At 45.0% G+C, this 57671-nt stretch carries 46 protein-coding genes, 11 tRNA genes and 3 rRNA genes (1 of these 60 cut by a window edge); 11 read left to right on the top strand and 49 right to left on the bottom strand.

The features are described 5' to 3' along the window. Window positions 1-69 precede the first annotated feature (69 nt). The 4 genes from BK582_RS01400 to moaC form a co-directional block, all read right to left on the bottom strand. Window positions 70-1509, bottom strand: a complete 1440-nt coding sequence (locus BK582_RS01400; RefSeq protein WP_078592653.1) for an MDR family MFS transporter — start codon at window positions 1507-1509, stop codon at window positions 70-72. 170 nt (window positions 1510-1679) lie between these two features. Next, entirely contained in the window at window positions 1680-1976 is a 297-nt protein-coding gene (locus BK582_RS01405; RefSeq protein ID WP_078592654.1) for an HNH endonuclease, read from the bottom strand. Between the two features lie 85 nt (window positions 1977-2061). Continuing rightward, entirely contained in the window at window positions 2062-2697 is a 636-nt protein-coding gene (locus tag BK582_RS01410; RefSeq protein WP_078592655.1) for a redox-sensing transcriptional repressor Rex, read from the bottom strand. A 43-nt stretch (window positions 2698-2740) separates the two neighbouring features. After that, window positions 2741-3223 carry a cyclic pyranopterin monophosphate synthase MoaC gene (gene moaC / locus BK582_RS01415; protein ID WP_078592656.1) on the bottom strand — a complete coding sequence of 161 codons (483 nt, stop codon included), beginning with the start codon at window positions 3221-3223 and terminating at the stop codon, window positions 2741-2743. Window positions 3224-3398: 175 nt separating this feature from the next. Between moaC and BK582_RS01420 the strand changes: the two genes are divergently transcribed. Further along, window positions 3399-5348, top strand: coding sequence for an ABC-F family ATP-binding cassette domain-containing protein (locus tag BK582_RS01420; protein WP_078592657.1), 1950 nt, complete (start codon window positions 3399-3401; stop codon window positions 5346-5348). Between the two features lie 227 nt (window positions 5349-5575). Here BK582_RS01420 and BK582_RS01425 read toward each other — a convergent pair whose 3' ends face one another. From BK582_RS01425 to BK582_RS01455, 7 genes are all read right to left on the bottom strand, one after another. Beyond that, window positions 5576-7855 carry a hypothetical protein gene (locus BK582_RS01425; RefSeq protein ID WP_078592658.1) on the bottom strand — a complete coding sequence of 760 codons (2280 nt, stop codon included), beginning with the start codon at window positions 7853-7855 and terminating at the stop codon, window positions 5576-5578. A gap of 280 nt (window positions 7856-8135) precedes the next feature. Beyond that, window positions 8136-9152 carry a tRNA (adenosine(37)-N6)-threonylcarbamoyltransferase complex transferase subunit TsaD gene (gene tsaD, locus BK582_RS01430; protein WP_078592659.1) on the bottom strand — a complete coding sequence of 339 codons (1017 nt, stop codon included), beginning with the start codon at window positions 9150-9152 and terminating at the stop codon, window positions 8136-8138. Beyond that, window positions 9149-9601 carry a ribosomal protein S18-alanine N-acetyltransferase gene (rimI, locus tag BK582_RS01435; protein ID WP_078592660.1) on the bottom strand — a complete coding sequence of 151 codons (453 nt, stop codon included), beginning with the start codon at window positions 9599-9601 and terminating at the stop codon, window positions 9149-9151. Before rimI ends, tsaD begins: the two co-directional genes overlap by 4 nt. A 1-nt stretch (window position 9602) precedes the next feature. Then, on the bottom strand, window positions 9603-10322 hold the full coding sequence (gene tsaB, locus BK582_RS01440; protein ID WP_078592661.1) for a tRNA (adenosine(37)-N6)-threonylcarbamoyltransferase complex dimerization subunit type 1 TsaB: 720 nt from the start codon (window positions 10320-10322) through the stop codon (window positions 9603-9605). Continuing rightward, entirely contained in the window at window positions 10322-10777 is a 456-nt protein-coding gene (tsaE, locus tag BK582_RS01445) for a tRNA (adenosine(37)-N6)-threonylcarbamoyltransferase complex ATPase subunit type 1 TsaE (protein WP_078592662.1), read from the bottom strand. The genes tsaB and tsaE overlap by 1 nt, the downstream gene beginning before the upstream one ends. Before the next feature lie 53 nt (window positions 10778-10830). Further along, window positions 10831-11814, bottom strand: a complete 984-nt coding sequence (thiL, locus tag BK582_RS01450; RefSeq protein ID WP_078592663.1) for a thiamine-phosphate kinase — start codon at window positions 11812-11814, stop codon at window positions 10831-10833. A 966-nt stretch (window positions 11815-12780) separates the two neighbouring features. Continuing rightward, on the bottom strand, window positions 12781-13908 hold the full coding sequence (locus tag BK582_RS01455; protein ID WP_078592664.1) for a trans-sulfuration enzyme family protein: 1128 nt from the start codon (window positions 13906-13908) through the stop codon (window positions 12781-12783). Window positions 13909-14129: 221 nt separating this feature from the next. On the opposite strand from BK582_RS01455, the gene BK582_RS01460 reads away from it, so the two are divergent. Genes BK582_RS01460 through BK582_RS01470 form a run of 3 tightly spaced genes read left to right on the top strand, consistent with a single transcriptional unit; the run spans window position 14130 to window position 18744 of the window. After that, a complete protein-coding gene (locus BK582_RS01460; protein WP_078592665.1) occupies window positions 14130-15794 on the top strand; it encodes a gamma-glutamyltransferase family protein in 1665 nt (554 codons plus the stop codon). Then, window positions 15766-17913, top strand: a complete 2148-nt coding sequence (locus tag BK582_RS01465) for a M20/M25/M40 family metallo-hydrolase (RefSeq protein WP_078592666.1) — start codon at window positions 15766-15768, stop codon at window positions 17911-17913. The genes BK582_RS01460 and BK582_RS01465 overlap by 29 nt, the downstream gene beginning before the upstream one ends. Window positions 17914-17916: 3 nt before the next feature. Then, the gene (locus BK582_RS01470) at window positions 17917-18744 is read left to right on the top strand and encodes an N-formylglutamate amidohydrolase (protein WP_078592667.1); all 828 of its coding nucleotides are present in this window, start codon (window positions 17917-17919) and stop codon (window positions 18742-18744) included. Window positions 18745-19479: 735 nt separating this feature from the next. On the opposite strand, the gene rrf is transcribed toward BK582_RS01470, so the two are convergent. The 15 genes from rrf to BK582_RS01545 form a co-directional block, all read right to left on the bottom strand. Further along, window positions 19480-19596: ribosomal RNA gene (rrf, locus tag BK582_RS01475) — 5S ribosomal RNA — on the bottom strand. A 74-nt stretch (window positions 19597-19670) separates the two neighbouring features. After that, a 23S ribosomal RNA gene (locus BK582_RS01480) occupies window positions 19671-22605 on the bottom strand. Between the two features lie 390 nt (window positions 22606-22995). Continuing rightward, window positions 22996-24563: ribosomal RNA gene (locus BK582_RS01485) — 16S ribosomal RNA — on the bottom strand. Together the 16S, 23S and 5S rRNA genes with 11 tRNA genes alongside form the textbook arrangement of a ribosomal RNA operon. A gap of 124 nt (window positions 24564-24687) precedes the next feature. Next, window positions 24688-24764, bottom strand: a tRNA-Ile gene (locus BK582_RS01490). A gap of 56 nt (window positions 24765-24820) precedes the next feature. Further along, window positions 24821-24894 (bottom strand) — tRNA-Gly (locus tag BK582_RS01495). Window positions 24895-24923: 29 nt separating this feature from the next. Beyond that, a tRNA-Pro gene (locus tag BK582_RS01500) sits at window positions 24924-25000 on the bottom strand. 8 nt (window positions 25001-25008) lie between these two features. Continuing rightward, window positions 25009-25085: transfer RNA gene (locus BK582_RS01505), tRNA-Arg, on the bottom strand. Window positions 25086-25135: 50 nt separating this feature from the next. After that, window positions 25136-25221 (bottom strand) — tRNA-Leu (locus BK582_RS01510). Window positions 25222-25343: 122 nt separating this feature from the next. Next, window positions 25344-25428 (bottom strand) — tRNA-Leu (locus tag BK582_RS01515). 19 nt (window positions 25429-25447) lie between these two features. Then, window positions 25448-25523 (bottom strand) — tRNA-Asp (locus BK582_RS01520). A gap of 13 nt (window positions 25524-25536) precedes the next feature. Then, a tRNA-Val gene (locus tag BK582_RS01525) sits at window positions 25537-25612 on the bottom strand. 68 nt (window positions 25613-25680) lie between these two features. Further along, window positions 25681-25755: transfer RNA gene (locus tag BK582_RS01530), tRNA-Glu, on the bottom strand. Window positions 25756-25770: 15 nt separating this feature from the next. After that, window positions 25771-25861: transfer RNA gene (locus BK582_RS01535), tRNA-Ser, on the bottom strand. 3 nt (window positions 25862-25864) lie between these two features. Then, window positions 25865-25940, bottom strand: a tRNA-Asn gene (locus BK582_RS01540). Between the two features lie 151 nt (window positions 25941-26091). After that, window positions 26092-26553: a SprT family protein gene (locus tag BK582_RS01545; protein ID WP_078592668.1), complete on the bottom strand. Its 462-nt coding sequence runs from the start codon at window positions 26551-26553 to the stop codon at window positions 26092-26094. Window positions 26554-26804: 251 nt separating this feature from the next. Between BK582_RS01545 and cmpA the strand changes: the two genes are divergently transcribed. After that, window positions 26805-26954: a cortex morphogenetic protein CmpA gene (cmpA, locus tag BK582_RS26365; RefSeq protein ID WP_088036201.1), complete on the top strand. Its 150-nt coding sequence runs from the start codon at window positions 26805-26807 to the stop codon at window positions 26952-26954. Between the two features lie 231 nt (window positions 26955-27185). Here cmpA and BK582_RS01550 read toward each other — a convergent pair whose 3' ends face one another. The 16 genes from BK582_RS01550 to acpS form a co-directional block, all read right to left on the bottom strand. Continuing rightward, window positions 27186-29384 (bottom strand): Tex family protein, encoded by a 2199-nt coding sequence (locus BK582_RS01550; protein ID WP_420841218.1) that lies wholly within the window; start codon window positions 29382-29384, stop codon window positions 27186-27188. Window positions 29385-29598: 214 nt separating this feature from the next. Continuing rightward, window positions 29599-30204 carry a SpoIIE family protein phosphatase gene (locus BK582_RS01555; protein WP_078592669.1) on the bottom strand — a complete coding sequence of 202 codons (606 nt, stop codon included), beginning with the start codon at window positions 30202-30204 and terminating at the stop codon, window positions 29599-29601. Continuing rightward, entirely contained in the window at window positions 30205-30993 is a 789-nt protein-coding gene (gene sigB, locus BK582_RS01560; protein ID WP_078592670.1) for an RNA polymerase sigma factor SigB, read from the bottom strand. Beyond that, window positions 30956-31447, bottom strand: a complete 492-nt coding sequence (rsbW, locus tag BK582_RS01565; RefSeq protein WP_078592671.1) for an anti-sigma B factor RsbW — start codon at window positions 31445-31447, stop codon at window positions 30956-30958. Before rsbW ends, sigB begins: the two co-directional genes overlap by 38 nt. Window position 31448: 1 nt before the next feature. Further along, the gene (locus BK582_RS01570) at window positions 31449-31778 is read right to left on the bottom strand and encodes an STAS domain-containing protein (RefSeq protein WP_078592672.1); all 330 of its coding nucleotides are present in this window, start codon (window positions 31776-31778) and stop codon (window positions 31449-31451) included. Between the two features lie 63 nt (window positions 31779-31841). Then, window positions 31842-32855, bottom strand: a complete 1014-nt coding sequence (locus tag BK582_RS01575; RefSeq protein ID WP_078592673.1) for a PP2C family protein-serine/threonine phosphatase — start codon at window positions 32853-32855, stop codon at window positions 31842-31844. 14 nt (window positions 32856-32869) lie between these two features. Then, a complete protein-coding gene (locus tag BK582_RS01580; protein WP_078592674.1) occupies window positions 32870-33271 on the bottom strand; it encodes an anti-sigma regulatory factor in 402 nt (133 codons plus the stop codon). 2 nt (window positions 33272-33273) lie between these two features. Then, window positions 33274-33630, bottom strand: coding sequence for an STAS domain-containing protein (locus tag BK582_RS01585; protein ID WP_078592675.1), 357 nt, complete (start codon window positions 33628-33630; stop codon window positions 33274-33276). Window positions 33631-33645: 15 nt separating this feature from the next. Then, complete coding sequence (locus tag BK582_RS01590; RefSeq protein ID WP_078592676.1) at window positions 33646-34479, bottom strand: RsbT co-antagonist protein RsbRA; 834 nt, start codon at window positions 34477-34479, stop codon at window positions 33646-33648. 358 nt (window positions 34480-34837) lie between these two features. Further along, window positions 34838-35968 (bottom strand): zinc-dependent alcohol dehydrogenase, encoded by a 1131-nt coding sequence (locus tag BK582_RS01595; protein WP_078592677.1) that lies wholly within the window; start codon window positions 35966-35968, stop codon window positions 34838-34840. A gap of 165 nt (window positions 35969-36133) precedes the next feature. Continuing rightward, a complete protein-coding gene (locus BK582_RS01600; protein ID WP_078592678.1) occupies window positions 36134-36484 on the bottom strand; it encodes a type II toxin-antitoxin system PemK/MazF family toxin in 351 nt (116 codons plus the stop codon). A gap of 4 nt (window positions 36485-36488) precedes the next feature. Continuing rightward, on the bottom strand, window positions 36489-36767 hold the full coding sequence (locus BK582_RS01605) for a CopG family ribbon-helix-helix protein (protein ID WP_078592679.1): 279 nt from the start codon (window positions 36765-36767) through the stop codon (window positions 36489-36491). Window positions 36768-37021: 254 nt separating this feature from the next. Next, window positions 37022-38188, bottom strand: a complete 1167-nt coding sequence (gene alr / locus BK582_RS01610) for an alanine racemase (RefSeq protein ID WP_078592680.1) — start codon at window positions 38186-38188, stop codon at window positions 37022-37024. Window positions 38189-38729: 541 nt separating this feature from the next. Then, on the bottom strand, window positions 38730-39761 hold the full coding sequence (locus BK582_RS01615) for a LolA family protein (RefSeq protein ID WP_078592681.1): 1032 nt from the start codon (window positions 39759-39761) through the stop codon (window positions 38730-38732). A gap of 49 nt (window positions 39762-39810) precedes the next feature. Then, window positions 39811-41337: an NAD(P)H-hydrate dehydratase gene (locus BK582_RS01620; RefSeq protein WP_078592682.1), complete on the bottom strand. Its 1527-nt coding sequence runs from the start codon at window positions 41335-41337 to the stop codon at window positions 39811-39813. Window positions 41338-41424: 87 nt separating this feature from the next. After that, window positions 41425-41784, bottom strand: coding sequence for a holo-ACP synthase (acpS, locus tag BK582_RS01625; protein WP_078592683.1), 360 nt, complete (start codon window positions 41782-41784; stop codon window positions 41425-41427). A 172-nt stretch (window positions 41785-41956) separates the two neighbouring features. Between acpS and BK582_RS01630 the strand changes: the two genes are divergently transcribed. Then, window positions 41957-42706, top strand: a complete 750-nt coding sequence (locus BK582_RS01630; protein ID WP_078592684.1) for a rhomboid family intramembrane serine protease — start codon at window positions 41957-41959, stop codon at window positions 42704-42706. Between the two features lie 934 nt (window positions 42707-43640). On the opposite strand, the gene BK582_RS01635 is transcribed toward BK582_RS01630, so the two are convergent. Further along, on the bottom strand, window positions 43641-44702 hold the full coding sequence (locus BK582_RS01635; RefSeq protein WP_078592685.1) for an ABC transporter ATP-binding protein: 1062 nt from the start codon (window positions 44700-44702) through the stop codon (window positions 43641-43643). Between the two features lie 416 nt (window positions 44703-45118). On the opposite strand from BK582_RS01635, the gene BK582_RS26370 reads away from it, so the two are divergent. From BK582_RS26370 to mgtE, 4 genes are all read left to right on the top strand, one after another. Continuing rightward, window positions 45119-45271 (top strand): cytochrome c oxidase subunit 2A, encoded by a 153-nt coding sequence (locus BK582_RS26370; protein ID WP_088036213.1) that lies wholly within the window; start codon window positions 45119-45121, stop codon window positions 45269-45271. Window positions 45272-45290: 19 nt separating this feature from the next. Then, complete coding sequence (locus BK582_RS01640) at window positions 45291-45764, top strand: cytochrome c oxidase subunit II (protein ID WP_078592686.1); 474 nt, start codon at window positions 45291-45293, stop codon at window positions 45762-45764. After that, window positions 45761-47458: a b(o/a)3-type cytochrome-c oxidase subunit 1 gene (locus BK582_RS01645; RefSeq protein ID WP_078592687.1), complete on the top strand. Its 1698-nt coding sequence runs from the start codon at window positions 45761-45763 to the stop codon at window positions 47456-47458. The genes BK582_RS01640 and BK582_RS01645 overlap by 4 nt, the downstream gene beginning before the upstream one ends. Window positions 47459-48040: 582 nt before the next feature. Beyond that, the gene (gene mgtE, locus BK582_RS01650; RefSeq protein WP_244895314.1) at window positions 48041-49387 is read left to right on the top strand and encodes a magnesium transporter; all 1347 of its coding nucleotides are present in this window, start codon (window positions 48041-48043) and stop codon (window positions 49385-49387) included. Window positions 49388-49460: 73 nt separating this feature from the next. On the opposite strand, the gene rocF is transcribed toward mgtE, so the two are convergent. The 3 genes from rocF to pruA form a co-directional block, all read right to left on the bottom strand. Next, window positions 49461-50363 (bottom strand): arginase, encoded by a 903-nt coding sequence (gene rocF / locus BK582_RS01655; protein WP_078592689.1) that lies wholly within the window; start codon window positions 50361-50363, stop codon window positions 49461-49463. A gap of 216 nt (window positions 50364-50579) precedes the next feature. Next, window positions 50580-51773: an ornithine--oxo-acid transaminase gene (locus tag BK582_RS01660; protein WP_078592690.1), complete on the bottom strand. Its 1194-nt coding sequence runs from the start codon at window positions 51771-51773 to the stop codon at window positions 50580-50582. Between the two features lie 30 nt (window positions 51774-51803). Beyond that, on the bottom strand, window positions 51804-53354 hold the full coding sequence (gene pruA, locus BK582_RS01665) for an L-glutamate gamma-semialdehyde dehydrogenase (protein ID WP_078592691.1): 1551 nt from the start codon (window positions 53352-53354) through the stop codon (window positions 51804-51806). A gap of 221 nt (window positions 53355-53575) precedes the next feature. On the opposite strand from pruA, the gene BK582_RS01670 reads away from it, so the two are divergent. Continuing rightward, a complete protein-coding gene (locus BK582_RS01670; protein WP_078592692.1) occupies window positions 53576-54988 on the top strand; it encodes a sigma-54 interaction domain-containing protein in 1413 nt (470 codons plus the stop codon). Between the two features lie 649 nt (window positions 54989-55637). Here BK582_RS01670 and BK582_RS01675 read toward each other — a convergent pair. The 3 genes from BK582_RS01675 to BK582_RS01685 form a co-directional block, all read right to left on the bottom strand. After that, complete coding sequence (locus BK582_RS01675) at window positions 55638-56513, bottom strand: metal-dependent hydrolase (protein ID WP_078592693.1); 876 nt, start codon at window positions 56511-56513, stop codon at window positions 55638-55640. Window positions 56514-56586: 73 nt separating this feature from the next. Continuing rightward, window positions 56587-57546, bottom strand: a complete 960-nt coding sequence (locus BK582_RS01680) for a threonine/serine dehydratase family protein (RefSeq protein WP_078592694.1) — start codon at window positions 57544-57546, stop codon at window positions 56587-56589. A 90-nt stretch (window positions 57547-57636) separates the two neighbouring features. Continuing rightward, window positions 57637-57671 carry the final stretch of a hypothetical protein gene (locus BK582_RS01685; protein WP_078592695.1) on the bottom strand. Its footprint extends 1351 nt past the window's final position, so the window shows 35 of its 1386 coding nt (coding positions 1352-1386); its start codon lies off the right edge, out of view; the stop codon is at window positions 57637-57639.

The following is a 57671-nucleotide window of genomic DNA, read 5'->3' on the forward strand; positions in this document are numbered from 1 at the left end:
CCTCTCTAACTCACTAACAACCACGTACTCAGGCAGCCAAACTAGAATCAACCGAGCCGGCCACCTGAATTAGTCACCCAGCTTTCCACTCACAGCCTCCTGCTCCTGCTTCGCCTGTTTCTTGTATTCTCTGCCAAGGAGGATGCCGAGTGGTACGGCTAGAAATGCGAGAACGCCCATGACAATAAACCCTTCATTGATTGCCTGGAGGCTGGCTTCAGGAAGGCTAAGCCCATTGGCGCTTACTATTTGCGACCGCCTTACTTCAAAGTAAATCGAGAAAAATACGATCCCGAGGGCGGAACTCATCTGCCGGAGTACATTATTCATTGCCGAACCTCTCGAAATAAATTTTTCCGGTATAGCATTCATTCCGGTTGTGGTAGCAGGCATAGTACTAAGTCCCATTCCAATCCCTCTTATGGCATTCAGGGCGAAAATTACCCAGAGGGCAGTCTCCATAGAGAGGAAGCCAAGGAACATTGTTGCTACTGCTATAATTGTAAGGCCTGAAGTAACAATTAGTGAGGGTCCCTGCCTGTCAAGAATCCTTCCGCCAACTGTCATAAAGATTCCTGTCAGAAGCGCTGAGGGGAGAAAAGTAAGTCCCGTAATAATTGCTCCATAACCGTAAACTCCCTGTATCAGCAGCGGGATCAGAAATATTCCGCCGAACAGGCTTATGGAACTGACACTGGCAACAAGCACGCTGTAAGTATACGCCGGTACTTTAAATATGGATAAATCGAGCAGCGGCTGTTCTTTTCCATTTTCGATTTTAACAAAAAGCATTAAAGCAATGAGCCCGAGGATAAGTAAACTTATATTCATAGGATCCTGCAAATGTGCCAGCTCGGAAACTCTGCCGAGAGCCAGGAGCATAGCGCCTACACCTAAAGTTACAGCAACAAATCCTGATAAATCGAATGTAAGGTTCGAAGCCCTTGCAGTTTGCTTTAAATAAATCTGGGAGAAGACAAGCCCCAGCACGCCGGTTGGAATATTGCAGAGAAACAGCCACTGCCAGGAGCCAAGCTCTATGATGACTCCTCCGAGCGTCGGGCCGATGGTGGGAGCCATCATGGCCGCTATCCCGTATATCCCAGTGGCAAGTCCTCTTTCCTTTTTAGGAAAAACTTCGAAAATGAGCGCCATTGCAGTTGGCATCATCATTCCTCCGCCAATCCCCTGAAGGCCGCGGAACAATATCAATGAAGGCAGATCCCATGAAACAGAACCAAGGAGAGAACCAATTACAAAGAGAGCCAGCCCGGCCATGTAGAGTTGTTTCTTGCCGAACCTGTCTCCTAAATATCCTGTTACTGGCATGGTCACTCCCATAGTAACCATGAAAATAGTGATTACCCATCCTGCCGCTACTGCATCAGCGTTAAACACTTCCATTAAGTGAGGGACAGCAGGGTTCAGCGTACTGTTATTCAGAATAATTGTGAAAGTCCCTAAAAGAACGGTGATAACCACTAGCCATTTCTGTGGCACTTTACTCAAAACGAATCACCTGCTTATACTTGTTTACAACAAATTTTATTCGAAACCCGAAACATTTATATTAACTATATCATGAATAACGGCTTGCCTGAACAAAAAATTCCGAACTTTCGTTTTATTAAGGATATTCCAGGACAAAATAAGGCCTCCCATTTTTAATATTAGGGACCTTAACGCCTGTTCTTCCTTTCCTTTGCTTTCTTCACTTTTACTCTTTTGGCAGCATCCTGTTTCTGGACCCATTTTACATATTTTTTTATCTTCTCATCATCTTTCAGTCTTTCCATTGTCTGCAGCCGGACAGCTAGCTCCTGATTAGAATAAAGAGCATGGATTTGTCTGTGGCATGGCCGGCAAAGCTCGGCGACAGGAAGCAGAGCTCCTCCATGCTGCTTTGGAGTCAAATGATGTATTGTAAGTTCCACTTCTTCACGGCCGCACAATTCACAAGGTCCTGTTTTTGCCAACAGATCATCACCTTCCTTTAACAGAAAAAAACGCTAAGTTATTTCCCAGCGTTTTTTTCTGCCCCAACTGTGTAACCCTTTAAAATCACAATGGATAATGCTTTAAGAAGTATATGAGCGACTGCAGCTCCACTGCAAGATCAATATGATGAATCCGCACATCTTCCGGCACAGAAATCCTTGCCGGTGTGAAATTAAGTATACCTTTTACATCAGCAGCCACAAGCTTGTCGGTTATGCTCTGGGCTGCATTGGCCGGAACAGTAAGAATTGCCACTTCCACTTCATTGTTCATCCGTTCCGCCAGCTCGTCCATATGGTGAATGGGAACGCTTGCAATTTCCTGGCCTACCTTACTTTCATCCACATCGAACGCCATTACGATTCTTGTATTATTGCTTTTTGAAAAATTATAGTTCAATAAAGCAGTTCCCAGGTTACCTACACCAACAAGGGCAACCTTGGTTACCGCATCCTGGTCCAGTGTTTTCCTGAAGAAGGACAATAAGTAATTTACGTTGTAGCCGTAACCTTTTTTCCCCAGTGCTCCAAAGTAAGAAAAATCCCTTCTTATCGTGGCTGAATCCACTTTTACTGCTTCACTTAACTCAGATGAAGAAACCCTGTGTTTTCCGGATGACTGAAGACTTTCCAGAAAACGATAGTACAATGGCAGCCTTTTAGCGGTTGCCTGTGGTATCTTAGTCTGATCAATATTCATACTTTTTTCCTCCCGCCATTACCCGTTTCTGAACTCGCTGCTGTTAGTCTCTTTTATAGTCCCCGCTTTTTCCGCCGGTCTTTTCCGTCAGATAGGTTTCTCCGATGACCATACCTTTGTCGACTGCTTTGCACATATCATATATTGTCAGAGCCGTGGCCGAGGCAGCTGTCAAAGCCTCCATCTCCACCCCTGTGCTCCCTTTTGTTTTCACACTGCATTCGATATGGAGCTTGTAAAAATCTTCACTTACTTCCCAGTGAAAAAGTATATCGACTCCTGATAAAGAAAGCGGATGGCACATTGGAATCCACTGAGACGTGTTTTTTGCGGCCATAACACCTGCAACCTGTGCTACTGCCAATACATCGCCCTTTTTCATCGTCCCTTGCTCTATACCTTCATAAATTTCCTTATTGACCTGAATACTGCTTTTAGCGACAGCAGTTCTGACAGTTTCCTGCTTGTCCGAAATATCTACCATCTTCGCTCTGCCCTGGTCATTAAAATGTGTAAAATCACTCATAGAATGACCCCTCCCTTTCCTTTCTATTGTACACTATTGCTCAACATGCTGCATATTTCTTTCTTATTTAATATAGTTTGCAATTGCCTTAAATCCAATTAAGTTGCTCCATCCCCCTTCATCATGTACACTTTTTGTAGGCATAACGGATTTATGACAGTGAGGATGAACAATCATGATATTAATGCAGTGCGTACAGTTGTCAAAATCCTTTGGCGTGGAAAAAATATTGTCCAATGTAAAACTCGAAGTGCAGAGCAGGGACAGAGTCGCCCTCGTTGGACGTAACGGAGCAGGAAAGTCCACTCTGCTGAAAATTATAGCAGGAGAACTTTCTTATGATTCCGGAGATCTGATCATACCAAAGGATGTTTCTATAGGATATCTTGCACAGGACAGCGGATTACATTCAGACCGTTCCATCTGGGACGAAATGATGACTGTTTTTTTACCGCTGAAGAAAATGGAGCAGGAACTGAGAGATCTGGAAGCAAAGATGAGTGACTATGAAAACCCTGATTACGAAAAAATACTTCAGGAATATGACCGGCTGCAGCAGGACTTTAAAGATCTGGGCGGCTACCAGTATGAAGCGGATATTCGCAGTATTTTGTCCGGGCTTAATTTTGCTTCTTTCGATTACGATACAAAGGTCAGCAGTTTAAGCGGCGGACAGAAAACCCGCCTTGCCCTCGGGAAACTCCTTCTTACGAAACCCGACATGCTGATTCTGGACGAGCCTACTAACCACCTTGATATTGAAACACTCACATGGCTCGAAGGCTATCTTACCGGATATGACGGGGCGATACTTGTTGTTTCCCACGACCGTTATTTCCTCGACCGTGTTGTGAACCAGGTATACGAGCTGTCGTTTAATCGTACAATCAAGTACCCAGGCAACTACAGCAAATACCTGGAGGAAAAAGCGAAACGCCTGGAGCTGGAAATGAAGCAGTTCGAAAAACAGCAGGGCGAAATTAAAAAGCTGGAAGATTTCGTCCAGAGGAATATAGCAAGAGCATCCACAAGCAACCGGGCGAAAAGCCGCCGTAAACAGCTGGACAGAATCCAGGTCATGCATCGGCCCCAGGATGACGATTTATCAGCGAGGTTCCGGTTTGAAATAAAGAAACAAAGCGGTAATGATGTATTAACGGTGGAAGACCTCGCTGCCGGTTATAACGGTAAGAAGCTTATCGAGAAAGTCAGCTTCCAGATGAAGCGGGGAGAAAGTGTCGCTTTGATCGGTCCAAACGGAGTCGGGAAATCAACCTTCATTAAAACGATCTCAAGAAAGCTGGACCCGATTAACGGACAGATTAACTACGGCAGCAATGTTACAATCGGTTACTATGACCAGGAGCAAACCGACCTCCGTTCCAATAAGACAGTGCTTCAGGAGCTGTGGGACGAATATCCACAGACACCTGAAAAAGACATTCGCACAGTACTGGGCAATTTTCTGTTCAGCGGGGAAGATGTGCTGAAAACCGTTTATGATTTGAGCGGCGGCGAAAAAGCAAGGCTCGCTTTGGCCAAGCTGATGATGCTGAAAGCAAATCTGCTTATTCTTGACGAGCCTACAAACCATCTGGATTTAGACAGTAAAGAAGTGCTTGAGAACGCCCTTATTGATTACCCGGGAACACTGTTGTTCGTCTCCCATGACAGATATTTTGTCAACCGGATGGCAACGCGGGTAGCCGAGCTGTCCCGGGACGGACTGACGGATTACCTTGGGGATTACGATTATTATGTTACAAAAAAGCTGGAGCAGGAAGAATGGAAAAAGCTTAAGGAAGAGGAAGCTGCCGAAAAGCTGAAAACTTCTTCTGGCGTTTCACAAACATTTGCCGGGGAAAAACAAGGCAAGCAGGATTATGAACGGGAAAAAGAACTGCAGAAAAAACAGAGGCAGCGCAAACGGCAAATCGAAGAGCTTGAAAAGAACATTGAAAAAGCTGAAGCAGAGATTGCTGAACTGGAAGAACAGCTTTGCGATCCTGATATTTATCAGGATCACGAAAAGTCTATGGAAATCAACAACTCCCTTGAAGCAAAAAAATCTGCTATCGAAGAGTGGATGGAAACCTGGGAAGAACTCCAGCTGGAAGAAGAATAGATTATTGAAAGAACCCCCGGCGAAAGCCCGGGGGTTCTTCTTATATGTGCTTTTTCACGTGGTGCCTTCCCTTCCCCCTATGTCATAGTGACAGTTGCGTGAGGGCAAAACTCTTCAAAGTACTGGTATTAAAGGGTTTTTCTTTTTTAGGAGGAGGTTTCCCCCCCCCGCGTCATAGTGACACCTGTCATAGTGACAGTTGGGTTAAGAAAACTATCTTTCCATCATCAAAAAAACCTCCCGCTTCCTTTATTATCAGCACTCGCGCTATTTTCAGACTGGATTTCCCTTTCCAGGGACCACCCATAACTTACACTTAAGATAATAAACATACTTGTTGCAGCTGCAACGATCCCTGAATCATTAAGTATAAGTAAAGCGAGGGAACCGGCTATGCAGACGTTTGAAAGAAAAACCTGAGGCCCATTCATATGTCCCTTCCTTCGTTTCCACAAGACGATACCGGTTAAAAAGTAACTAGTTATAAAAAGCTGGGTCCAATATGATATTTTGAATATCTTCCAGTTCATCTCAAGCTTACGGATAATCGTCTGCCAAATGGACGCCAGATCTCCTCCCAAAAGACGTTCGTATGCCAGGAAGATATGGCTGGAAGGCTGGGATATTTGCAGCACATACAGAATACCAAGCATCCCCAGCAAAAATCCCCCGGCTGCCAGAAGTTTAACACTCCTATTCAAGTCTTTCAGGAAAAGCTGGGAAACTGCAAAAGCATACATGATTGCAGCCGATAAACTTGCGCCTGCGTTAGCCCCTAAAGATGCACTTCCTAGCATAACAACCAATATAACTGACACAGCAGTTAATATGCCAAACTCAGTGATTCTTTCTTTTTTCGAGGTTATCCCATACCTCTTAATCAACGGGACCACCATTAATATTCCGCTCACAAGATAAATCCCGGCAAATTCATTGCCTATCCCGTAATATCTGGCTCCAATTACAGGATCGTAGCTCAGAAAGGAACGCTCGGTAAAAAAGGCCCCCGTTAAAATATCCACAGTTAAGGCAGTAAAGAAAAGCGCGCACGCCGCACTGTATGGCGCCTTAAAAAGAAAAGAAACCAGCACTGCGGACAATACACTTACTGCAAAAATGCCCGCCACATACAAGTAAGCGGAAAAATATTTCACTGCCGGGCTGGTTAATAGAAACCAAAGGGGAGACAGGACTCCGCTAAGTAATAATATCGCCGCCGCTTTTTTAAACCTTGGTGATTCTTTGTTAAACCAAATCATCAGCGAGACGGCAATCAGCAGTACGATTAGAGCGGAGACATAGCTGGATAAAACAGCACCGCGTTCCCCAAAAACTTTATTTATTTCTTCTACTCTGTCCAGCACAATCCTTAGGCTTCCGGCATTTTCTACAGCGCTCTCCGAAAAAACGACCGGCTGCCCTAACCCGTTTTTCTCCTCGTCTTCTAAACTAAATGCATTCAGCCAGGATGCTGTAAAGTCGGTATTACTTATTATCCCGTTCCTCCGGGTAGTTGGAGAATACAGAATTCCTTCAGCCTGCCTGTCTTCTTTCCATACCCAAACAGGGCCCAGTTCATTTTTTTCCTTATATGCATCTTCGTTAACCGCTGGCGAGACAAGCCAGATTTCTCCACTCACTCCCTGATGTATATCATCGAGCATGGAAGCAAGTGAGTCCAATGTCTCCTCGTATACCTCAGCAAAGTAGCCTTGTTCCATTTGACCTTTCATGGAAAATAGCCGGTGGAGATCTCCCCATTCCACAACAGTAAATGATCTGCTGAACCTTCTGCCTGTTTCCTCAAGATGCTGAAGAATCAGCCTGCTGCTCATTTTTAGCTGCCCTGGAAATTCCTCAGCAGCTTCCGTCCCTGCCTGAATACTCCCCAGTGATTCCCCGCTTTTGTTAATAACTAACAACGAACCGAATCTGCTTTTTTCCTCGTTTGTATCCGAATTGCCGATTACGTATGTATTAATTCCCGCTTCTTCGAGACTGCTCCCGAACCATCCTGGAACAGGCCGGAAGCCCCCTGTATGATTCTGTGCTGTTAATAAGTGAAAATAAGGGTGGATAATTGAATTCCCCGCTGGTTTTCCAGTGAGTTGTTTCAAAAGAAGTTCTGCCGGAACCCCATCAAGGATTTCGCCTTTTTCATAGGCATTCCAGTTGCTTATCCCAGCAGAGCGTCTCCCGGTACTTATTGTGACTGTATTGTTGAGATAGGAATACCTGCCGTCAGGTTTCAAATTCGCCGCGGCAGGGTATCCTGAGTTCCATAACCGTGAATAACTTTCAATACTGTACAGCTTGTCCATTTCCTTAAAAGACAGACCTGGGACAAGGACAACTATTACATGTTTTTCTTCTTTTTCTCCGGCAGCAGCATCCACAGAAACTGCGGAAAGCAATATAATAATTATCCCCAGGCAGCAAAGAAAAGCGAAAGTTTTTTTGGAAATTGGAATATATTTAACCGCGCTTATTTTCTGACATATCCACATAATCCACAACCCTATCCACAGCTTTTTTCAGTAATTCCAAGGTGTTTCTACAGTTTTGCACAAAATACGACACTTATCCACATAATAATTGTTAACAAGTGTATTTCCCTTAAAATCAGCTTTTCATTAGTTTTTCCCCATTATCCACAGTATGTGAATAAACTGTTATTAACAAGAGCATGCATTCGTATTAAATATACATATAATTATAAACATCTACTATTTTTTCCATAAATAAGAAAACATATGCACTGCTGTGCATATGTCTTCGTCTGACCACCTATTTCAACACCAATCCTGGCTGGCCGTTAAGCCTGTCATCCGCCCTGCGTCCCTGCTGGTAAAATATCGTGCCGGCTGCTGCTATCATCGCTGCATTATCGGTACAAAGGGGCATTGGGGGAATCGTTAAGCTGATCCCTTTTTCACTGCACGCAGAAGTAAGTGCTTCCCTCAGCCCTTTATTAGCTGCTACCCCGCCTGCAAGAAGAAGCCTGTCCACATTTTTTTCTTCAACAGCCCGCATTGTTTTACCGACCAGAACCTCGATAACACTTTCCTGAAAGCTTGCTGCTATATTTTCAGGAGGTATTTCCTCCCCGCGCTGTTTTGCGTTATGAAGGGTATTTATTACGGAGGATTTAAGGCCGCTGAAGCTGAAGTCGAAAGAATCAGGCTCCAGCCAGGCCCTTGGGAGTTTAACAGAAGCTTCTCCCTCATGGGCGAGCCTGTCGATATGCGGGCCTCCCGGATATGGAAGGCCAAGAGTCCGCGCCACCTTATCATAAGCTTCTCCAACAGCATCGTCCCTTGTCTCACCGATCACTTCAAAGGAACCGTGCTCCTTCATATAAATCAGCTCCGTATGGCCCCCTGATACGACGAGGGTAATCAACGGGAAGGTCAGCTCTTCAACAATATGGTTCGCATATATATGTCCCGCTATATGATGAACCCCGACAAGTGGTTTATCCATTGCGTATGCCAGTGCCTTTGCTGAATTGACACCGACGAGAAGAGCACCTACAAGCCCAGGCCCTTCTGTTACAGCAATAGCATCGATGTCTTTTAGCTCTGTTCCCGCTTCTTTCAGAGCTTCTTCAAAAATATACGTTATCTGCTCCACATGATGGCGGGAAGCAATTTCAGGTACCACACCGCCAAAACGTTTATGGCTTTCTATTTGTGAAGAAACGACATTGCTGAGAATATCCCGGCCGTTTTTTACAACAGCAGCAGAGGTTTCATCACAGCTCGTTTCGATTCCTAATATAAGCATATCCTGTTCATCTTTCATTCGAGCACCACCCACATGATTTGGGCATCTTCCTGATTATCCGTATAATAATTCTTCCGGATGCCCCCATTTTCAAATCCAAATTTACTGTACATTCTTTTTGCAGGTTCATTGGAAACCCGTACCTCGAGGGTAATCTTTTTCGCTCCAAGCGTTTTCGCCAGAGCCATCGACGACTGCAGCAGCTGCTCCCCAACGCCCTGCTTTCTGAAATCAGAGTGTACAGCTACATTCGTAATATGGGCTTCATCAATGATTATCCAGACACCGATATAGCCGATAATCCTTTTACCTGATAAAGCAACTAAATAATATGCGAACTGGTTTGAGGCCAGTTCATTAACAAACGCACCACGGCTCCACGGAGAAGGAAAACAATTATGCTCTACCTCCATCACCTGGTCTAAATCCTCCAGGTCCATAAACCGGATTTCTACCTCTTCTCCCATATTACTCACCTTTACTCTTTGTTTGTTGTCCCTTGTTTGCTGCCAGCCAGTTAGACTCAGCCTCTGCCATTCTTATATAATTTGGCGTGAAATCATGAACAGCCCCATCCGCTTCCTTTTCCATTCCAAGCATCGCCAGCTCTCCTGGCCGCAGGATATTTTCTGTGAGCCGGGCAAAAACAGCCTGTTTTCCTAACAGTTCCGTGATCTGCTCTTTATGTTTTTCCGCATCCGGGCTTGTGAAAAGCACGTTTTCACCGCTGTCCTTTAGCTTTTTCAGCCAGTCTTCATGCATGATGATTCTGTCCTTTTCCAGCTGTTTCATCTGTCCGTCTTCATAACGGTACAGCCCCGTGTACACCTGCCCTCTTCTGGCATCAATAAACGGAGAGACTACTCCGTTAAAATAGCGGCCATTCTGGGCCATCAGTTCGAGGCTTGATACCCCGGCAACCGGAATTCCAAGTGCCCAGGCCATCGTTTTAGCAGTGGTCACTCCAATCCTTACTCCAGTATAGGATCCTGGCCCCTGGGCAACTACTATTCTGTCCAGCTCCTCTGCCTTCATTTCCGCTTCTTCCATGAGTGTACGGATCGCTGGCATAAGTCTCAGAGAGTGATTTTTCTTAAGATGGGTCATCATCTCTCCAGCAAGCTTATTTTCTTTAATTAATCCTACACCCAGGACATATGTTGTTGTATCTATCGCCAAAACGTTCATCAAAAGATCTCCTTACAAATTGTTATATACCTGTCTCCGGAAGGTTTGAAGTAAAGCACTCTGTCAGATTCTCCAGTATGCCTGATTTCTATATCGAGCCTCTCTTCAGGCAGCTGTTCTTCCACCATAGTGGGCCATTCCACAACGGTTACACCCTCTCCTTCAAAGTATTCATCAAGACCCAGTTCCTCTCCTTCGTCTTCCACACGGTATGCATCCATATGATAAAAGGGAAGCCTGCCTTCGTATTCTTTTATAATCGTAAATGTAGGACTGTTTACGTTTGCCGTTACTCCAAGCCCTTTTGCAAGACCTTTAGTAAAACTTGTTTTTCCAGCCCCTAAATCACCTGATAAAGTGATCAGATCACCAGGCTGCAGTTCAGCTGCCAGCCTCTCCGCGAGCCGCTGTGTTTCCTCAGGAGAACCGGAACTATATTCGTAAGTGCTTTCCATCTAAATAACCTCCGCCTTCCGTCGTTTACCAATTACCTGTTTTTATATAAAAACTATAAATGGCCGTAGCCTGTCTTTGTCAGAGGGGAAGACTTCCCACCTTTTTTTAAATAGACATCGCCTTGACCTTCGGTTACAAAGCCTATCTTATAAATTTGCAGTGACTGTTTCTCAAACTCTGCTTTAAGGAAATCCCAGTTTTCCGGGCCCACTGTCCCTGCAAGTTGGTAATCCTCTCCGCCATAAAGCACCCACTCTTCCTGTCGATCCTGAGGGGCCGCCTTCAGCAGCTGTGCCCGAGGGATCTCATCCCAGTCAATAGTCACATTTACCTTGCTTGCTTCGGCAATTTCCTTCGCTTCACTGGCAAGGCCATCACTGATATCATTGAGTGCAATTCTTGCTTCTGTGCCAGATAAGACCCTTCCGCCTTTCACTTGCGGCGCTGGATACTGATGCGCCTGAATAAATGGGAGGTGTTCTTCTTGTTCTGCTGCAGAAAGACCTTGTTCCAGAAGCTTTTCCAGCCCAAATGCTGAATTACCGAGAGGGCCTGTTGTAAAAAAAATATCCCCAGGCTCCGCTGCAGAGCGGAGAAGCCTTCTCCCTTTTTCCAGTTTTCCGATCACTGTAACTGTCAGAACAAGATTTTCATTAATTGAAACAGTATCTCCGCCGATCAGGTCCATTTTATGCTGATCCCCAAGCTGCTTCATTCCTTCGTATATGGAGTTAAGCTCCTGTACACTCCAGCCTTTTTTTGGCACTGCCACGGAGACTAAATAATAGAGCGGGACTGCCCCCATTGCAGCAAGATCACTAATATTGGCCGCAAGTGCTTTATGGCCAATCGCCTTCATCGGCATCGTCGTTTTCTTAAAATGTATTCCCTCAACCATCGTATCCACACATACAACCGTTTCATAGGATTCCTGCAGGTGGTATATCGCCGCGTCGTCGCCGATTCCTGCCTTCAGTCCTTCCTGATGATGGCACTCTGGAGCTATCTGACGTATCCAGTTTATTTCATTATTCATTACGTCACCTGCTTGTTTCTTTCTATATTGTTAACAGCGTCTCCCTGCAAGTAATAAGTGAAACGTCATTTACTTGATTTATCTACGATTTCCGCTCTTCATTATACCAAAAATAACCTGGATAAGGAAAAGGGCTGTATAATAAAGAAAAGTGAAGAGCTTCTTGCACCCCTTGAGCGAAAGGATTGTTCCTTCTCATGTCATGCAAGAGCTTCTTGTATCCCTTGAGTGAAAGGGTTGGTCCTTCTCATGTCATGCAAGAGATTCTTGCATCCCTTGAGCGAAAGGTTTGCTCCTTCTCATGTCCCGCAAGAGCTTCTTGCATCCCTTGAGTGAACCTATTACTCCTTCTCATGTCACGCAAGAGCTTCTTGCATCCCTTGAGCGAAAGGATTGTTCCTTCTCATGTCATGCAAGAGCCTCTTGCATCCCTTGAGTCAGAGGTTTGCTCCTTCTCATGTCCGGCAAGAGCTTCTTGCATCCCTTGAGTGAAAGGTTTGCTCCTTCTCATGTCACGCAAGAGCTTCTTGCATCCCTTGAGTCAGAGGTTTGCTCCTTCTCATGTCATGCAAGAGCTTCTTGCATCCCTTGAGTGAACCTATTACTCCTTCTCATGTCCGGCAAGAGCTTCTTGCATCCCTTGAGTGAACCTATTACTCCTTCTCATGTCCCGCAAGAGCTTCTTGCACCCCTTGAGCGAAAGGATTGTTCCTTCTCATGTCATGCAAGAGCTTCTTGCATCCCTTGAGTGAAAGGATTGGTCCTTCTCATGTCATGCAAGAGATTCTTGCATCCCTTGAGTGAACTTATTACTCCTTCTCATGTCATACAAGAGCTTCTTGCATCCCTTGAGCGAATGCATTACTCCCTCTCAAATCACGCAAGAACTATCTTGTAAATACACAAGCCGCCTGCACATTACATGCAGACGGCCAGTTTTTCCATCACTATTAAGCAAAAAATGTTTTACCCTTCAAGCGCCTGTTTAAACACTTCGATGATGTCTTCTTTATCCTCAATTCCCACAGAGATGCGGACCATGGAATAAGTAACACCGAGCTTTTCCCGTGTTTTTTCAGGAACAGGCCGGTGGGAGGTCCCCACCGGATGAGTTACTGAGGTTTCCACTCCCGCTAATGTAGGAACGACTTTCACCCAGCTTAACTTCCTGAAAAACTCGTGAACATCCACATTTTCTGCAAGAACTATCGTCACTATTGCCCCGTTGCCGCGTGCAGATACGTTTTTCGGATAATACACTTTTTCAATATTTTTATCCTCTGCCAGTGAAGCGGCTAAAGCAGCAGCGTTAGCGCTCTGACGCTCCATTCTGAGACTCAGTGTTTTGAGCCCCCGGCTTCCAAGCCATCCGTCGAACGGTCCAAGATTGCTCCCGAGGTTTGTGATGCGTCCCCGCACTTTTTTCATTAAGGTTGTATTTCCAGTAACAACTCCGGCTGAAAGATCACTGTGCCCTCCGATATATTTCGTGGCACTATGTACTACAAGATCCACGCCAGCTTCGTGGGGCCTGATCAGATAAGGCGTTGCGAATGTATTGTCCACCATTGTTTTCAGACTGTGTTTCTTCGCAAGATTTACAACTTCCTCAAGATCTTCAATCCGAAGCAGCGGATTTGTGATTGATTCTGTGTAAATTAAAACAGTATTATCTTTTATATTATTTTCTACATCCTGCAAATCAGAAAAATCGGCAAAACTTACTTCGATTCCGAAATCCGGGAGTTCTTTTGCGAAAAGCTGATATGTACCGCCATACAAATCCTCTGTCGCAATAATATGATCACCTGCTTTAGCAACAGCAAGAACGCCGGCCAGTATCGCCGATATACCGGACGAAGACGCCGCTCCCATTTCCGCTCCTTCCAGATCTGCAACACCTTTACTGAGATCATCAGTATTCGGATTTCCTACCCGGGTATACATATAGGATTTTTCCCCGCTGAAGAAGCTTTCCATATCGTCTAAATCATTAAATGCAAACGCCGATGTCTGATAAATCGGTTTGGCTTTACTGATTTCCTTTGAATCCAGCTTTTCCTGAAAATGTACATTTTTTGTCTCAAAACGCATCGTCCAACACCCCTTGCCACAATTTTTTTCCCTCTCAAAATACTTTTTCATTATTGTATCATTCCTCCAACATAATTACTTAAACCGCGATTCCATGAAAATTTTTTAATATTAACTTTTTTCTGAAAAATCTTACAATATTCTGCTCCAACCAGACCTTCTATGTGATAAAATATTCGAAACAGTTGCATTTTTACTTCATATATGAATGGAGATCAACGATGAAAACTTCAAAGAAGAAGATATCCTCGGATAAAAATATTTTCGGTATGGTTTCTACCGCTTCCGGCCCAGCCACAGAAGCAGGGGTTCGCATGCTTGAAAAAGGAGGAAATGCTGTCGATGCCGCTGTAGCTGCTGCTCTTTGTTTAGGAGTAACAGAGCCTCAGGCCTCAGGTCTCGGCGGACAGACGATGGCCCTTGTTTACTTAAAAGAAGAGGGACGTGTTTTCGCACTGGATGGATCTTCACGTGCTCCTTTTAATGTCCAGCCCATGAAGACGCCAGAAAAACCTATAAAATTCGGCCTGAAATCTTCAACCGTCCCTTCCACTCCGGCCACATTGGGGTATCTTCAGGAGAAGTATGGTAAACTTTCTTTCGCTGAAGCAGCTGAACCTGCAATACAAGCTGCAAGAGAAGGAATTATTGTTTCACCGCTCATACACAGGTTATTAAAGAAAGAAGAAGAACATTTAAGAAAAGATGCTTCCATAGTTAAAAACTTTTTCAAAAATAACAAGCCTATGCCGACACGGGCGACAATTTTTCAGCCGGAGCTGGCAAACACCCTGGAGACAATGGTTAAAAACGGATGGCAGGATTTTTATATCGGTACGATAGGAAAAAAGATCGTAAAAGATATGAAAAAAAGAGATGGGCTCATCACCGATGCAGACCTCTGTCAAATCCCGATCCCGGTGGAGCGTGATGTTCTAACAGGAAGTTACAGAGACTATGATATTTATACTTTTCCTCCCCCCGGTGCCGGAAGAGTATTAGTGCAGATTCTGAACACTCTTGAAGGATTCCCTCCTGAAATGCTGCACACGGAGGAAGCCCCAGGTGCAGTAATTTCTGCGCTTGCGTTTCAATTTGCTTTAACCGACAGGCAAAGGGTGCCAATCCACCCTGACTATTTCCTGCAGACAGTAAATAAATTTATGCTCGATAAGGACTATGCGAAAGAGCTCACAGACCTGATTACTAAAATAGGCAGGACTTCATTGCAGGAAAAGTTTGCTCCGCCTATTACATCCGGGGAAACAACACATTTATCAGTGGCTGATATAGACGGCAACGCTGTGGGAATTACCCAGTCTATTGAACTTGTTTTCGGCAGTAAAACGATGGCCGAGGGACTTGGCTTTTTCTATAACAATTATATGAGTGCTTTTGATTACAAAAACATGGCACATCCATATCATCTTCTCCCGGGAGGCAAGCCCTGGAGCAGTGTAGCTCCAGTCCTTTTATTTAAAGGCGGCAGACCGAAATTCCTCCTGGGAAGCCCGGGAAGCAGCCGTATTTCCACCTCTCTCGCCCAGGTGATTACCAGGATTGCTGACAGAAATGAAACACTGGACCATGCGATCTCCGCACCAAGATTTCATTCCTCTGATACAGGAAAGCTGTTAATTGAGAAAAGCAGATTTAACGAAGAAGTATTGAACGCATTAAATATTACCGGCTTTGAATTAAAGAAACGGGGAGCCTACAGCTTTTACTTAGGCTGTGTTCAGGGTGTTGAATTCCCGGATATCGAAGGCGGAGAATTTTTTGGCGTAGCCGACCCACGAAGAGATGGTACAGCCAGAGGACCTGCATCATTAAAGATAATGGAGGGTTTTATCAAAAATGAAGATAGCGATCGTCTACAACCGTGAAAGCCAGGCAGTCATTAATTTATTCGGAACATTAAATCGTGAAAAATACGGTCTTGAAACGATTAAAAACATCAAGGATGCCCTCGTTTCAGGAGGTCACCAGGTCAAGACATTTGAAGGGGATAAAAATATCATTTCCAAGCTGGAGGAGTTCATGCCTTCTGTTGTTTCCGGCGAAAGACCAGGCCTTGTGTTTAACCTTAGCTACGGCATCCAGGGGAAAGGGCGTTATATGCATGTACCGGGCATTCTTGAAATGCTCGGTATCCCCTATGTAGGATCCGGACCGGAAACTCATGCGCTAGCTCTGGACAAAGTTGTTACAAAAATGATTTTAATCCAGAGAGGTCTTCCTACACCAAAATTTATGGTAATGGACAAGCCTGATTCTCCGGTAACGGAAGATCTAACCTATCCACTTATCGTAAAACCGAAAGATGAGGCCGTTTCCTTCGGGCTTAGAATTGTTCACAACGAAGATGAACTGAGAGACGGGGTTAAAACCATTTACGAGACTTTTAACGGGCCGACTCTTGTTGAAGAATATATTGAAGGCCGGGAAGTAAACGTCGGGCTGCTTGGCAATAACCCTGTAGAAGCTCTCCCTCCAGTCGAGCTCGTCTTTGGAGAAGGGGAACAGATTTTTACCTATGAAGATAAGAAAAACAAAAGTGGCAGGACGGTAGAAAAAGTCTGCCCTGCTCCTCTTTCCGAAGAAGAAACTAAAAAAATCCAGCAGCTTGCTATTGATACATTTAAGGCGCTTGGCTGCTATGACAGTGCCAGGGTAGATTTCCGGATCGATAAACAGGGGAACCCTTATATTCTTGAAGTTAACTCCATGGCAAGCCTTGGCGCTGACGGCTCATTTGTTTATGCCGCAGATAAAATGGGCCTTAATTACACTGATTTAATGAACAGGTTAATCGACATAACAAACGAACGTTATTTCGGCCCGTTCTTTCTGGATAATACCGATGGCGAGACACCGAAAGAACCGCTGGAAATCTTTAATTCTATTACTCAGAACCGGCATAAGATTGAAACCGACCTTAAATCATGGACAAACCTTTCCAGCTGGACTCAGGATCCTGTAGGGCTGAGTACTGTTAGAAGACGGCTCGATGACCGGTGCAAGAAGCTTGGCTTAAAAGCTGTGGAAGAATACACTAACGGACGTTCTGCCTGGACATGGGAATCGAAAGCCGGTTTAAAAGACGGCACCCTCCTTGTTCTTCCTATCGATATTCCAGGAGAACGAAAAGGGTTCCCGATACCGTTCCGTACTGAACAGGAATGGATCTACGGGGAAGGTATCGCTTCAAGCAGAGGCGGGCTCACAGTAATGCTCACTGCCCTGAATGCTCTTAAAGAACAAAAGCTTCTGGCTAAAAAGAAAGTCGGGGTTCTCTTTTATTCTGATGAAGGAAGAGGAATGCGGTACAGCAGCTCCACTTTAAGAAAAGCCGCATCGGAAGCAAAACAGGTTATTGTACTCCAGCCTGGTTTTACCGAAGGGAAGGTCGCCGACCAGCGAAGAGGTTCAAAAAAATACAGCATCACTGTTGAAGGAGATCCGCTCCGTGTAGGAGGAAAAAATTCAAAACAGGCGGATGTTCTCAGCAGCTTTCTTCTGAAAACGGAAAAGTTAAAGGAAATCAGCAGCCGTGATAAAAAACTCACTATAGCCGTTCAGGATGTACATTCAGAAAGATACAGCGTATTACTGCCTCACCGGGTAACTGCTACTATCGTTGTCACATATATTAATGAAAAACTTGCGGAGGAAGCGGAGAAGGAGATAAGAGAAACATTTAAATCAAGCTCAGGCGGGATGAAGTCTTATGTGGAAACTATTGAAGAAAGACCTCCACTTTTAAGAAGGAAAAATAATGAAATTATCAGCCTGCTCCGTCAGATCAGCGAGGAATGGCATCTCCCATTCGGTACGGAATCAAGCCTCCTTGCCAGCGCTGCCGGGGAAGTCCAGGCTGATATTCCCGTTATCTGCGGTTTTGCTCCTGCAAGCAAAGGATTATATACGCCAAATGAAGCTATACACCGGAGCGAACTGATTCAGCGATCATTATTATTATCTCTGTATCTGCTGGAGCAATAATTAATGGACGGGCAGAGGCGGAAACTTCCGCTCGTAATTTCAGTCCCCCATGGTGGTGTTTTAATCCCGGAAGGCCTTTTAAAGAAATGCCTTTTAACAAAGGAAGAAATTCTCCTTGACTGCGACACCTGGTCCCGGCATCTTTATGATTTTAAGGACCTGGCAGAAGAATATGCTTATACAGAAATAGCCAGAATCGTATTAGATATGAACAGGTCAGTAAATGATCGTCCACCAGCCAACCCGGATGGCATAGTAAAAACTCTGTCGGTGGAAAACAAACAAGTCTGGCGCACACCTGCTGGCCTCACTGGCGGAGAAATTGATAATTTAATCAGAGAGCATTATATCCCTTTTCACGAACGGCTGGAACAGGCAACTGCCAACCCGGCCGTTAAGCTCGGGATAGACTGCCATACCATGCTTGAAACCGGTCCAGCCCCGGATAAAAAAAGCTGGGAGAAGCGCCCTCTTTTTTGTATCAGCAACAGAGGATCAGTTACCGGCGAATCAAACGGAGAACCTGTTACAGCTCCTCCAGAGCTGATCCAGAAATTAAAAGATATACTCGAGAAAAAATTCCGCGGCTTTGAAGGGACACAAGGGCACACTTCTCTAGTATCTATTAACACACCCTTTAGAGGCGGCTATATAACCCGGTATCACGGAACCCGAGGAACCATCCCCTGGATTCAGCTGGAAATAAACCGATCACTGTATTTAAAAAATGCAGCAAACCCTGCCTCTGTCCTTCCTGAAGAAACTGATCTTCGTCATCTGACAAAGATACGGGACATTTTATATGAAGCTTTTAGCGAGTTAACAGAATAAACAGGTGGGTGCACACACTGGAGGGCTTTCTGCCCTCCAGTTTTTTTGCAAGGAAGGTGTGGGAGGGAAAAGGACCGGACCGGGTTCACTGGGACCGGGTGTTTAGCGGTGCCACCTTGATGAAATAGCCTTTTCTCCCGTTTCCTCACTCATACTCCCTCCCGCAACGTGGCACCGGCGGACCGGGTTCGGATGGACCGGGTTCATAAGTGCCACCTTGATGAAATAGCTTTTTCTCCCGTTTCCTCACCCATACTCCTTCCCGCAACGTGGCACCGGCGGACCGGGTTCGGATGGACCGGGTTCATAAGTGCCACCTTGATGACATAGCTTTTTCTCCCGTTTCCTAACTCATACTCCTTCCCGCAACATGGCACCGGCAGACCGGGTTCATAAGTGCCACGTTGAATTACCTGCCGGTTTTCAAATCCTTATCTTCCTCGCTTAGCCAAACAATCCAGCACGCCGGTCAATTTTTACTTTTTGCATTTTCCATATGTAAAAGTTGCTTTCTTCTATTTATAAATACATTATTATCTGCCTCTAACCATCTGGCATCCTCTGGACTTATCGTGCGAAACAGAGGACTTATCGCGCGAAATTCATACTTTATCACGCCAAAATACCAGGTAAACGCGCCAGACTCAGTCCTTATCACGCCAACTTCAGAAATCTGTTACATTTTCCATATAGGAACAAAAAAAAGACACCCTCAAAAGAGAATGTCTTTCATTTGCCCAGCGGCGTCCTACTCTCACAGGGGGAGAGCCCCCAACTACCATCGGCGCTGAAGAGCTTAACTACCGTGTTCGGCATGGGAACGGGTGTGGCCTCTTCGCTATCGTCACTGGACTATGAAGTTGAAAGGTTGCCCTCTCAAAACTGGATAACTTTTTCTGATTGATAATCTTGCTTAGTAAGACTTATTGGTTAAGTCCTCGATCGATTAGTATCTCTCAGCTTCACATGTCGCCATGCTTCCACACGAGACCTATCTACCTCATCTTCTCTGAGGGATCTTACTCACATAAAGTGATGGGAAATCTCATCTTGAGGGGGGCTTCATGCTTAGATGCTTTCAGCACTTATCCCTTCCACACGTAGCTACCCAGCGATGCTCCTGGCGGAACAACTGGTACACCAGCGGTGTGTCCATCCCGGTCCTCTCGTACTAAGGACAGCTCCTCTCAAATTTCCTGCGCCCGCGACGGATAGGGACCGAACTGTCTCACGACGTTCTGAACCCAGCTCGCGTACCGCTTTAATGGGCGAACAGCCCAACCCTTGGGACCTACTTCAGCCCCAGGATGCGATGAGCCGACATCGAGGTGCCAAACCTCCCCGTCGATGTGGACTCTTGGGGGAGATTAGCCTGTTATCCCCAGGGTAGCTTTTATCCGTTGAGCGACGGCCCTTCCATACGGTGCCGCCGGATCACTAAGCCCGACTTTCGTCCCTGCTCGACCTGTATGTCTCGCAGTCAAGCTCCCTTATGCCTTTGCACTCTGCGAATGATTTCCAACCATTCTGAGGGAACCTTTGGGCGCCTCCGTTACCTTTTAGGAGGCGACCGCCCCAGTCAAACTGCCCGCCTGACACTGTCCCTGAACCGGATCACGGTCCGAGGTTAGAATTTCAGTACAGCCAGGGTAGTATCCCACCAATGCCTCCACCGAAGCTGGCGCTCCGGTTTCCAAGGCTCCTACCTATCCTGTACAAGCTGTACCAAAATCCAATATCAAGCTGCAGTAAAGCTCCATGGGGTCTTTCCGTCCTGTCGCGGGTAACCTGCATCTTCACAGGTAATATAATTTCACCGGGTCTCTCGTTGAGACAGTGCCCAAATCGTTGCACCTTTCGTGCGGGTCGGAACTTACCCGACAAGGAATTTCGCTACCTTAGGACCGTTATAGTTACGGCCGCCGTTTACTGGGGCTTCAATTCAGAGCTTCTCCCTTACGGGATAACCCCTCCTCTTAACCTTCCAGCACCGGGCAGGTGTCAGCCCCTATACGTCGCCTTGCGGCTTGGCAGAGACCTGTGTTTTTGATAAACAGTCGTTTGGGCCTATTCACTGCGGCTCTCTCGGGCTTGCACCCTATCAGAGCACCCCTTCTCCCGAAGTTACGGGGTCATTTTGCCGAGTTCCTTAACGAGAGTTCTCCCGCGCGTCTTAGAATTCTCTTCCCGCCTACCTGTGTCGGTTTGCGGTACGGGCACCAGTCACCTCGCTAGAGGCTTTTCTAGGCAGTGTAGGTACAGGAACTTCGGTACTTAAATTTCCCTCGCCATCACAGCTCAGCCTTATGGCAAACGGATTTGCCTGTTTGCCAGCCTAACTGCTTGGACGCGCATATCCATCAGCGCGATTCCCTGCCTTCCTGCGTCCCCCCATTGCTCAAATGGTGACGTGGTGGTACAGGAATTTCCACCTGTTTTCCATCGCCTACGCCTTTCGGCCTCGGCTTAGGTCCCGACTAACCCTGAGCGGACGAGCCTTCCTCAGGAAACCTTAGGCTTTCGACGGAGGGGATTCTCACCCCTCTTTTCGCTACTCATACCGGCATTCTCACTTCCAAACGCTCCACATGTCCTTCCGGTCATGCTTCACAGCCCTTGGAACGCTCCCCTACCACTGTCCGTAAGGACAATCCATAGCTTCGGTGATACGTTTAGCCCCGGTACATTTTCGGCGCAGAGTCACTCGACCAGTGAGCTATTACGCACTCTTTCAATGGTGGCTGCTTCTAAGCCAACATCCTGGTTGTCTAAGCAACTCCACATCCTTCTCCACTTAACGTATACTTGGGGACCTTAGCTGATGGTCTGGGCTGTTTCCCTCTTGACTACGGATCTTAGCACTCGCAGTCTGACTCCCGAGGATAAGTGATTGGCATTCGGAGTTTGACTGAATTCGGTAATCCTGTGGGGACCCCTAGTCCAATCAGTGCTCTACCTCCAACACTCTTCCCTCGAGGCTAGCCCTAAAGCTATTTCGGGGAGAACCAGCTATCTCCGTGTTCGATTGGCATTTCACCCCTACCCACACCTCATCCCCGCACTTTTCAACGTGCGTGGGTTCGGGCCTCCATCCAGTGTTACCTGGACTTCACCCTGGACATGGGTAGATCACACGGTTTCGGGTCTACAACAACGTACTATAGCGCCCTGTTCAGACTCGCTTTCGCTGCGGCTCCGTCTCTTCAACTTAACCTCGCACGTTATCGTAACTCGCCGGTTCATTCTACAAAAGGCACGCTGTCACCCATGAACGGGCTCCAACTACTTGTAGGCACACGGTTTCAGGATCTCTTTCACTCCCCTCCCGGGGTGCTTTTCACCTTTCCCTCACGGTACTGGTTCACTATCGGTCACTAGGGAGTATTTAGCCTTGGGAGATGGTCCTCCCGGATTCCGACGGGGTTTCACGTGTCCCGCCGTACTCAGGATACACTCCGGAGGAAACAACGTTTCGGCTACAGGGCTGTTACCTTGTCCCGCGGACCTTTCCAGGTCGCTTCACCTACGCTGTTTCTTTGTAACTCCGTATGGAGTGTCCTACAACCCCAGAAGGCAAGCCTTCTGGTTTGGGCTGATTCCGTTTCGCTCGCCGCTACTCAGGAAATCGCATTTGCTTTCTCTTCCTCTGGGTACTAAGATGTTTCAGTTCCCCAGGTCTGCCTTCTCATACCCTATGTATTCAGGTATGGATACTGCCTCATTACAGGCAGTGGGTTCCCCCATTCGGAAATCTCCGGATCAAAGCTTACTTACAGCTCCCCGAAGCATATCGGTGTTCGTCCCGTCCTTCGTCGGCTCCTAGTGCCAAGGCATTCACCGTGCGCCCTTTCTAACTTAACCGTTTTTGCGGCAGATAACCGTCGGATATCTTCGTCAACTGCGCCTTCTCGTTCCTGTCGCGTATTGGTATACGCTCAGTCACTCGAAAGCTTGTTTCCTCGATCTCCTTGGTTCTCCTTGCAAAAACCTTAATAAAAGGTTTTTTACGCAATTATGGCGTCTACATTTAGCCTTATCTAAGACACTCGGTTGTACTCGTTAAAAGTTTGCACTTTTAATTAAAACAACCGGTGATCATCAATCAGTTAATCGTTATCCAGTTTTCAAAGGGCAAAAGAATAACCTTCCTCTGGAAAGAGGAAAATCATTTTTGAGAGTATGACCTCTCAAAACTAAACAAAAAGTACCAAGCGAAGCTTTAAAAAGGTATGAGCCTTTTAAGCTCCTTAGAAAGGAGGTGATCCATCCCCACCTTCCGGTAGGGATACCTTGTTACGACTTCACCCCAATCACCTGTCCCACCTTCGGCGGCTGGCTCCAAAAGGTTACCTCACCGACTTCGGGTGTTACAAGCTCTCGTGGTGTGACGGGCGGTGTGTACAAGGCCCGGGAACGTATTCACCGCGGCATGCTGATCCGCGATTACTAGCAATTCCGGCTTCATGCAGGCGAGTTGCAGCCTGCAATCCGAACTGAGAGTGGCTTTATGGGATTCGCTCGGCCTCGCGGCTTTGCTGCCCTTTGTACCACCCATTGTAGCACGTGTGTAGCCCAGGTCATAAGGGGCATGATGATTTGACGTCATCCCCACCTTCCTCCGGTTTGTCACCGGCAGTCACCTTAGAGTGCCCAACTGAATGCTGGCAACTAAGGTCAAGGGTTGCGCTCGTTGCGGGACTTAACCCAACATCTCACGACACGAGCTGACGACAACCATGCACCACCTGTCACTCTGTCCCCCGAAGGGGAACGCTCTGTCTCCAGAGTTGTCAGAGGATGTCAAGACCTGGTAAGGTTCTTCGCGTTGCTTCGAATTAAACCACATGCTCCACTGCTTGTGCGGGCCCCCGTCAATTCCTTTGAGTTTCAGCCTTGCGGCCGTACTCCCCAGGCGGAGTGCTTAATGTGTTAACTGCGGCACTAAGGGTATCGAAACCCCTAACACCTAGCACTCATCGTTTACGGCGTGGACTACCAGGGTATCTAATCCTGTTTGCTCCCCACGCTTTCGCGCCTCAGCGTCAGTTATAGGCCAGAAAGTCGCCTTCGCCACTGGTGTTCCTCCACATATCTACGCATTTCACCGCTACACGTGGAATTCCACTTTCCTCTCCTACACTCAAGTCCCCCAGTTTCCAATGACCCTCCACGGTTGAGCCGTGGGCTTTCACATCAGACTTAAGAGACCGCCTGCGCGCGCTTTACGCCCAATAATTCCGGACAACGCTTGCCCCCTACGTATTACCGCGGCTGCTGGCACGTAGTTAGCCGGGGCTTTCTGGTCAGGTACCGTCAAGGTGCCGCCCTGTTCGAACGGCACGTGTTCTTCCCTGACAACAGAACTTTACAATCCGAAGACCTTCATCGTTCACGCGGCGTTGCACCGTCAGGCTTTCGCCCATTGCGGATGATTCCCTACTGCTGCCTCCCGTAGGAGTCTGGACCGTGTCTCAGTTCCAGTGTGGCCGATCACCCTCTCAGGTCGGCTACGCATCGTCGCCTTGGTGAGCCGTTACCTCACCAACTAGCTAATGCGCCGCGGGCCCATCTTACAGTGTTAGGAACAAGTCCCAACTTTTACAGCAGAACCATGCGGTTCTTCTGGTCATCCGGTATTAGCCCCGGTTTCCCGGAGTTATCCCAGTCTGTAAGGCAGGTTGCCCACGTGTTACTCACCCGTCCGCCGCTCATTCCACAGGCATCACCCCGAAGGGATCAGCCTGTTTCCTGCGCTCGACTTGCATGTATTAGGCACGCCGCCAGCGTTCGTCCTGAGCCAGGATCAAACTCTCCAATAAATTGAAACGAGTTTGATGTCTCTGACATCATTTAATTTGAAAGATTACTCTTTCGATTGACGGGATATTTAAAATATCCCACTTCGCTTGGCTTTTTGTTTAGTTTTCAAAGGTCAGTTTTTTATGGTGGGCCTGAGTGGACTCGAACCACCGACCTCACGCTTATCAGGCGTGCGCTCTAACCAGCTGAGCTACAGGCCCCCTGGCTGCTTAGTTAGTGTATCCTAAAAAGCTAACTTTGAGCAAGAGGTAAATTCTGGAGCGGGTGATGAGAATCGAACTCACGACATCAGCTTGGAAGGCTGAGGTTTTACCACTAAACTACACCCGCATGATTATTAAACTCTTTAAAGATAAAAATGGTCGGGAAGACAGGATTTGAACCTGCGACCCCCTGGTCCCAAACCAGGTGCTCTACCAAGCTGAGCCACTTCCCGATAATTAATGGCGCGCCCGAGAGGAGTCGAACCCCTAACCTTTTGATCCGTAGTCAAACGCTCTATCCAATTGAGCTACGGGCGCAGCTATTAAGTTATTAATTATGTTGCAATAACATAATTGATAAATATACATGGTGCGGTCGAGAAGAGTCGAACTTCCACGGGGTCGCCCCCACTAGGCCCTCAACCTAGCGCGTCTGCCATTCCGCCACGACCGCTTATTGTTTTTTAACGAGGTTTATATCATATCTCGTTACAGACTAAATGTCAATGGTTTTTCACAAAAAAATATCTGGTGATTCAGATTGCGATCACTCAGCTTATCCTCTTGTTTTATATATGGTGCGGGTGAAGGGAGTCGAACCCCCACGCCCGAAGGCACTAGATCCTAAGTCTAGCGCGTCTGCCAATTCCGCCACACCCGCACATATTTAAATTTACAAATGGCGGTCCCGACGGGAATCGAACCCGCGATCTCCTGCGTGACAGGCAGGCATGTTAACCGCTACACCACGGGACCACTTGAAATTTACTGGTGGAGGATGACGGGCTCGAACCGCCGACCCCCTGCTTGTAAGGCAGGTGCTCTCCCAACTGAGCTAATCCTCCAGTTTCATATAAACTGGCAATCTGTCTATAGTACTTTAACCGCCTGTTACTTACATGTAAAAAATAATTGGTGACCCGTACGGGATTCGAACCCGTGTTACCGCCGTGAAAGGGCGGTGTCTTAACCACTTGACCAACGGGCCAGCCTGAAAATAAACTGGCGGAGAAGGAGGGATTTGAACCCTCGCGCCGCTTACGCGACCTACACCCTTAGCAGGGGCGCCTCTTCAGCCACTTGAGTACTTCTCCGTCTGGCTCCACAGGCAGGACTCGAACCTGCGACCGATCGGTTAACAGCCGATTGCTCTACCAACTGAGCTACTGTGGAATAATGTTTCGTTAGCGACTTTTTACATTTTACATAAACACAGTCGCAAAGTCAATAAGTTTTTTTAGTTTTTAACTTCAATCTTGTCTGTGCTGTTTTTGTCAGCGACTTTTATAATATAACACAACACCGACAGCTCGTCAATGTTTTCTCAGGAAAATGTTTTAACCTTAGTAATTATCCCTTTACACCGGCCGCACACATACTTTTTCGTATCAAACTGCCGCTTACGCTGAAACTGGGCACTGCATTTTGTGCATTTATATATATGAACCTTTGTGGATTTTTTCTTCATCTCAGGTATCGTCTGACAGAACCTGGATCCACCAACCTTCTTTAATAGAAGTTTAAAATCCCGATCCTTGTGCTGGTAACCACGTCCCGCCAGATGAAGGTGGTAATGGCAGAGTTCGTGTTTCACTATTTTGATTAGCTCTTCTTCGCCAAAGTACTCTAAATGTTTTGGGTTGATATCAATATTATGTGTGGAAAGAGAATACCTCCCTCCAGTAGTTCTCAGGCGGCTGTTAAAAAACGCTTTATGTCTGAATGGCAGCCCAAAAGACTCCAGTGAGACAGTTTCTGTAAGTATCTGCAATTCCTCGTCATTCATTCGTTACTCCCCCGATCAATAACAATTCAATTAAACAAAATAAAAACATTCTCCATTTTTTTGAAAAATAGTGTGATAGCAGAAAAAAATGGGGTATACAAAATATAATAATTTTATCACATGGTACATAGGCAAACCTGGCGTTCCAATCTTTTTGTATAAAGGAATAACAAAGACAGCCATATCGTCATATATTTATTAATAATTATATGAGGATATTTTCTCACCACACCAGGAAAGGAGGAGGTTTTATGCCTTCGTGGCTTCAGAGACAATTAGAGGAAGCCTATCAGCGAAAAGATTTAAAAAGGGTCCGGCTGTTAAACCAATGCTGGTTTTATTATAGAGAAACTATCCCTCACTCATCCGGGGACAATGATTCTGCTTACCAAAAAAGATAAGAAAACCTGAATATCCCCCTATCGTCCTTAAATACATACATTTGAGGGCGGGGTTTTCATTTTCCATCTGTATACTTAGGTTAATAAGTTGACTCTGTTTAATCCTGTTGCTGATTTTTATATCAGGCCATTCCCGTGCACGGGCATCGCGTCAGTTACTTAGGGAAAGTCCAACAAGGTGAATAAGTTAAAAATCCCTCTGCAGCAGAGGGATTTTAACTTGTATAACTCCTATACCTGATCTGCGGGTTTAAGCATTGTTAGTGCTATTCTGCCTTTTTTCGTATCCACCGAATCGACCCATACAGTTACTACATCTCCCACAGAAACCACTTCCATTGGGTGTTTTACAAACCGGCTGGCAAGTTTGGAAATATGAACAAGTCCGTCCTGCTTTACTCCAATATCAACAAATGCTCCAAAATCAACGACGTTACGAACTGTTCCTTGAAGTTCCATGCCGGAAGACAAGTCTTCCATCGTTAACACATCTGTTTTTAACAAAGGCTTCGGAACATCATCCCGCGGATCTCTTCCAGGACGTGCAAGAGCGTCAAGAATATCCTTTAAGGTAGGTTCACCAACCTCAAACTTCCGGGCAAGATCCTGAATGGCTATCCCTTTCAGCTTTTCTTCAACGGCATCTGTGCCCAGCTCTCCCATGTTTATATTAAGGTGATCCATTATTTCCTTTGTAACTTTATAACTTTCCGGGTGAATGCCTGTCCTGTCCAGAGGCTGATTGCCATCAATCACACGCAGGAAACCGATACACTGCTCATATGTTTTCGCACCAAGCCTCGGAACTTTTTTCAGCTGGCTGCGGTTTGCATATTTCCCTTGCTCTTCCCTGAATTTCACGATGTTGTTTGCTACAGATTTCGATAACCCGGATACATACTGCAGAAGTGATGAAGAAGCAGTGTTCACGTTTACGCCCACTTTGTTTACCACTGTTTCTACTACAAAAGTCAGAGAATCATTAAGTCTGGACTGAGTCACATCATGCTGGTACTGACCAACACCTACAGCTTTCGGATCGATTTTTACAAGCTCAGCAAGCGGGTCCTGAATTCGCCTTGCAATAGAAACGGCACTTCGTTCTTCCACTTGTAATTCCGGAAACTCTTCTTTAGCAAGCTTGGAGGCGGAATAGACGCTGGCACCTGCCTCATTGACAATTAAGTAATATAGTTTATCGTTCAAATCTTTAATAATATCGGCGATAAACTGTTCCGTTTCCCGGGAAGCTGTACCATTTCCGATAGCTACCATCTCAATATTGAACTGCTCTATATATTCTTTTACTTTGGCAGCCGCTTCCTTCACTTGACTTTTAGGAGGCGTAGGATAAATAACATCAATAGCGAGAACTTTACCTGTTTCGTCAACCACAGCAAGCTTGCAGCCTGTCCTGTAGGCAGGGTCAACCCCAAGAACTATTCTGTCTTTTAACGGGGGCTGGAGCAGCAGGTTCCTAAGGTTTTCTGAAAAAATATGAATGGCCTGTTCTTCAGCTTTTTCTGTTACTTCGTTACGAATTTCCCTTTCGATGGAGGGTTCAATCAAACGTTTATATCCATCTTCAACAGCAGCAAGCAGCTCCTCTTTCGCGACGGTTTGTCTTCCTTTTAGTACCCTTTTCTCCAGCCAGGATAAAACTCTGTCCCTTGGGGGGATAACAGTAACTTTCAGGACGCCTTCTTTTTCTCCCCTGTTTAAAGCAAGCACCCTGTGCGGCACGATGCGCTTCACCTCTTCAGAGTACTCATAATACATTTCAAATATTTCTTTTTCATCCTCAGCCTTGGCTTTTTTCTCAGAGGAGATTTTCCCCTCAGTAAATGTCATTTGGCGGATTTGTTTACGAATATCAGCGTCATCTGACAGATACTCGCTTATAATGTCCTGCGCTCCCTGAACTGCATCCTCTATTGTATGTACTTCTTTTTCTTCATTAATATACTTCTCCGCTTCCTTCTGTACAGACCCTTGCTGAGGCAAGGCGAATATCCACTGAGCAAGAGGCTCCAGACCTTTTTCTTTTGCAACGGTAGCCTTGGTTCTTCTCTTTTGTTTATAAGGGCGGTAAAGGTCTTCCACTTCCTGTAGTTTAGCAGCTTTTTCAATGCTTCCTTTCAGCTCATCAGTGAGTTTTCCCTGTTCGTCAATGGAGCGTATCACTTCTTCCTTTCGCTTTGAAAGGTTAGTTGCATAAGTCCAGCTTTCTAATATATTGCGGATTTGCTCCTCATCCATACCGCCTGTCAGCTCTTTTCTGTAGCGTGCGATAAACGGTACGGTATTTCCTTCTTCAGCCAGTTCAATAACTTGCTTTATCTTATTTTCTTTTAATTGTATTTGCTTAGTTACCTGTGTAAGAATTACCTGTTGTTCTGCCGACCATTCCATTTGTAAAACAACCTCCATCCATCCTTTTCTCCTCTTAAAGAAAGAAAAGGATACATTAATCTTATCTGATTATACTCCATATCGTTTACATGTTAAACCCGGGATAACACCAGTTACAACGAGCGAGAATCTCCGCACTTGGATTTCTTTCCCTTTAGATAACCTGCCGCACTCCAGCATGAGGAAAAATAAAAAACCACCGGTGTTTAGCCGGTGGTAAATTTAAATAGTTTCAGGATGCTATTTTTCCAACCATAATAGTTGTATCATCATCTGATATCTCCATCATATCCAGGAGCTGCTGGAGGATAAACTTCGGTGAACCCATTCTTGTAAAAAGAGAGTGGTAATACGGATCAAAATCCAGCCCGTCAGAATGAAGAATAAAGGACATACCTTTTTCAAATGGAAGCTTCTGCAGACGAAAGTTTTGTTTCCTTCCCGAGAGATATCCTCTTGAAGGCACCGGCCTGTACAATTTACCACTCGGTTTGTAAAAAATACAGCCGATGTTGCCTACATTACAATATATAATTTCCTGGGTATCCATATCGAGTTTAATAATTGTCAGCACAGCTCCACGCTTCTGCCACATTAAATCATTGCATTCAGACATAAGTGTTTCAACATCTAAATGATGATTAGAACGGATGAAACTTATAGCAGCGTCAGAAGCCTCGTTAGCTTCCTCACCGCTCCCAAGCCCATCGGCCATCGCACAGAGAAAATAGCCTTCTGTCCTTATAAGAAAAAACGCATCTCCTGAACACCAGTTACCCTTCTTAGCAACGTTGTAAGTACTAACTTCAATTCCTTCCAGTTGCTGATGTTCAATCATTTATAAGCACTCCGTGGGTTCGATTCTGATTGATTCTCTCAGCTTCTGAAGTGCCCGCCTCTGAAGCCTGGACACATGCATCTGGGAAATCCCCAGCTCTTCGCCTGTTTCCTTCTGGCTCAGGTTTTCAAAATATGTGAGTTGCAGAATCTGCTTCTCCCTGTCAGTCAGTACGGTGAAAGCTTTCTCTAACAGGAGCTGCTGGTCTGTCTTTTCATAGCCGTCTTCTGTAGTCCCGACCAGATCAAGCAGCGTTACAGCACTTCCCTCATCATCCGCCTCTATAGACCGGTCTACAGAAAGTGCCTGATAGCTTTTGCCCATTTCCATTGTTTCCAGTACTTCTTCCTCCGAAACCTCAAGATAATCGGCAATTTCTTCTACCCTTGGAGAACGCTGAAGTTCTGTAGTAAGCTCTTCTACTGCGCTTTTTATCTTAGGGCCAAGTTCCTTAATCCTTCGGGGTACATGAACACTCCATGTTTTATCTCTGATAAATCTTTTGATTTCCCCGACGATAGTTGGAACGGCAAAGGATTCAAAGCTCCGGCCGAAAGAGGGGTCAAAACGGCGAAAAGCTGCCAGAAGACCGATCATTCCAACTTGTATTAAGTCTTCGTCATGCCGCTGCCCTTTTGAGAACTTTCTTGCAAGAGCATGAACAAGACTCTCAAATTCGAGAACAAGTTTTGTCTGAATTTCTTCGTCTTCTGTTTCCTGGAATTCTTTGATCCATTCCAGTACCTGCTCTTTATTGTTTTGGTGCTTCCGTTGAGATCCCGTTGCCATTTTGTTCCACCTCATCTCTTTGAAGGAACTTTGTCATCACGATGACGACCCCTGAATCCCCACTGATTTCTACCTTATCCATCAATGTCTCAATTAAAAAAAGACCAAGACCCCCTTCCCTCAGCTCCTCAATCGGCTGATCAGAAGTGACAGGTCCTTTTCCATCTTTCATTGTTTCTACATCCACACCGCCGCCTTTATCAGCTACCATTAGCTCAAGACGATCTTCATACACTCCGCATGAAATCATCATCAGCGGGTCATTTTCATTTTCCTCATAAGCATGGTTTACTACATTTGTACACGCCTCAGCAACGGCGATTTTTATATCCTCTATGTCATCGTAGCTATACCCTAAACGATTGGCAATACCGGAAACAGTCAAACGGACTACACCAACATATTCAGGTTTCGCCGGCACTTTCATTTCAATAAAATCTGCTGTCCGGGACATATTACGCTTCCTCCCTCTGCTCCGTGTCTATCTCAATAACCTCGCTGAGGCCTGTGATTTCGAACAACCTTTTTACCCGGGCATTCGCCCCTCTGATTTTCAGTGTGCTCCCGGACTTGTCCGTGCACTTTAATGCTCCGATAAAAATCCCTAAACCAGTGCTGTCAATATAATTTACATTAGAAAGATCCACAGCGAGAGTTTTATTAGTCTCTTCTGCCAAGGGTATTAACTTTTCTTTAAGAGTGGAGGCAGTGTATACATCCACTTCTCCATTAAGATAAACTACCCTGGAATGTCCTTCTTCCTGTACATCTACTTTTAAATTCATTAAATATTCGCCTCCTGCAAACAAATCAGTACGTTCTGTTTAATTACCCCTTCTGGAGTGAGTTTAAACATTTCTCCGTAAAATTAAAAGTGTAAAATCATCCCTTAAATGGAAGTCCTGCATCTTTTCCAGTTCACGGAAAACCTGATTAACAATATCCTGCGCAGGCAGGTGTTTATATTTTCTGATTAATTTGGTGATATCATCCCGTTCAATGAATTCGCCTTCTGTCCTTCCTTCTGTTACCCCGTCAGAAAGAAGCACAACGAAATCCCCCGGCTCTAAACTGAGGGAAAATTCTTCATAATGAACTTTAGGAGTAATACCAAGAACCAGACCTTTTGTTTCCAGTTCCTCAAATGTGTCCGTATCCGCATTATAAAAGAAACCAGGTTCGTGGCCGGCACTGGCATAATAAAAATTATGTTTCTTCGGATCATAGGAGCCATATACCATTGTGATAAACATATCGTCAGCGATATTTCTTTCCACAACTCTGTTGAGGCTCTCAAGCAGAGCGGCAGGCTGCAGGCGCTGTTCCGGCAGGCTGTCCATCGCATACTTGATCATGGACATACACATGGCCGCCGGAACACCTTTCCCGATTACATCTGCTACAGCAACTCCCATATTTCCGTTCTCATCCTGTATATAATGATAATAGTCCCCGCTCATTTTTCCCGAGGGAACACTTATCACTCCGAAATCCAGTGTTTTTAAATTAATTTCTTCATGAGGGAGAAGAGACTCCTGCATTTGCGCAGCAACGTTTAACTCAGAGTCAAGCTGCCGCTGGCGGTCACGAAGACTCATAAATTCCCGGTGGGCGAGACCATAACCGATCATAACTTCCAGCAGCAGTTCAAAGGAGTCAACCACTTCTTCAGGTAAGTCCTCTACCATTTCTTTGAAAACTGAAATATGCAGACTCACCATTTCTTCCGGCGACATATCCTTTTCCAGCATTTCCTTGCTAAGCTGCTGAGCGGAATATAAAACGTGCTCACTTTTATGCTGCAGGTAATCGTTTAACATTTCTTTGTATAACTGGTACATGGAAAGTTTCGTCTCCTCCAAATAATCACACCTCCCTATCGGAGCCACTTAACGGATGTAATCGTGGTGCCATTGTTTAATTCAGAATCAATTGTAAATTCATCCATTAACCGCTTAACGCCCGGAAGCCCTGCTCCCAGCCCGCCGGATGTTGTATACCCGTCTTCCATCACTTTCCGGATATCTTTAATGCCAGGTCCCTGGTCTTTTGCTACGATTTTAATTCCGCGTTTTCCTGAATTGACTACTTCCTCAATATATATTTGCCCTTTATTTGCATATAAATAAATATTCCTTGCAAGTTCTGAAATCGCAGTTGTGATTCTCGCTTGGTCCACGGAACCAAACCCGATCTCACGCGCGAGCTTCCGCCCTGCCTGCCTTGCAGCAACGATTCCCCACTCGCTGTGTATATCTACATGGGTTTGGACTTGCATCATCAACCCTCCAATTCTAGCTGGAGTCTCTCCAACCCTTGCTCTAAATCCAACGCAGTAGGTACGCTGTCCAGTACAATTCCCATATCGATCAGAGTAATTGCTACTGCTGGCTGTATGCCTGTCAAGACTACTTTAGCACCCATTAAATTCGACATATCTACCACATCACCTAATACTTTGGCGATAAAAGAGTCTATCATCTCTACGGATGTGAGGTCGATGACAACTCCCCGCGAACCTTCTTCATGTATTTTTCCAAGTACATCTTCCTGGAACTGGAGGGCAGTCTGGTCGTCCAGTTCCACCTGGACTGAAATCAATAAATAGTCATGCAGCTTTAGTATAGGTATTCGCAAAACCCACTACCTCCTTTAATCCTCTAAGTCCACGATCTCCCGTTTAGTCAGTTCAAGTGCTGATTCCATCCCTTTCTTAAGCGAGCTTTTCGTAGGGAAATTACTCAGATCTATTCCCAAGTTAACGATCGTCTGTGCAATTTCAGGCCTGATTCCCACCAGTATGCACTGTGCGCCGACAAGCCTTACTGCTTCAGATGCCTGTATAATATGATGGGCTACCATTGTATCAACCACAGGTACTCCTGTAATATCGATGAGCACAACCTGAGCCCGGTGTTCAATTACTCCTTCAAGAAGATTCTCCATGATAAGCTTTGCCCTCTCGGTATCAATAGTCCCTACTAATGGCATTACACTTATCTTATCAAACACAGGAATGAGCGGGGCAGACAGTTCTTTCAATGCCATTTTCTGAAGAAAAACCGTGTTTTCCCAGGAGCCTGAATACTCATTTACAAGAACATTTACTATCCTGTCAATCCAGTCTTCAATTTCTTTGTATACCTCGATACTGTAGCTGTTATCCCCGGCCTCTTCCTGCTTAGACAGAGTATCTACAGTAATTTTCCTGAACTCCTGGAGACCCCGTGTTATGTAATTCAACGGCCATCCAAGCTGAATCAGCCTTTCTGTGAACAGCACCAGGCCTTCATCCACATTTTCCTGATGGCCATTCTGTACTGTTGTGAAAAGTTTATCCACAAATTCACGGTTTGTGTTCTCATAAGTGGTGTCTGTAATACTTTGCAGCTGATTATCATTTTTAAATTTCGCAATCTCAGACAGCCATTTGTCAATAATCGTTTCCTTATTTTCAAGGATAGTATTGCGTATCGCTGAGTTCATCAATCCGTTCCCCCAATTTAAAACAATATTAATCTTATTATTTCACTGATTTCTGTTTAATGCAATCAATGTGTTAAATTACGTAAATGATTCTTTTAAAATACCCCGATTTATGTTAAATATAATGTTTTATTATGTCCCAGGGTAAGGCTTATAAGAAAAAAAGGAAGAGGATGTCCTCTTCCTTTTCCTCAGGCTTTTGTTTATCCCGATGTAACCTTCCGTAAAACTCCCTCCTCAAAACAGGAGTGGAAGCGAAGATGTTCTTTATGCGTGAGATAACGGACGCTAACATCCCGATTGGTTCACTAACAATCAGTGGGGGATGAATAAAACCCCCACTGATTGAAGGTTCACTTTATGGTTTTAGTATCGCTTTTATATTACCGTCAGATTTTTCATCAAAAATCTTATATGCTTCCGGTGCTTCGTCAAGGCTCATTCTGTGAGTAATAATGTCAGTTGGATCAAACTCCCTGTTTTCAACCATGTCATACAGCTTTGGCATGAGGTGTATTACTGGAGCCTGCCCCATTTTCAGCTGTACGTTTCTGGAAAAGAAATCCCCGAGAGGGAACAGATTCGCGGGAGCACCGTAAACACCTGTAAGCTGTACCGTTCCGAATTTCCTTACTGCCTCAGCAGCCATAATTATCGGATCGATCGTCCCTTTCTGGCCAAAGATATCTTTCACCTTTTCCTTCGGAGGAACTTTTCCGTCCATACCTACACAGTCTATTACTACATCCGCTCCGCCTTCTGTGGATTCATGGAGCATTTTACCGAGTTCATCTTCTTCTTCAAAATTATAAATCTCGACATTATTAGTTTTCTTAGCGTGATCCAGTCTGTGCGGTACGTGATCTACTGTAATTACCCTTTTGGCGCCTTTCAGCCATGCGAACTTCTGGACCATTAATCCGATTGGGCCTGAGCCAAGAACGAGTACTGTATCTCCTTTTTTCACACCGCTGTGTTCAACACTCCAGTATGCTGTAGGGATTACATCCGAGAGGAACAGTACACTTTCGTCATCGAGCTCACTGCTCTCCGGAACTACGAAAGCCATGAAATCAGCGTATGGAACTCTTAAGAACTCTGCCTGTCCTCCCGGGTAGTTCCCAAACTGCTTCGAATAGCCGAAAAGCCCGCCAGTATCAGCATGAGGATTGGAGTTATCGCACTGGCTTTCCATCTGGTTATTACAAAAGAAACACTGGCCGCAGCTTACATTAAAAGGAATAACTACTCTGTCGCCTTTTTTGACATTTTTTACATTTGAGCCTACTTCCTCAACTATTCCCATTGGTTCGTGGCCTATGATGTAATCTTCGTCAAGCGGAATCGTCTTTTTATAAAGATGCAGGTCTGACCCGCAAATGCCGGTAGCAGTAATCCGGACAATCATATCATCTCCGGTCTCTATCTTCGGATCATCCATATTCTTAACTTCCAGCTTTTCTTTCCCCTGGTATGTCAAAGCCTTCATCTAAACACTCCTTTCCATTAGTTATATGCCTCATTAACCAATTTGCCGGCTTTCAAACCTGAAATGTGTTTATACAGAAGGGTTTAACAGCTTCCTCCACAAGGGAAAGGTAAATAGTAAAATAAAAAAAGCTGCTAGTATATAGCAACTTTTAGTCAGACTCCTCTAAAAATCAATTAAACCTAAACTGATCATTAAAGCATCATTTACTCTTGTCATCATATCGTCATCTAAATGTGTAATCTTATCTGTGAGACGCTGTTTATCGATCGTCCGCACCTGTTCGAGCAAAATCACAGAATCGCGATCAAACCCATACCGCTTAGCATTAATCTCAACATGCGTCGGGAGCTTCGCTTTCTGGATCTGGGCTGTTATTGCAGCCACAATGACCGTTGGGCTGAAACGATTACCGATATCGTTCTGTATGATTAATACTGGCCGGATCCCGCCCTGCTCAGATCCGACAACGGGTGAAAGGTCCGCGAAATAAACGTCACCGCGTTTTACAATCAATAACTTACACCCCACTAACTAAGCGATCCAACGTGTTCTCGGCTTCCTCCTCAGCTAGAAAGGCTTCCGTCGCAATGTTCAAATTGATTTTTGCCATCTCCATGTAGCCCTGTTGCATCGTTTCACGAATTTGTTGTTTCTTCTGCTCTTTCAAGTACATCTTAGTTGCCTGGTGAATTACTTCGTTCCGATTAATGTTTTGTTGTTCTAACAAACCATCTAATTCGTTTACCAAATGTTGTGGTAAGCTCACCATTATTTTTTTTGTGTTCTCTTCAGACACAAAAAACACCTCCAGCGCAGCATCATCAACCGTTTTTTTAATAATCCTTCTTAATCATAACACCAGTTTACACTGATTGCAAAGCGTCATTTGTTAATCCCTTTTAATTTTTTCGCCAAAAACCTCAGAAATCCTCTTTATTTTTTAAAAAAATTAATAAATTTATCAGCCCCAGTCCTCTCACTGCAGCAAGGCTCCCCATCCAAAGGACTGCATGGGGAAAGCATAATGACAGAACTGCCGGTTATCTGTATCTAGACTTTTATAACCCGTTTTACTTCAGCATCTTTCATAATGACTCTCGGTACACGGGAAGTTATCATGCATGGGATTTCATAGTTAATCGTCTCAAGTCTGGCAGCGACCTCGCTTACCGGGATATATTCATGCCCCTGGTGTCCAATAAGAGTAACCTTAGTCCCGGTTTCCACAGGAGCTTTTAGTGAAACCATCATCTGATCCATGCATATTCTTCCTATAAGAGGCAACCTTTCTCCGTTTACAAGAACCTCCCCCGGGCTGTTTTTGCGAATCCATCCATCAGCATATCCTATCGGAATCGTCCCTACAATTTCGTCTTTCTTTGTTTTATAGGTTGCGCCGTAGCTGATCCCCTCCCCTTCCGGAAGCTGTTTAACGTGAGTTATGCTGCTATGGAGGGAAAACGCTTCCTCCAGTTTAAAAGGAAGAATAGGGGTTATTTCCTCTGATGGTGAGAGCCCGTACATGGAAATACCAAAACGCACCATATTGAAGCAACGGTCTGCAAAACGAAGAGCAGTTGCACTGTTTCCGCAATGTTTTACAGGAATTTCACTGCCCGACTCCTTTTCTAAGAAACTGAGCATCTCCTCAAATCTTCTGTGTTGCTGCTGAAAATACTCTGAATCTGTCTCGTCTGCGGTTGCAAAATGAGTATAGATTCCTTCTATATAAAAATTATCATACTTTTCCAGACTGTTTATTAAAGCTTTTCCTTCTTCCTGGGTCCTTATACCAAGCCTTCCCATTCCTGTATCAACTTTAATATGGCATTTGAGCTGACCGGTCCGGTCTTTCAGGCAGCTGGCCGCTTTTTCCACCCATTCTTTCTGGAAGACGGTCAGAGTAATATCCCTTTCTGCCGCAAGAGCTGCGTATTCAGGCTTTACATATCCCATTACAAGCAGTGGAGCATTAATACCTTTATCCCTCAGTTCCAACGCCTCATCAAGAATTGCAACACCAAGGGAACCAGCTCCTGCTTCCAGGGCTGTTTTCGCCACGTCTTCAGCCCCATGCCCATATCCATTTGCTTTCACTATCGCCATTATATTTACTTCATCTGGCAAGTGTTTTTTTAGGTTAACTACATTATTTTCAATCGCATTTAAATTAACTTCTGCCCAGGTATCCCTGTAAAACCCAAGGGATTCTTTCATGTTGTGCCCCTCCGTCTCTGTCTGTTCCATTTTTGCGCTGTTATTATTATCAGTTGGATTTATTGTTATGTCAATTGGCGAGCGAGACGCTCTTGCACTACCTGAGTTCGAATTTCCTCTCTCTCTAGGGATGTAAGACGCTCTTGCACTACTTGAGCACCTGCTTTCCTCTCTCTCAAGGGATGCAAGACCTTCTTGCATTACTTGAGCACCTGCTTTCCTCTCTCTCAAGGGATGCAAGACCTTCTTGCACTACTTGAGCACCTGCTTTCCTCTCTCTCAAGGGATGCAAGACCTTCTTGCACTACTTGAGCACCTGCTTTCCTCTCTCTCAAGGGATGTAAGACGCTCTTGCACTACTTGAGCACCTGCTTTCCTCTCTCTCAAGGGATGCAAGACCTTCTTGCATTACTTGAGCACCTGCTTTCCTCTCTCTCAAGGGATGCAAGACGCTCTTGTTTCCTCGCTGACATTTATACTTTTCTACGTATAAAAAAACAGGCTCATAACAAATCAATGTTTTCATGAGCCTGTCACTCTGCTACTTTTCTTCAGTTCCATAAACGCTTTTTGCTACGGCTGCCATATCTTCGTCACTTAAATGCCTGGATGCAAGGAAAAAGTCATTCCCCTCATATGTCCATGACAGGGTGGCAGTGTCCCCTTCTTTTGTAATTGCTCCGTAAGTGAAGCCAAGGTCCACCGGTTCGCCTCTTGAAATATTCATTGGAGTACTTGCTTCCACCACTTTACTTTTCTGCTGAACGAGAGTAAAAGGCTGCTCCCCTTCATAGCTGATCATTACTCTTCTGCCATTCTCTGTCTCAAGCTCTGATGTTTCCGGATACCCCGTGCCATCAGGTACATAGAGTGGATAGTAAACCGTTAAGGCATCTTCTTCACTGTCTTCTGCCAGCGCAGGTACATCCGTGTTAAGCTGGGCATGTGTCATGTTCCTGTCCATATCAAAGTCACCATCATTAAATTCCGCGTTTAATTCAAACTCTTGGAACTTTAATTCCACCAGCACTTTCAGGTCAACGTCCATAATCTTAACAGAGGCAGGAGTAAGATCCTTTTTATTCAGGAGAATCTCCTGCTGGTTTAAATTCTTATTCGTGTAGCTTGTATTTGTCTGGAATACATAATGATCCTCCGTAGCGGAGAAAGAACGTTCAGGATCCATGAGAATATCGTTTACGAGGGAATCATACAGGTAAACCTGACTGTTATTTTCCGGCCAGTCGCTTTGGAAACGGAAGCTTTTGTTCAAGGCCGGCGTTAGAACAAACACTCCTTCTTCATTTCTGAGAATGATCTGGCTGGGCTCATTGTCCTCATTGCTTAAAGCAACCCGGTAGGACGACGGATGCTTATACCAGACTTCCACATTATATTTCTGCGGTTCTTCGCCTGTCTGCAGTGTCATTTCTGCTTCAGCCTTATAGCCAGTGAGTTCGTCAAGAGTTTTATCCAGTGCTTCAATTACATCTTCCTGGCTCTTTTCTCCACAAGCTGTAAGGAACAACGCTAACGCCGTTAAAATTACGAGTAAGGAAATTATCCTGTTCATTTACTCAACCCCTCTGTCTCATTTCGACGACAAAGGAGGGATATAATCGTTACTGGCGACGCAAAGAATAAAGCACCTTCGGCAGCTGTGCTGTAATGTCTGTGGCTGTGACACTTAAAATATCATGTGTCTTTACCAGTTCATCAGCAGCTTTCCCATGAACGTACACCGCATTGCAGATCGCGTCTGCTGTGTTTTCGTGCTGAAGAAGAAACGCAAGAATAATACCAGTCAATACATCTCCCGAACCGCCTTTAGCCAGAGAAGGATTCCCCGTTGTGTTGACCCACTGCTTCCCATCAGGGGCAGACACAATTGTATGCGCTCCTTTAAGAACCACATACACCCCGAACTCCTGGGCAAAACTCCTTGATAGTTCGAAACGGCGTTTTTCCCCTTCACTGGCAGGTATCCCGGTGAGCCTGGCCATTTCTCCGGGATGGGGCGTTATTACCACCGGGCCTTTTCTCTCAACCTTTTTCCATTCTTCTAATTCCCGGAAAAAATGAAATAACCCGTCCGCATCAATTACCACAGGCCCTTCAAAGCCTTTCAATAAAGAAAGAATCGAATGTTTATGCCTTCTGCCGAGGCCTGGCCCGATTGCCGCCCCGGCATAATCATAGCGGGAAAATTCGTCTGGGAAATTAAAAGGTTTTATTTCTCCTGTCTCACATTTTAAAGGATGAAAAGTTGCTTCTGTTACTTTTTGCGATACAACTGGCAGTATCTCCTCCGGAACCGCAAGAGTAACTAGGCCTGCTCCTGAGCGAAGGCATGCTTCCCCGGAAAGTGCAGCAGCTCCTGTCATTTCACGCGCACCTCCGATTATAAGCGCCTTGCCTGAATTTCCTTTGTGGGCGTTCCTTCGCCTCACAGGAAGTGTACTGGCCACTTTTTCGGCATCTATTATTTCCCGTTTAACATTCACATAGGAAAACGCTTTTTCCGGGAGTCCGATATCAACCACATGCATCCTGCCGAAACTTGCCGCTTCAGGGTAAATGTATGCTGCCATTTTTGCCGCCTGAACGGAATAAGTTTCATCTGCCATAATAGTAAGGCTCGACTCCATTCCTTCCTGTGCAGGTGTTCCGCTTGGCAGGTCAACCGCGATTACCCTTTTGCCGGCAGCATTTACCGCTCTGATTATCTCCCTGTAAGGATCCCGCGGAGTTCCTGCCAGCCCTGTTCCCAGCATGGCGTCAATAATAACATCATAATTATTCAGGATTAGGCTGCTGCAGCCGGAATACGGCTCCCATCTGTACCCCGCATTTTCATATACTTGTTTATGAATTTTTGATGCACCCTTTATTTTCTCTTCCGGAGGAATTACAACTGCATCAGCGTGAAACTGAGCATCCTTTAAAATTCTGGAGATAACAAAACCATCTCCCCCGTTATTCCCGATTCCGATCAATACCAGTATCCGGCTTTTCCTGTTCATTGTCGGAACAAGCTGCCGGCAGAAAGCCTGCCCGGCACTTTCCATTAGCGTTTCTTCTTTCAGCCCGATTTCATCCATGGTATAGCGGTCGATTTGGCGCATTTCTTCGCCTGTCACCACGTACATATAAGTTTCCCTCCTATCCGCATTACACTATATGAGACATGCAGGCACATTATGCAGACCAGCATGACAAGCAGAAATAAAACTATTTTACAGAGTTTCTATTATTACTTGCGCTGCCGCGAATGTGGCCGTATGTGTGATGGATATATGCGCTTTTTCACTTCCGGCTGACTTTGTATGTATTACTGGTTTACCGTTTTTATCATTTAATATTCTTATATCCTGAAAGGAAAGCTCACGACCAATACCCGTGCCGGTCGCTTTAGCGTAAGCTTCTTTTCCGGAAAACCTTCCTGCAAGATACTCCAGCTTTCTTTTTTCAGGAAGACTGTCAAAAATCCTGAATTCCTCTTCTGTGAGAATTCTTTTTGCAAAAGCAGGCTTCCTGCTGTAAAGCGCTTTTATCCTGGAAATTTCCACAATATCCAAACCTGTGCCAATTATCATATCAGTTACCTCCCCACTCTTAGCTTCTGATATTGTATCATTCAGAGAGTTCCGCTGCTTCTTTCCTCGCAGTATTTGAGATTAGAATGGTAAATTAATCATATGTTAAAATATAATAGACTTTTACCCGGCAGAGTTATATGCCTGCTCTGTTTAAAAAGGAGACCAGAAAATGTTTATACGTACGGAAAGTTTCGGTGAATTTGTACGAACTTATAAGGTGATTACAGGCCTTGTAACAATTCATATAATATTACATTTATGGGTATCTTTATTCCCTGCGCTTGGGGGGCAGGAAATCAGGCTGCTCGGGATGGGGAGCAATCTTCATATAGCAATGGGAGAATACTGGCGGCTTATTACCCCGATCTTCCTCCACGCAGGGCTGATGCATATGCTGTTTAACTCTTTTTCACTCGTCCTGTTTGGTCCGGCACTGGAGCAGATGCTTGGCCCGGTGAGATTTATTATCGCTTATCTTGCAACTGGCATCCTTGCTAATGTCGCTACTTTCTTCTTCGGTTCCCCAATGATGATCCATGTAGGGGCATCAGGGGCAATCTTCGGTTTGTTCGGCATTTATTTGTACATGGTCCTTATGCGGAAAGACCTGATTGACCAGGGAAGCTCCCAGGTAATAACAACGATTTTGATCATCGCTGTAATTATGACATTCGTTAATCCCCGGGTTAACATTCTGGCCCATCTGTTCGGTCTGATTGCAGGGGCTGGTCTTGGTCCGCTGATTCTGTACGGAGTATCCCGTTACGGACGATATCGCAGGCCCAGCAGTCCGGATGGGCTGGCATTTGACCCGAACCGCTGGCAGAAAAAAGCTCGTAATAAGCAGCGTCTGAAAACAGTCTCTTTATTAGTAGGTGCAATACTCGTAATCCTGTTTTTCGCCCAGTATTTTATGTAGGATGTGCTAAATTTTGCTGTTGATTTTCGTTAAAAGACACTCGCTTTCCACGGGCATTGTGGGATGCATAACTCTCCCTCTGCAATTCCTGACTCAACTGCTTCCATACGTTGAGTCGTGGCGTTCAGCCGATTCAATTCCTGAATCACCCACTTTTGTACGTTGAGGGGCACCGGACAGACGATTCAATTCCTGAATCAGCCGCTTTCATACGTTGAGGGGCGCCCTACAGACGATTCAATTCCTGAATCACCCACTTTCGTACGTTGAGGGGCACCGGACAGACGATTCAATTCCTGAATCAGCCGCTTTCATACGTTGAGGGGCGTCGTCCAGGCGATTCAATTCCTGAATCAGCCGCTTTCGTACGTTGAGGGGTGCCGTACAGGCGATTCAATTCCTGAATCAGCCGCTTTCATACGTTGAGGGGTGCCGTACAGACGATTCAATTCCTGAATCAGCCGCTTTCGTACGTTGAGGGGCGTCGTCCAGGCGATTCAATTCCTGAATCAGCCGCTTTCGTACGTTGAGGGGTGCCGTACAGGCGATTCAATTCCTGAATCAGCCGCTTTCATACGTTGAGGGGTGCCGTACAGACGATTCAATTCCTGAATCAGCCGCTTTCGTACGTTGAGGGGCGTCGTCCAGGCGATTCAATTCCTGAATCAGCCGCTTTCGTACGTTGAGGGGTGCCGTACAGGCGATTCAATTCCTGAATCAGCCGCTTTCATACGTTGAGGGGTGCCGTACAGACGATTCAATTCCTGAATCAGCCGCTTTCGTACGTTGAGGGGTGCCGTACAGGCGATTCAATTCCTGAATCAGCCGCTTTCATACGTTGAGGGGTGCCGTACAGACGATTGTTCAGCACATAAACAGGATATTAATAACGGCACGGTGCGTTTTCGCACTGTGCCGTTTCTTAGCTTATATATTAATTTTCCACTAAAGCCACTAATTCAGGTTTAATATCAAAGGAAACAATAGACCCTACTTCCACGTCCTGTTCAACAGGTGCGTAAATGAGCATCGGCTCCTTCGAGAGATTTGGTTCGTTATGAAGGCGGACGTACAGCTCCTGATATTCCCCGCCGTATGTGACCCGTTCTACCTGGCCGCAATATGCGCCGCCGTCGGTTAACCGGCATCCTTCAGGCCTGATGGAAATTTGCACGTTTTCAAGGCGCTCCTGCCATTTGTTAGGTAATGTCACTTTTCCTATATGTGTATGAATGTGCTGCAGATCATCATCCATCGTTCCTGCGAGCAGATTGGTTTTTCCAACGAACTCTGCAACGAAGCAGTTTTTCGGGCAGCGGTACATTTCTTTAGGAGCATCTATCTGCTGGATTACCCCGTCTTTCATAACTACAACCCTGTCAGAAACAGCAAACGCGTCCTTCTGGTCATGGGTAACCATAATTGCCGTCGTATTAGCTTTCCTTAAGATATTCGTAACATCAAAACGCATTTTTTCTCTTAAACCTGCATCCAGGTTACTGAACGGCTCATCCATCAGCACTACGTGGGGTTTAGGAGCAAGCGCCCTCGCTAACGCCACACGCTGCTGCTGTCCGCCGGATAACTGAGTTGGATAACGGTTGCCGTAATCTTCCAGACCCACAAGTTCCAGAACCTCAAGCGCTCTTCGTTTTTTCTCCCGGGTACTCCACCTGTTCAGTCCAAACATAACGTTTTTAAGAATTGTCATATGCGGGAAAAGGGCGTAGTCCTGAAAAACCATGCCAATACCCCTTTTTTCTGGTGGCAGAGACTGAGTTCTGCTGAATATTTCTTTGCCATCAATAGTGATGCGACCTTCACTTGGATGCTCGAAGCCTGCAACCATTCTTAAGGTAGTAGTTTTACCACAGCCGCTCGGTCCCAGTAACGTAATAATTTCTCCTTGCTCAATATCTAAATTAAGCGAGCTGACCGATGGCACATTGCTTCCTGCAAAGTATTTAGTTAAGTTACTTAATTGGATGAAACTCATGTCACTTACCTCCCAGTCCTTCCCGATGATAATTCACTGTTCAGAGGAAATCCGTTTTCCATTTATTATAATTCTTACTTTAGAATAATTAAAAATTAGTTGAGAATGATTTTCATTACTAAGAAAAGTATATCATATGCTATTTTTTACCGTCAATGGAGTTCACTATCTTGCCATATGTATTATTTTTTCTTTTAAACTCTTCCGTTCATACAGCCCTCAGTTTCCTATATATATATTCCGCCGCTCTTTTCTTTTCCTGGATAGGTTAACAACATAGCCATAGTGTAAATGTAATTTTTTAACAGTATTCACGAATTTTTCACAAAATGAAACGATTCATTTCCCTTGCTTAACTTATTATTAGGTCATGGGGGAATTCAAATACATGTTTATGAAGAAAGGGGAGGCAAGGTATGAGCGAAATGAACAAGCAAAAATCAAAATCCCACACTTCGGGGGAAAATCATACATCGCTGAAAACAACTCTGATATTCACCATGACGCTGGGTGTATTGATTTTACTGTCGTGGTTTGCTGTGTTCTTTTTATTTTTAGAACGTTCTTAAACTTTTTGGGGGGATTATTATGCACATTCATAAGTATGAAAAAATCTGGCTTATTTTTGGGGTAGGCTCTCTTGTACTGTTTTTGGGAGTCATTGGGGTTGCTGCCTTTGCTTTCGGCCACCAGCCGCCAAGCCACATGGCTACTGTAGACGCTGAGAACCTCGACCAGGATCCTGTGTTCTCCGAGCCTGGACTCACTAAAATTGATGAATCAACATACAGAGCTACACTCGTAGCCCAGGCGTTTGGCTACAATCCAAATCGTATTGAGGTGCCTGAAGGGTCAACTGTCCTTTTTGAAGTAACAAGCGCAGATGTAGTTCACAGTTTCACTATACCTGGCACCAATGTGAATTTCATGGTGACGCCCGGCCACGTCAATATGGCTGAGCACACTTTCAATGAGCCTGGCGAGTACCTCGTTCTTTGTAATGAATATTGCGGTACCGGCCATCACTATATGTCAATGACGATTGAGGTGGTTCCACGATGAATATTACAAATTTAGCGGTTGATATTACTCAGCAAGTAAAACCAGGTGTAGATCCGAAAGATAAAAAATTAACTATTTACCATATGTCAGTAGCCTTCGTTGCCTTCATTATCGGAGTATTCGGGGGATTGCTTCAGGGACTTGCAAGGGGTGGACTGATTCCTCTGCCAAGCTGGCTCGGCTATTATCAAATTTTAACTGCTCACGGAGTACTGCTTGCACTCGTATTTACTACTTATTTTATATTCGGTTTCTTCTTTGCAGGGATCAGTTATACACACGGCCCGTTATCCAAAGGTCTAAGAAAGCTTGGCTGGACCGGCTTTACTGTAATGTCCATTGGCGCAGTCCTGGCCACTATTATGATTTTAATGAACGAAGCCTCGGTTTTATATACTTTTTACGCACCGCTGGCTGCTCACTGGCTGTTTTATATTGGTTTAACATTATTTGTAGTAGGTACGTGGATTTCAAGCGGCGCTATCCTGACTCACTTTTACCGCTGGAAAAAAGAGAACCCTGGAGAAAGATCTCCTTTATTCAGCTTTATGGCAACTGCCACTCTCCTGCTCTGGATCGTGTCCAGCCTCGGGGCAGCTGTTTCTATTCTGTTCCTGATACTGCCTTGGGCCCTTGGCCTGACTGACAGTGTAAACGTCTTGCTTACACGTACGTTATTCTGGTACTTTGGCCATCCGCTCGTATACTTCTGGATCATGCCTACGTATATGGTATGGTACTTAGTTGTACCAAAGCTGATAGGCGGAAGATTGTTCAGCAGTTCTCTTGCAAAGCTTGCTTTTGTCCTGTTCCTGCTGTTCTCCACCCCTGTCGGTTTCCACCACATGCTCATGGAGTCCGGGGTTACGGAATTCTGGAAGTTTCTGCAGACAGTCTTAACTTTTGCGGTTGTAATTCCATCTTTATTAACCGCGTTCTCGATTTTCGCAACCTTCGAGCAGACTGGCAGAGAACAAGGAGGCAAAGGTTTATTCAGCTGGCTTAAGAAGCTTCCTTGGGGAGACGTAAGGTTTTTCGCACCGTTTATGGGGATGATGTTCTTTATTCCTGCCGGGATCGGCGGTTTAATTAACGCCAGTTTCAGCTTAAACGCAGTGGTGCATAATACACTTTGGGTGGTAGGGCATTTCCATTTAACAGTTGGAACTACAGTAATTCTCACTTTCTTCGGGATGGCTTACTGGCTTCTGCCTATGCTTACCGGACGCCGCTTTACAAAGCATGCAAACCGGTGCGGAATAGTGCAGACCTGGCTTTGGTCAATTGGAATGTTCCTTATGTCCGGAGCGATGCATATTCTCGGTTTATTCGGGGCTCCCCGTCGTACTGCCTATGCAACATATCAGGATGCTCCACAGGCAGTCGCCTGGTTTGAAGGGATATTCGCCAGCCATATTACAGTGGCAGTCGGAGGAGTAATACTGACTGCGGCAGGAGTACTGATGTTCTATAATTTCATTTATCTGACTTTGTTAGCGCCTAAGGGAGAAACAGAGTTTCCAATGACTCCTGATCCGCATGATATGAAGGACAGCCCTAAGTTCCTGGAAAACTGGAAATTGTGGCTGCTTATCACAGCTCTGTTAATTGTGTTTGCTTACACAATTCCGATTTACGATATGATTGTGAACTCACCTCCTGGCTCACCCCTTTTTAACAACTTAATTAAATAAATTATCTCAAGTTGAAAGCGGGCAGAAAATGCCCGCTTTTTTGTTTTGCCTGAAGGGTAATATAAAGTGAACCTTCAATCAGTGGGGGTTTTACTCATCCCCCACAGATTGTTAGTTGAACCAATCGGGATGTAAACGTCCGTTATCTCCCGCCATAAACATCATCGCTTCCACTCAGGTTTTGAGGCGGAAGTTTTATGGAGGGTTACATCGGGATAAACAGTAAGGGCATGCAGCTTCGAGAATTGAACACCTGATTTCGCGAATTGAACCTGTCTTTTCGAGAATTAACCTAGCGTTTTCGAGAATTGGCGGTCGCTTCTATAATTGTGCATCCGATTTCGAGAATGGGACCTGCCTTTTCGAGAATTAAGCAGTTGATTTCGAGAATGACCCTGCCTTTTCAAAAATTAATTCCGGAAAATACAGGTACATCTGGTCAGAATAGAACAAAACTAAAAAAATTACATTTTTTCTTAACCTTTTTACATTCCGGGTGATAACATAGAATAGGATTATTGAAGCAAAAGAGAAATATTTGTCAGTTAACAGCAAGACTATGCGATGAAAGAGGTGCGAAAAATGAATACAGACCAATTGACGGTTTTAACAATAAAACATCTTAAAGACGGGAAACGTATTGCCCTCAGGGAAACTCTCGAGGAACTGCACCCGTACGATTTCGCAGAGCTGTACCGGGCACTTCCTGAAAAACACCATTATAAGTTTCTTTCTTTTCTTACCTCTAAGCAAATTGCAGACCTTATGATGGAGCTGGATCAGGAGATACAAATGGAGGTCCTCCAAAAGCTGGGTATTGAAAAATCCTCCAAAGTTATGGACATTATGGATAATGACGACCTTGCCGACCTGCTGAGCGAAATTTCTGAAGAAAAACTTGAAGAGTACCTCTCTGCCATGCAGAAAGAGGAATCTAAAACAGTCCAGCAGCTAATGAGTTATCCTCCTGAGACAGCAGGGGGAATTATGACAGACGAATTTGTCTGGATCAGGGATTACTACACAGTCAGGGACGCTGTGGAAAAATTTAAAAGCTTCGCGGAATATACAAGAAATATCTATTATCTGTATGTCATTGACGAAAATAAAAAGCTTGTAGGAGTTGTATCTTACCGGGATCTGCTTCTGGCTGACACAAATGAAAGAATTGGCGATATTATGTTCAGCAGGGTTATATCAGTCCCGCTGACAATGGACCAGGAAGAAGTAGCTCAGTTAATACAACGCTATGACTTTTTAGCGGTTCCTGTTGTGGATGAGAAAAATCATCTGAAAGGGATCGTAACAGTCGATGATGTTATTGATGTTTTTATTGAAGAAGCTAACGAGGATATTGAAAAATTATCCGCCTCAGGTAAAGCTATTGATTTTAACACAAAAGCTGTGATCGCTTCTTACCGGCGCCTTCCATGGCTGATCCTCCTTTTATTTATCGGACTAATAACAGGAAGTATTCTTGACGGATTCGAACAGACACTGGAGCAGGTGGTTGCATTAATATTCTTTATGCCAATGATCGCCGGAATGACAGGTAACACTGGTACTCAGTCTCTCGCAGTTGTCGTAAGAGGTCTTGTAACGACAACTATGGAAAAGAACACGGTTCTGAAACTCATATGGCGTGAGCTTAAAGTAGGAGTTATTATCGGCATCACTTGCGGCGCCCTCGTTTTTATTGTCGCTTCCCTCTGGCAGTCAGATGTCATATTTGGAACGATCGTGGGCGTCTCCCTGTTGGCTACACTTATTATTGGAACACTGGCAGGTACGATAATACCTCTCATACTATATCATTTTGGTGTGGATCCTGCCGTGGCTTCAGGTCCGCTTATCACAACTCTGAACGATATTTTTTCCTTACTGATATATTTCGGCATAGCAACAAGCCTTCTTCATTACCTGATCTAATGTGAAAGCCGCCATGAGCTCCTTGGAGAACATGGCGGCTGTTTTTATTAAAATTAAATTATCCTGGATCCCGCTACAGCAGCTTCTCGCCGAAAAGGGAGCCGATCAGCGCCACTGCTGCCTCCGCTGTCTGGTTTTTATTATCCAGGATCGGGTTGACTTCAACAAACTCTGCAGATGTAACAATGTTGCGTTCCGCCAGTATTTCCATTGCTAAATGTGCCTCACGGTAAGTTGTCCCACCAACTACCGGAGTTCCCACACCTGGCGCGTCCTGAGGATCCAGTGCATCAAGGTCAAAACTAAGATGAAGGCCATCTGTATTTCTTGATACGTGAGAAATAGCCTCTTCCATTACAGTCGTCATGCCGAGGCGGTCAATTTCATGCATCGTGAACACTTTTATCCCTTTTTCACGAATGAGCTCTTTTTCCCCTTCATCCAGTGACCGTGCCCCAACTATTGCGATATTTTCCGGCTTAATTTTCGGGGCGTAACCGCCAATCTCAGTCAGGGAAGTATGCCCGATGCCAAGGCTTACTGCCAGCGGCATACCATGGATGTTCCCGGATGGTGAAGTTTCTCCGGTATTTAAATCGCCATGGGCGTCATACCAGATGACACCGAGATTTTCGTATTTATTAGCTATGCCTGCCAGTGTACCGATAGCTATACTATGGTCTCCTCCAAGCACTAACGGAAAGTCGCCTCTGTCGGAAGCATCCGAAACAGCCTCAGCAAGCCGCTGGTTCGATTTCACAACTTCCTCCAGATCTTTCAGGTTCTGTTCATTTTTAATATCGAAATTTGGCGGGCGTCCTATTTCAATATCCCCCCGGTCTTCCACTTCATGATTCAGCTGTTTCAGGCGTTCAATGACACCTGCATAGCGGATAGCACTCGGCCCCATGTCTACTCCCCGGCGGGCCTGCCCTAAATCCATAGGTACTCCAATCAGAGAAATTTTTTTCTTCATATTTCTCACCAGTCCTTCCATCTGACTTTCATAGTTTCAAATTCCAGCATTTCATATTTTTGAATAAAGAACAAAGACCAGCAGCTTTCACGAGAAACAGCGTTTACCCTTTATTTCTGACTGCTCCCTAAAAAGAGGAGCTCCGTTTAAGACGAAGCATCCTCTTTTCAGCCTGATAACCGCCAGGATATTCTTCTGTTCTTTATCTCTCAGACTTTAATTCGAAAGAACCTTTTTCACACGCTCGATAGCCCAGTCCAGATCCTCTTCAGAGATTACAAGCGGAGGGGCAAAGCGAATTACGTTTTCGTGTGTTTCTTTACACAGAAGGCCTTCCTCTTTTAATGCTTCACAATAAGGACGCGCAGCTCCTGTCATCTCCACTCCGATAAACAGGCCTTTACCTCTTACTTCTTTAATATTGGGATTATCTATCTTCTTAAGCTCATCCATAAAATATTCTCCAAGTTTAAGAGAACGATCCACAAGATTTTCTTCCTCTAATACTTCAAGAGCAGCAACAGATACTGCACTAGCAAGAGGGTTACCGCCAAATGTAGAACCATGGGAGCCTGGCTCAAAAACTCCGAGTATATCATCGTTAGCCGCTACAACAGAGATTGGCATCACGCCTCCCCCGAGAGCTTTACCGAGAATATACATATCAGGCTCAACATTTTCCCAGTCGCAGGCGAACATTTTTCCGCTTCTGCCAAGGCCTGCCTGAATTTCATCAGCAACGTACAATACATTATTTTCCTTACAAATATCATAAGCTTCTTTAAGGAACCCTTCAGGCGGAATGTTGATTCCAGCCTCACCCTGAATCGGTTCAAACAGGAATGCTGCTGTATTTGGCGTAATCGCTTCTTTCAGCGCATCCGTATCCCCGAAAGGAATTACCTTAATTCCTGGAAGCATCGGGCCGAAATCCTTTTTGTACTCTTCATTGGAAGAAAGAGATACAGCAGTCATCGTTCTGCCATGGAAGTTTTCTTCACAGACAATAATTTCAGCTTTGTTTTCCTCTACACCCTTTGAACGGTAAGCCCATCGGCGAACAGCCTTAACAGCTGTTTCCACAGCCTCAGCACCGGTGTTCATAGGAAGTACCATGTTTTTCCCTGTAAGTTTGGATACTTTTTCGTAAAACAGACCTAGCTGGTCATTATGAAAAGCACGGGAAGTTAACGTAATACGGTCTGCCTGGTCTTTAAGCGCCTGAATGATTTTAGGGTGACGATGCCCCTGGTTCATCGCTGAATAGGCGCTAAGCATATCAATATAACGGTTTCCTTCAGGATCCTCTACCCATACACCTTCCGCTTTGGAAATAACTATAGGGAGGGGATGGTAGTTTTTTGCGCCGAATTTTTCAGTCAAGTCAATAACTTCATTAGTTTTTGTCACGTGTGTATACCCCCTAAAAAATTTTGCTGATCAGAACTGGTCTGTAACAGTCTTAGGCTGCAGGAAGTGGAGCAGGTAGTCAGGCCCTCCGGCTTTAGAATCTGTTCCTGACATATTAAAGCCGCCAAATGGCTGGTAGCCTACGATTGCCGCTGTGCATCCACGGTTAAAGTAAAGATTCCCCACATGAAATTCCTCACGTGCTCTTTCCAGATGGTCGCGGTTATTTGATATAACAGCACCTGTCAGTCCGTATTCCGTATTATTGGCAATTGCAAGAAGCACATTAAAATCCTTAGCCTTTGCAAATGCTACTACCGGACCAAAAATCTCTTCCTGCATAATCCTTGCTTCCGGATCCACATCAGCGATAACTGTTGGCTGAATAAAATATCCTTCAGAAGAATCTCCTTCGCCACCGGCAACCAATTTTCCTTCCTTTTGTCCAATTTCGATATAATTCATGACTTTGTCAAAGGCAGCCTGGTCATTTACAGGTCCCATGAAATTGGAATTATCCATATAAGTAGGGCCAACTGACAGCTCTTTCGTACGAGCTGCTACTTTTTCCAAAACTTCATTATAGACATCTTCATGGATTACCGCCCGGGAGCATGCAGAGCATTTCTGGCCGGAAAAACCAAACGCGGAATATGTTATAGATTCTGCAGCAAGATCCAGATCTGCATCATTATCTACTATTATAGTATCTTTCCCGCCCATTTCCGCAATAACACGCTTCAGCCAGATCTGGCCTTTTTGTACTTTCGCAGCACGCTCATATATTCTCAGGCCAACTTCTTTAGATCCTGTGAAGTTAATAAAACGAGTTTTAGGATGGTCGATGAGATAGTCTCCAATTACAGAGCCGCTGCCTGGAATATAGTTTACAACTCCTTCAGGAAGACCTGATTCCATTAAAACTTCCATAAACTTATAAGCAACTACAGGGGTGGTGGATGCCGGCTTCAACAGCACCGTATTTCCGGTTACTACAGGTGCCACAGTTGTGCCTGCCATAATAGCAAAAGCAAAATTCCAAGGCGAGATAGTTACCCCAACGCCAAGAGGGATATATTTAAAGGAGTTATGCTCGATTTCACGGGAGTTGATTTCTACTCCATCTTTCATGCGGATCATCTGCCGGGCATAGTACTCCAGAAAATCAATCGCTTCCGCAGTATCTGCATCTGCTTCTTTCCACGGCTTCCCTGCTTCATAAACAAGGTATGCAGAAAACTCGTGTTTCCTGCGGCGGATGATTGCAGCAGCACGGAAAAGTATGTTCGCCCGGGCTTCAGAAGTCCACTTTTTCCATGATTCGAATGCTTTCAGAGCAGACTGCATTGCTTTCTCTGCCAGCTCCTGGTCCGCTTTAGATACGTACCCTACGATTTCAGCCTTATTTGCAGGGTTTTCTGAAACAATTTTATTCTCTGTCATTATCTTCTCTCCGCCTATGATGAGGGGATATTCTTTACCCAGTTCACCTTTTACGAGATTTAAAGCAGCTTCAAATTCTTTCCGGTTCTCTTCGACCGTAAAGTCTGTAAATGGTTCATGTTTGTAAGGTACGACCATCAAAAACACTCCCTTTTCCAATTTGTTTTCACCTATAATTCATATTGCAATTTTTGTGCCAGATATTAGAATGCAAGGCAGCTGAATTTTACTGGTTTGCCAGAGCAAAGAAATTTTGCAGCGCCAACTTTTTTTGCGCTAGTGTGCAAAAACAGATTGCAGGTAATTATTCGGAACTGTAAAATACTTTTAAAGACAAAGAGTTCTGGAGGAGGCGTTAGATGACAAGAGGAAAAGCTTTACCAAACATCGACTCTATTTACTTACAGCTTCTGGACGCGGTAGATGCGGGAATACATGTAGTTGATCATGAAGGGAAGTCCGTAATTTACAATAAAAAAATGTCACGAATGGAAGATATGAAGAAAGAGGATGTATTGAAGAAAAATATACTGGATATATTCAGATTCAGCGGTGAAGAGGAAAGCAGACTTCTTCAGGCCCTCCGGAAAGGCACAGTAAAAAAGAATGCTAAACAGACATACTTTAATTTTAACGGCCAGGAAATAACTACTATAAATGATACATTTCCTCTTATAAGCGACGGGAGAATTGTCGGAGCAGCAGAAATTGCAAAGGATATTACTAAACTGGAACGCCTCACCCGGGAGAACGCATGGGAAAAAGGTGAAGCAAGGTTCACTTTCGATAAAATAATTGGTAAGAGCGACACGATAAATGATGTAATAACCAACGCAAAAAAGGCTACGAGAACTTCGTCATCTGTGCTGATCTACGGGGAAACAGGTACAGGAAAAGAGCTGTTCGCCCAGAGTATACACAACGGGAGCGCTCGTGCATCAAAACCGTTTATCAGCCAGAACTGCGCAGCTCTTCCTGATACGCTGATTGAGAGTATTTTATTCGGCACAGTAAAAGGAGCGTTTACAGGGGCTGCCGACCACCCGGGGCTCTTCGAACAGGCTGATGGGGGCACCCTCCTGCTCGATGAAATCAATTCTCTGAATGCCGCTCTCCAGGCTAAGCTGCTCAGGGTCATTCAGGAAAAGAAGATTCGGCGTATTGGAGACACAAGAGACAGGTTCGTTGATGTGAGAATACTTGCCTCACTGAACGAGGAGCCATTAAAGGCTATTGAAAAAAATAATCTGAGAGAAGACTTATATTACAGATTAAGTGTAGTCTCCATAGTCCTCCCTCCACTCAGGGAGCGAAAGGCAGACATTCCGCTGCTGGCAGAGCATTTCGTCGAAAAATATAACCAGCGTTTTCAGCTAAATGTACCTGGGATTGAAGATGCTGTAGTAAGGCTTTTCCTGGATTATGAGTGGCCTGGAAATGTGAGAGAACTGGAGCATATGATTGAAGGAGCAATGAATCTAATCGATTATGAGGAGGAAATCAATTTTAACCACCTCCCTGTTCATGTAAGAAACAAATTTCCCAAGTATGAACAGTTAGCTGAGCTGCCGGTTTTGCCAGCTCCTGAAATTGTTAATCCTGCTCTCTTTGGGACGGAGGCCACCTCGTTGGGCAGCTTTATGGAAGAGACAGAAAAGTTCTATATAAATAAAGTTTTAAGACAGAATAAAGGAAATGTAACTAAGACGGCTGATGTTTTAGGCATCAGCCGGCAGAGTCTGCAATACCGTTTACGTAAATACGGGTTATAACAGTGGCAGATTCTCCGGCGGGAAAGTCTTAGTTTATACGGAGGGCTGCTGTAATCGGTGGGAGGGGGCCACTCTGCAATACAGGCTGGTGGGGATCCAGGACAAATCTTTCTTTCTATGCTGACATTTGTCCAGCAAATCAGTTTTTCTGGACAAATTCCTCTTTCAACAGACAGATTTGTCCAGCAAACTCTCTTTTCTGGACAAATTTCATTGATTCCTTAAGAATTTGTCCAGGTAATTAACATAATCAGGAGCTAAAGTAAGATATAGGTTTTTATTCTGGACAAATCTTTCCTGCTCCTCTTAAATTTGTCCTGCAAATCAGTTTTTCTGGACAAATTCCTCTTCCAACAAACAGATTTGTCCAGCAAACTCTCTTTTCTGGACAAATTTCATTGATTCCTGAAGAATTTGTCCAGCTAATTAACATAATCAGGAGCTAAAGTAAGATATAGGTTTTTATTCTGGACAAATCTTTCCTGCTCCTCTTAAATTTGTCCTGCAAATCAGTTTTTTTGGACAAATTCCTCTTCCCATAAACAAATTTGTCCAGCAAACTCTCTTTTCTGGACAAATTCCGCGTTTTGCAAACAGATTTGTCCAGCAAAATTAACAAAAGCCAAACAGCCCCCCGATACACCCTGCGCTACGACTCCCCAGCCTCAATATATTCGAACAGAAACGACTGCCCATCACGGTAAAATCTGGGGTCATATATGCCGATTCGCTCTTCTTCCTCCACAATAACTACAAAAGGAGCCCATTCATACAGCGTTCTTGCCTCGGGTCGGACATCAAAAAGAACTTCAAGGTCTGCTTCTTCAGCACTCTCTAACTGGTATTCCAGGCTGTCTTCTCTAAATAAAGAAGCGTTATATATCGAAACTAAACCATCCTGCTTTCCAATCAGTGAAAAATGCCAAGGGACGAATGAAGCGGACAAAGCTCTTTCCTCATAGGCCTCTTCGTATTGGTTATAGATAATGTAACCTTGCGAAGTTTGAGCTGCCACATGAACCACTAAGAGTAACCAAGCTATTCTGAAAACATGATGACTTAAATATCTTCTGGAATAACGGCTGATCAGCCAGCTGCCCAGAAGAACAGCCCATATAACAAAATCCACAATTGGAAGAGTCCCAAAGGTTAGCCGAACAGAGGAAAAAGGCTCAAAGTAGCCTGTTCCCCAGGCGTTAAACAGATCAATTGTATTATGGATGAAAACAGCGAGAAGGCCAATCCAGAAGAATAACCAACTTTTTACTTTCCAGAACCAGCGAGCCATTCCATAAAGAAAAGCTGCAAATACAGGTACCATAAAAACAGAATGAGTGATTCCTCTGTGCCACATCTGATATTGTCCTTCTGAATCCCACAGCTGGGAAACCACATCTATATCAGGAATCTGGCTGCCTGCCACTGCCGTAAATAAAAGAGCCCTTTTTTCCCTTTTAGAAAAATTACGTTTATCTACCGCTCCATAGATTGCCAAACCTAAAAAAGTATGCGGAATCGTATCCATTCTTGCCTCCGGTATGACTGAACTTATTCATTATGTTTGTCGTCCCAAAATACTTTTTTACTTAGTTGTTTTGTTAACGGGACTTTTCCGGGATTAAATCCGACAGCCTGCCAAGATCCACATTTCCTCCTGACACAACTACAGCTACCTTCTTTCCTTCCAATGGAATTTTACCGAACATAGCTGCTGCAACCGCAACTGCACTTGAAGGTTCTATGAGCTGCTTAAGCCTTTCGAGAACAAAACAAAAAGACTGCTTTATTTCATCCTCATTCACTAAAATCAGATCATCAAGATATTTCATTAATACAGGAAAAGTCATGTCCCCAGGCTGAGAAGACCTTAATCCGTCGGCAATCGTCGGAGCGGACGGAATGGAAGTGATCTTTTGTTTCTGGAGAGATAAAAACGTATCATTCGCCAGCAATGGCTCAGCTCCGTAAACTTTTACAGCTGGATTGGTTTCCTTGACCGCAGTCAGAATCCCGGAAAGGAGGCCACCCCCGCCTACAGGCACGATGACTGCGTCGATGTCTTCCAGCTCTTCAATAATTTCCAGCCCTGCTGTTCCCTGGCCGGCCATTATTAAAGGGTCATCGTATGGAGGAATAAAAACTCCTCCCTCTGATTCAGCCAGTTCCATGGCTTTTGGTATCCTCTCGGCAGAAGTGGTTCCGCATTTTTCAATTCCTGCCCCGTAGGAAGAAATCGCATCAACTTTACATAGTGCCGCATCTTCCGGAACCACTACAGTGGCTGGAACATTCAGCTCTTTGGAAATATAGGCAACAGCCTGCCCATGATTGCCTGAAGAAGCAGCGGTAACTTTCCCGGCCCCTTTCCGGACAGCAGAGATAACTTTATTGGAAGCACCGCGAATCTTAAAAGAACCTGTTTTTTGCAAATGTTCCCCTTTAAGAAAAATATTGTTGCCGCTTATCCCCGATAACTGTCCAGACTGGATAATTGGAGTCTTATGAATAATTCCGGATATATTCTCTCTCGCCTGTTTAATATCATGTAAGCTGATCATGTTACCCTCCCTGTATTTTCCTGTATTTAAATTAAGTTTATACTACTATGAAAAAAACTCCTCCCATAGATATGAGAAGAGTCATGTTGATTATTGGCTGGCCAGCGGAAGATTCCTCACTTTGA

The sequence above is a fragment of the Evansella clarkii genome (assembly GCF_002019695.1).
GTDB lineage: Bacteria > Bacillota > Bacilli > Bacillales > Salisediminibacteriaceae > Evansella > Evansella clarkii.

Bases quoted from the DNA above. Each gene is read 5' to 3' on its own strand.
- BK582_RS01630 (WP_078592684.1), top strand. From the start codon at position 41,957: ATGTTTATACGTACGGAAAGTTTCGGTGAATTTGTACGAACTTATAAG.
- thiL (WP_078592663.1), bottom strand. From the start codon at position 11,814: ATGAATAATGAAATAAACTGGATACGTCAGATAGCTCCAGAGTGCCAT.
- BK582_RS01645 (WP_078592687.1), top strand. From the start codon at position 45,761: ATGAATATTACAAATTTAGCGGTTGATATTACTCAGCAAGTAAAACCA.
- BK582_RS01580 (WP_078592674.1), bottom strand. From the start codon at position 33,271: ATGCAAGTCCAAACCCATGTAGATATACACAGCGAGTGGGGAATCGTT.
- BK582_RS01675 (WP_078592693.1), bottom strand. From the start codon at position 56,513: ATGGATACGATTCCGCATACTTTTTTAGGTTTGGCAATCTATGGAGCG.
- BK582_RS01465 (WP_078592666.1), top strand. From the start codon at position 15,766: ATGAAGATAGCGATCGTCTACAACCGTGAAAGCCAGGCAGTCATTAAT.
- BK582_RS01640 (WP_078592686.1), top strand. From the start codon at position 45,291: ATGCACATTCATAAGTATGAAAAAATCTGGCTTATTTTTGGGGTAGGC.
- rimI (WP_078592660.1), bottom strand. From the start codon at position 9,601: ATGGGAGAAGAGGTAGAAATCCGGTTTATGGACCTGGAGGATTTAGAC.
- BK582_RS01545 (WP_078592668.1), bottom strand. From the start codon at position 26,553: ATGAATGACGAGGAATTGCAGATACTTACAGAAACTGTCTCACTGGAG.
- alr (WP_078592680.1), bottom strand. From the start codon at position 38,188: ATGAAAGAATCCCTTGGGTTTTACAGGGATACCTGGGCAGAAGTTAAT.
- pruA (WP_078592691.1), bottom strand. From the start codon at position 53,354: ATGGTCGTACCTTACAAACATGAACCATTTACAGACTTTACGGTCGAA.
- tsaD (WP_078592659.1), bottom strand. From the start codon at position 9,152: ATGAAAGATGAACAGGATATGCTTATATTAGGAATCGAAACGAGCTGT.
- BK582_RS01670 (WP_078592692.1), top strand. From the start codon at position 53,576: ATGACAAGAGGAAAAGCTTTACCAAACATCGACTCTATTTACTTACAG.
- BK582_RS01620 (WP_078592682.1), bottom strand. From the start codon at position 41,337: ATGTACGTGGTGACAGGCGAAGAAATGCGCCAAATCGACCGCTATACC.
- BK582_RS01615 (WP_078592681.1), bottom strand. From the start codon at position 39,761: ATGAACAGGATAATTTCCTTACTCGTAATTTTAACGGCGTTAGCGTTG.
- mgtE (WP_244895314.1), top strand. From the start codon at position 48,041: ATGAATACAGACCAATTGACGGTTTTAACAATAAAACATCTTAAAGAC.
- BK582_RS01410 (WP_078592655.1), bottom strand. From the start codon at position 2,697: ATGAATATTGATCAGACTAAGATACCACAGGCAACCGCTAAAAGGCTG.
- BK582_RS01595 (WP_078592677.1), bottom strand. From the start codon at position 35,968: ATGAAGGCTTTGACATACCAGGGGAAAGAAAAGCTGGAAGTTAAGAAT.
- BK582_RS01420 (WP_078592657.1), top strand. From the start codon at position 3,399: ATGATATTAATGCAGTGCGTACAGTTGTCAAAATCCTTTGGCGTGGAA.
- BK582_RS01460 (WP_078592665.1), top strand. From the start codon at position 14,130: ATGAAAACTTCAAAGAAGAAGATATCCTCGGATAAAAATATTTTCGGT.
- BK582_RS26370 (WP_088036213.1), top strand. From the start codon at position 45,119: ATGAGCGAAATGAACAAGCAAAAATCAAAATCCCACACTTCGGGGGAA.
- moaC (WP_078592656.1), bottom strand. From the start codon at position 3,223: ATGAGTGATTTTACACATTTTAATGACCAGGGCAGAGCGAAGATGGTA.
- tsaB (WP_078592661.1), bottom strand. From the start codon at position 10,322: ATGAACGTTTTGGCGATAGATACAACAACATATGTCCTGGGTGTAGGA.
- BK582_RS01570 (WP_078592672.1), bottom strand. From the start codon at position 31,778: ATGAATTTAAAAGTAGATGTACAGGAAGAAGGACATTCCAGGGTAGTT.
- rocF (WP_078592689.1), bottom strand. From the start codon at position 50,363: ATGAAGAAAAAAATTTCTCTGATTGGAGTACCTATGGATTTAGGGCAG.
- BK582_RS01455 (WP_078592664.1), bottom strand. From the start codon at position 13,908: ATGCGTTTTGAGACAAAAAATGTACATTTTCAGGAAAAGCTGGATTCA.
- BK582_RS01635 (WP_078592685.1), bottom strand. From the start codon at position 44,702: ATGAGTTTCATCCAATTAAGTAACTTAACTAAATACTTTGCAGGAAGC.
- acpS (WP_078592683.1), bottom strand. From the start codon at position 41,784: ATGATAATTGGCACAGGTTTGGATATTGTGGAAATTTCCAGGATAAAA.
- BK582_RS01680 (WP_078592694.1), bottom strand. From the start codon at position 57,546: ATGATCAGCTTACATGATATTAAACAGGCGAGAGAGAATATATCCGGA.
- BK582_RS01555 (WP_078592669.1), bottom strand. From the start codon at position 30,204: ATGATTGAACATCAGCAACTGGAAGGAATTGAAGTTAGTACTTACAAC.
- tsaE (WP_078592662.1), bottom strand. From the start codon at position 10,777: ATGGAAAGCACTTACGAATATAGTTCCGGTTCTCCTGAGGAAACACAG.
- BK582_RS01590 (WP_078592676.1), bottom strand. From the start codon at position 34,479: ATGAACTCAGCGATACGCAATACTATCCTTGAAAATAAGGAAACGATT.
- rsbW (WP_078592671.1), bottom strand. From the start codon at position 31,447: ATGTCCCGGACAGCAGATTTTATTGAAATGAAAGTGCCGGCGAAACCT.
- BK582_RS01470 (WP_078592667.1), top strand. From the start codon at position 17,917: ATGGACGGGCAGAGGCGGAAACTTCCGCTCGTAATTTCAGTCCCCCAT.
- BK582_RS01425 (WP_078592658.1), bottom strand. From the start codon at position 7,855: ATGTGGATATGTCAGAAAATAAGCGCGGTTAAATATATTCCAATTTCC.
- BK582_RS01550 (WP_420841218.1), bottom strand. From the start codon at position 29,384: ATGGAGGTTGTTTTACAAATGGAATGGTCGGCAGAACAACAGGTAATT.
- cmpA (WP_088036201.1), top strand. From the start codon at position 26,805: ATGCCTTCGTGGCTTCAGAGACAATTAGAGGAAGCCTATCAGCGAAAA.
- sigB (WP_078592670.1), bottom strand. From the start codon at position 30,993: ATGGCAACGGGATCTCAACGGAAGCACCAAAACAATAAAGAGCAGGTA.